At 50.5% G+C, this 57,671-nt stretch carries 47 protein-coding genes and 1 pseudogene (1 of these 48 running past the window's edge); 33 read left to right on the top strand and 15 right to left on the bottom strand.

The window, feature by feature from the left end:
- A protein-coding gene (locus tag C6Y40_RS05300; RefSeq protein WP_105933683.1) for a patatin-like phospholipase family protein crosses the window boundary here: on the bottom strand, positions 1 to 354 show its 5' portion. It extends 141 nt beyond the left edge of the window; only the first 354 of its 495 coding nucleotides appear in the window; the start codon lies at positions 352 to 354; the stop codon falls past the left edge of the window.
- A gap of 88 nt (positions 355 to 442) precedes the next feature.
- Positions 443 to 625 carry an oxidoreductase-like domain-containing protein gene (locus tag C6Y40_RS05295; protein WP_105933682.1) on the bottom strand — a complete coding sequence of 61 codons (183 nt, stop codon included), beginning with the start codon at positions 623 to 625 and terminating at the stop codon, positions 443 to 445.
- 279 nt (positions 626 to 904) lie between these two features.
- Here C6Y40_RS05295 and C6Y40_RS24695 point away from each other — a divergent pair, with 279 nt between their 5' ends.
- Positions 905 to 1,045, top strand: coding sequence for a hypothetical protein (locus C6Y40_RS24695; protein ID WP_164464672.1), 141 nt, complete (start codon positions 905 to 907; stop codon positions 1,043 to 1,045).
- 23 nt (positions 1,046 to 1,068) lie between these two features.
- Here the strand turns inward: C6Y40_RS24695 and C6Y40_RS05290 are convergent, their stop codons facing one another.
- On the bottom strand, positions 1,069 to 3,423 hold the full coding sequence (locus C6Y40_RS05290) for a fatty acid cis/trans isomerase (protein WP_105933681.1): 2,355 nt from the start codon (positions 3,421 to 3,423) through the stop codon (positions 1,069 to 1,071).
- Between the two features lie 320 nt (positions 3,424 to 3,743).
- Between C6Y40_RS05290 and C6Y40_RS05280 the strand changes: the two genes are divergently transcribed.
- The 13 genes from C6Y40_RS05280 to C6Y40_RS05220 all read left to right on the top strand — a co-directional run bounded on the left by C6Y40_RS05280 (position 3,744) and on the right by C6Y40_RS05220 (position 16,493).
- Entirely contained in the window at positions 3,744 to 4,127 is a 384-nt protein-coding gene (locus C6Y40_RS05280) for a BlaI/MecI/CopY family transcriptional regulator (protein ID WP_105933679.1), read from the top strand.
- Between the two features lie 58 nt (positions 4,128 to 4,185).
- Entirely contained in the window at positions 4,186 to 5,469 is a 1,284-nt protein-coding gene (locus tag C6Y40_RS05275) for a TolC family protein (RefSeq protein ID WP_105933678.1), read from the top strand.
- An 8-nt stretch (positions 5,470 to 5,477) separates the two neighbouring features.
- On the top strand, positions 5,478 to 6,716 hold the full coding sequence (locus C6Y40_RS05270; RefSeq protein ID WP_105933677.1) for an efflux RND transporter periplasmic adaptor subunit: 1,239 nt from the start codon (positions 5,478 to 5,480) through the stop codon (positions 6,714 to 6,716).
- Between the two features lie 10 nt (positions 6,717 to 6,726).
- On the top strand, positions 6,727 to 9,855 hold the full coding sequence (locus tag C6Y40_RS05265; protein WP_105933676.1) for an efflux RND transporter permease subunit: 3,129 nt from the start codon (positions 6,727 to 6,729) through the stop codon (positions 9,853 to 9,855).
- A 151-nt stretch (positions 9,856 to 10,006) separates the two neighbouring features.
- Positions 10,007 to 10,396 carry a BlaI/MecI/CopY family transcriptional regulator gene (locus C6Y40_RS05260; RefSeq protein ID WP_105933675.1) on the top strand — a complete coding sequence of 130 codons (390 nt, stop codon included), beginning with the start codon at positions 10,007 to 10,009 and terminating at the stop codon, positions 10,394 to 10,396.
- A gap of 1 nt (position 10,397) precedes the next feature.
- A complete protein-coding gene (locus tag C6Y40_RS05255; RefSeq protein ID WP_105933674.1) occupies positions 10,398 to 11,354 on the top strand; it encodes a M56 family metallopeptidase in 957 nt (318 codons plus the stop codon).
- A 209-nt stretch (positions 11,355 to 11,563) separates the two neighbouring features.
- Entirely contained in the window at positions 11,564 to 11,944 is a 381-nt protein-coding gene (locus tag C6Y40_RS05250; protein WP_105933673.1) for a hypothetical protein, read from the top strand.
- 9 nt (positions 11,945 to 11,953) lie between these two features.
- Entirely contained in the window at positions 11,954 to 12,643 is a 690-nt protein-coding gene (locus C6Y40_RS05245; RefSeq protein ID WP_105933672.1) for a HupE/UreJ family protein, read from the top strand.
- Positions 12,640 to 13,197 carry a hypothetical protein gene (locus tag C6Y40_RS05240; RefSeq protein ID WP_105933671.1) on the top strand — a complete coding sequence of 186 codons (558 nt, stop codon included), beginning with the start codon at positions 12,640 to 12,642 and terminating at the stop codon, positions 13,195 to 13,197. Before C6Y40_RS05245 ends, C6Y40_RS05240 begins: the two co-directional genes overlap by 4 nt.
- A 15-nt stretch (positions 13,198 to 13,212) precedes the next feature.
- The gene (locus C6Y40_RS05235; protein ID WP_105933670.1) at positions 13,213 to 13,938 is read left to right on the top strand and encodes a DUF4198 domain-containing protein; all 726 of its coding nucleotides are present in this window, start codon (positions 13,213 to 13,215) and stop codon (positions 13,936 to 13,938) included.
- 69 nt (positions 13,939 to 14,007) lie between these two features.
- Entirely contained in the window at positions 14,008 to 15,171 is a 1,164-nt protein-coding gene (locus C6Y40_RS05230) for an acetyltransferase domain-containing protein (protein ID WP_105933669.1), read from the top strand.
- A 14-nt stretch (positions 15,172 to 15,185) separates the two neighbouring features.
- Positions 15,186 to 15,569: a copper resistance CopC family protein gene (locus C6Y40_RS05225; RefSeq protein ID WP_105933668.1), complete on the top strand. Its 384-nt coding sequence runs from the start codon at positions 15,186 to 15,188 to the stop codon at positions 15,567 to 15,569.
- Between the two features lie 21 nt (positions 15,570 to 15,590).
- Positions 15,591 to 16,493, top strand: coding sequence for a copper resistance D family protein (locus tag C6Y40_RS05220; RefSeq protein WP_105933667.1), 903 nt, complete (start codon positions 15,591 to 15,593; stop codon positions 16,491 to 16,493).
- A 91-nt stretch (positions 16,494 to 16,584) separates the two neighbouring features.
- On the opposite strand, the gene C6Y40_RS05215 is transcribed toward C6Y40_RS05220, so the two are convergent.
- The 3 genes from C6Y40_RS05215 to C6Y40_RS05205 are packed head-to-tail and all read right to left on the bottom strand — an operon-like array spanning position 16,585 to position 20,527.
- The gene (locus C6Y40_RS05215; RefSeq protein ID WP_105933666.1) at positions 16,585 to 18,075 is read right to left on the bottom strand and encodes an NAD-dependent succinate-semialdehyde dehydrogenase; all 1,491 of its coding nucleotides are present in this window, start codon (positions 18,073 to 18,075) and stop codon (positions 16,585 to 16,587) included.
- Entirely contained in the window at positions 18,075 to 19,151 is a 1,077-nt protein-coding gene (locus tag C6Y40_RS05210) for a tartrate dehydrogenase (RefSeq protein WP_105933665.1), read from the bottom strand. Before C6Y40_RS05210 ends, C6Y40_RS05215 begins: the two co-directional genes overlap by 1 nt.
- Entirely contained in the window at positions 19,151 to 20,527 is a 1,377-nt protein-coding gene (locus C6Y40_RS05205; protein WP_105933664.1) for an aminotransferase class III-fold pyridoxal phosphate-dependent enzyme, read from the bottom strand. The genes C6Y40_RS05210 and C6Y40_RS05205 overlap by 1 nt, the downstream gene beginning before the upstream one ends.
- A gap of 543 nt (positions 20,528 to 21,070) precedes the next feature.
- On the opposite strand from C6Y40_RS05205, the gene C6Y40_RS05200 reads away from it, so the two are divergent.
- The 6 genes and pseudogenes from C6Y40_RS05200 (at position 21,071) to C6Y40_RS05175 (ending at position 28,115) form a co-directional block, all read left to right on the top strand.
- Complete coding sequence (locus C6Y40_RS05200; RefSeq protein WP_105933663.1) at positions 21,071 to 21,742, top strand: haloacid dehalogenase type II; 672 nt, start codon at positions 21,071 to 21,073, stop codon at positions 21,740 to 21,742.
- An 8-nt stretch (positions 21,743 to 21,750) separates the two neighbouring features.
- Positions 21,751 to 23,028, top strand: a pseudogene (locus C6Y40_RS25130) (NAD(P)/FAD-dependent oxidoreductase).
- 41 nt (positions 23,029 to 23,069) lie between these two features.
- Positions 23,070 to 24,689 carry an ABC transporter substrate-binding protein gene (locus C6Y40_RS05190; protein WP_240621853.1) on the top strand — a complete coding sequence of 540 codons (1,620 nt, stop codon included), beginning with the start codon at positions 23,070 to 23,072 and terminating at the stop codon, positions 24,687 to 24,689.
- A gap of 19 nt (positions 24,690 to 24,708) precedes the next feature.
- A complete protein-coding gene (locus C6Y40_RS05185) occupies positions 24,709 to 25,665 on the top strand; it encodes an ABC transporter permease (RefSeq protein WP_105933662.1) in 957 nt (318 codons plus the stop codon).
- Between the two features lie 4 nt (positions 25,666 to 25,669).
- Positions 25,670 to 26,494 carry an ABC transporter permease gene (locus tag C6Y40_RS05180; RefSeq protein ID WP_105933661.1) on the top strand — a complete coding sequence of 275 codons (825 nt, stop codon included), beginning with the start codon at positions 25,670 to 25,672 and terminating at the stop codon, positions 26,492 to 26,494.
- 1 nt (position 26,495) lies between these two features.
- Positions 26,496 to 28,115 carry an ABC transporter ATP-binding protein gene (locus C6Y40_RS05175; protein WP_105933660.1) on the top strand — a complete coding sequence of 540 codons (1,620 nt, stop codon included), beginning with the start codon at positions 26,496 to 26,498 and terminating at the stop codon, positions 28,113 to 28,115.
- A gap of 40 nt (positions 28,116 to 28,155) precedes the next feature.
- Here C6Y40_RS05175 and C6Y40_RS24910 read toward each other — a convergent pair whose 3' ends face one another.
- Positions 28,156 to 28,368: a hypothetical protein gene (locus tag C6Y40_RS24910; protein ID WP_146129503.1), complete on the bottom strand. Its 213-nt coding sequence runs from the start codon at positions 28,366 to 28,368 to the stop codon at positions 28,156 to 28,158.
- Between the two features lie 202 nt (positions 28,369 to 28,570).
- On the opposite strand from C6Y40_RS24910, the gene C6Y40_RS05165 reads away from it, so the two are divergent.
- A complete protein-coding gene (locus tag C6Y40_RS05165; protein WP_105933658.1) occupies positions 28,571 to 31,822 on the top strand; it encodes a S41 family peptidase in 3,252 nt (1,083 codons plus the stop codon).
- A gap of 48 nt (positions 31,823 to 31,870) precedes the next feature.
- On the opposite strand, the gene dmeF is transcribed toward C6Y40_RS05165, so the two are convergent.
- Positions 31,871 to 32,860 (bottom strand): CDF family Co(II)/Ni(II) efflux transporter DmeF, encoded by a 990-nt coding sequence (gene dmeF, locus C6Y40_RS05160; RefSeq protein WP_105933657.1) that lies wholly within the window; start codon positions 32,858 to 32,860, stop codon positions 31,871 to 31,873.
- Between the two features lie 76 nt (positions 32,861 to 32,936).
- Between dmeF and C6Y40_RS05155 the strand changes: the two genes are divergently transcribed.
- Both C6Y40_RS05155 and C6Y40_RS05150 read left to right on the top strand, forming a co-directional pair.
- Complete coding sequence (locus C6Y40_RS05155; RefSeq protein ID WP_105933656.1) at positions 32,937 to 33,212, top strand: metal/formaldehyde-sensitive transcriptional repressor; 276 nt, start codon at positions 32,937 to 32,939, stop codon at positions 33,210 to 33,212.
- A gap of 260 nt (positions 33,213 to 33,472) precedes the next feature.
- Positions 33,473 to 34,984 carry a S10 family peptidase gene (locus C6Y40_RS05150; RefSeq protein ID WP_105933655.1) on the top strand — a complete coding sequence of 504 codons (1,512 nt, stop codon included), beginning with the start codon at positions 33,473 to 33,475 and terminating at the stop codon, positions 34,982 to 34,984.
- Positions 34,985 to 35,057: 73 nt separating this feature from the next.
- Here C6Y40_RS05150 and C6Y40_RS05145 read toward each other — a convergent pair whose 3' ends face one another.
- Both C6Y40_RS05145 and C6Y40_RS05140 read right to left on the bottom strand, forming a co-directional pair.
- A complete protein-coding gene (locus tag C6Y40_RS05145) occupies positions 35,058 to 36,380 on the bottom strand; it encodes an NAD(P)/FAD-dependent oxidoreductase (protein WP_105933654.1) in 1,323 nt (440 codons plus the stop codon).
- Between the two features lie 24 nt (positions 36,381 to 36,404).
- Positions 36,405 to 37,871, bottom strand: a complete 1,467-nt coding sequence (locus C6Y40_RS05140) for an aldehyde dehydrogenase family protein (RefSeq protein ID WP_105933653.1) — start codon at positions 37,869 to 37,871, stop codon at positions 36,405 to 36,407.
- Between the two features lie 262 nt (positions 37,872 to 38,133).
- Here C6Y40_RS05140 and C6Y40_RS05135 point away from each other — a divergent pair, with 262 nt between their 5' ends.
- From C6Y40_RS05135 to C6Y40_RS05105, 7 genes are all read left to right on the top strand, one after another.
- Complete coding sequence (locus C6Y40_RS05135) at positions 38,134 to 39,306, top strand: M20 aminoacylase family protein (RefSeq protein WP_105933652.1); 1,173 nt, start codon at positions 38,134 to 38,136, stop codon at positions 39,304 to 39,306.
- Positions 39,307 to 39,414: 108 nt separating this feature from the next.
- Positions 39,415 to 40,266 carry a GNAT family N-acetyltransferase gene (locus tag C6Y40_RS05130; RefSeq protein ID WP_146129502.1) on the top strand — a complete coding sequence of 284 codons (852 nt, stop codon included), beginning with the start codon at positions 39,415 to 39,417 and terminating at the stop codon, positions 40,264 to 40,266.
- A 13-nt stretch (positions 40,267 to 40,279) separates the two neighbouring features.
- Entirely contained in the window at positions 40,280 to 40,630 is a 351-nt protein-coding gene (locus tag C6Y40_RS05125) for a hypothetical protein (protein ID WP_105933650.1), read from the top strand.
- Positions 40,631 to 40,696: 66 nt separating this feature from the next.
- The gene (locus tag C6Y40_RS05120) at positions 40,697 to 41,917 is read left to right on the top strand and encodes a TolC family protein (protein WP_105933649.1); all 1,221 of its coding nucleotides are present in this window, start codon (positions 40,697 to 40,699) and stop codon (positions 41,915 to 41,917) included.
- A gap of 1 nt (position 41,918) precedes the next feature.
- Positions 41,919 to 43,106, top strand: coding sequence for an efflux RND transporter periplasmic adaptor subunit (locus C6Y40_RS05115; protein ID WP_105933648.1), 1,188 nt, complete (start codon positions 41,919 to 41,921; stop codon positions 43,104 to 43,106).
- 12 nt (positions 43,107 to 43,118) lie between these two features.
- Complete coding sequence (locus C6Y40_RS05110; RefSeq protein ID WP_105933647.1) at positions 43,119 to 46,247, top strand: efflux RND transporter permease subunit; 3,129 nt, start codon at positions 43,119 to 43,121, stop codon at positions 46,245 to 46,247.
- Between the two features lie 168 nt (positions 46,248 to 46,415).
- Positions 46,416 to 46,772, top strand: a complete 357-nt coding sequence (locus C6Y40_RS05105; protein WP_105933646.1) for a cupin domain-containing protein — start codon at positions 46,416 to 46,418, stop codon at positions 46,770 to 46,772.
- 51 nt (positions 46,773 to 46,823) lie between these two features.
- Here C6Y40_RS05105 and C6Y40_RS05100 read toward each other — a convergent pair whose 3' ends face one another.
- The 4 genes from C6Y40_RS05100 to C6Y40_RS05085 all read right to left on the bottom strand — a co-directional run bounded on the left by C6Y40_RS05100 (position 46,824) and on the right by C6Y40_RS05085 (position 53,137).
- On the bottom strand, positions 46,824 to 47,756 hold the full coding sequence (locus C6Y40_RS05100; RefSeq protein WP_105933645.1) for a 2-hydroxyacid dehydrogenase: 933 nt from the start codon (positions 47,754 to 47,756) through the stop codon (positions 46,824 to 46,826).
- A gap of 3 nt (positions 47,757 to 47,759) precedes the next feature.
- On the bottom strand, positions 47,760 to 48,251 hold the full coding sequence (locus tag C6Y40_RS05095; protein ID WP_105933644.1) for an Lrp/AsnC family transcriptional regulator: 492 nt from the start codon (positions 48,249 to 48,251) through the stop codon (positions 47,760 to 47,762).
- Positions 48,252 to 48,392: 141 nt separating this feature from the next.
- On the bottom strand, positions 48,393 to 50,537 hold the full coding sequence (locus C6Y40_RS05090; protein ID WP_105933643.1) for a TonB-dependent receptor: 2,145 nt from the start codon (positions 50,535 to 50,537) through the stop codon (positions 48,393 to 48,395).
- A 572-nt stretch (positions 50,538 to 51,109) separates the two neighbouring features.
- Positions 51,110 to 53,137, bottom strand: coding sequence for a TonB-dependent receptor (locus C6Y40_RS05085; protein WP_105933642.1), 2,028 nt, complete (start codon positions 53,135 to 53,137; stop codon positions 51,110 to 51,112).
- A gap of 244 nt (positions 53,138 to 53,381) precedes the next feature.
- Between C6Y40_RS05085 and C6Y40_RS05080 the strand changes: the two genes are divergently transcribed.
- Both C6Y40_RS05080 and C6Y40_RS05075 read left to right on the top strand, forming a co-directional pair.
- Positions 53,382 to 54,344: a ketopantoate reductase family protein gene (locus C6Y40_RS05080; RefSeq protein WP_105933641.1), complete on the top strand. Its 963-nt coding sequence runs from the start codon at positions 53,382 to 53,384 to the stop codon at positions 54,342 to 54,344.
- Positions 54,345 to 54,376: 32 nt separating this feature from the next.
- A complete protein-coding gene (locus C6Y40_RS05075; RefSeq protein ID WP_105933640.1) occupies positions 54,377 to 56,263 on the top strand; it encodes a methyl-accepting chemotaxis protein in 1,887 nt (628 codons plus the stop codon).
- Here the strand turns inward: C6Y40_RS05075 and C6Y40_RS05070 are convergent.
- Positions 56,260 to 56,829, bottom strand: a complete 570-nt coding sequence (locus tag C6Y40_RS05070; RefSeq protein ID WP_105933639.1) for an exopolysaccharide biosynthesis protein — start codon at positions 56,827 to 56,829, stop codon at positions 56,260 to 56,262. The two genes, C6Y40_RS05075 and C6Y40_RS05070, sit on opposite strands and share 4 nt — an antisense overlap.
- Positions 56,830 to 57,105: 276 nt before the next feature.
- On the opposite strand from C6Y40_RS05070, the gene C6Y40_RS05065 reads away from it, so the two are divergent.
- Positions 57,106 to 57,531, top strand: a complete 426-nt coding sequence (locus C6Y40_RS05065; protein ID WP_105933638.1) for an acyloxyacyl hydrolase — start codon at positions 57,106 to 57,108, stop codon at positions 57,529 to 57,531.
- The last annotated feature ends 140 nt before the right edge of the window (positions 57,532 to 57,671 follow it).

Below are 57,671 nucleotides of genomic sequence, written 5' to 3'. Positions count from 1 at the left end.
CAGTTTGTTGCCATCCTGAAAACTGGCCATGGGCATATTGGCCACAGCAGCAATCATCTTTTCGCTTTTAGCGTCAAACGGTGTGCCGAGCGCCTGCACCAGTAAAGCATTAATGGCACCTGCTGAGGTGCCGGCCACCGACCGAAAACGTATACCCGCAGCTTCCAGGCCGTAGGTATAGCCAACCAATGACAAACCCAGCACCCCGCCACCTTCCATCACCAGGTCGATATACTGGTGACCCGCTTCATCGACGATATCGGACACGCGCTTGGTGCGCAGTTGCTTGAGTTGATTGACCAGTGATTGCACTTCACTGTCTGCGGTAAAGTAATCAGGTTGAAGCTGGCTCATTGTCGGCATCCTTTGCAAAGACTGCCGTCAGGGTAGCGCTGTATGATTGAAAAGTGAACAGGTTTTGAGCTATTCCTTTGCTGCAACGTTAACGAGGTTTTTGCGCAGCACCATCTTCTGTCTCTGCGGCCTGGGTTTCTAACGCCCGCTTGGCTTCCCGCCATTCAGCGAGTTTTTCAAAGTAAACATCCCATACACAAGGACAACAGGCACCGCCGCCACAGCAGTCACTGTTAAGGGGTTTTTCTGGTTCTGGTGGTAGTTGATTCATAAGGCCTCCCTGTTTTTTATTATGTGGGGAGGTGTATCGGTAAGCAAATCATCTGCAGTAATGGTGGTTATGAGCGGGTTATCAGCGTTGTTGATAAGACTTATCGAAACTTTTAATAATTAAGTAACTCATTGTAATTATTTAATTTGTTAATGTTTTAACAGGGTCGGTGCAGAAATTAATCATTTGGCTAATACGCAGAAAATCCAAAGGCTGTTAATTTAATGTTAACGGTGTTACTCAGGCATCGCTTTAGCTTACGTTCTAAGGAGTGCAGATATGTCTGCCATGATACAAAAGACAGCCTCAGTAAAGCTGCACGGCTGGCTAAAAGAAAAAGTACGTGACCCTAATATGTATTGTGCCCTGGCCGGCGTGGCGGCCCTTGCCGTGATCGAGTTGGTGGTATTTGCCGGCTGATAGCAACCGGCAACCCGGCGGGCCTACCAGTTAGTCAGCCGGTTATAGTCCAGGTAACCAAACTCCAGTGGATAGGTTTTGCTGTACCACTGATGAATGGTATCGCTGACCTGCCAGAAATCGGTGGCAGTGCGTCGTACGCCGAATGTTTCATATAGTCGCTGCAGGTCGGCCTCGTTTTGCAAACCGGCAATGTGCTCACTAAAGGCGGGCAACTGTTGTTCGCTCAGGTGAAAAATGGCATTGGGGTGTGAGGTGGCAAAACCATAAGCCAGGGTTAGTGTATCTTCTTCCGGCAGGCGTCTGGCATCCTCAGCAATAATATGCGAGATATTGGTATAGGCGTTATTGCTTAGCAACGTATAGACATGCTTAACCTCGCCGCTTTCATCTTCTACCAGCACGATACTGCTCTGTGGCAACAACGAGGCCGGAATGCCGTTGGTCGCCGTAATACGCTCCAGCGCGGTTAAACTGGTATCGTCGGTGAAGCCGTTAGACAGCTCATGACGCGGGCTCAGCACATCGGCGAGGTGGTGTTTTACCCGCTGATATAATTCATTGAGAGGCTCTTCGGTGTTGAATGTCATGGCCGTTTCGCCACTTAGCTGGTGGCCATCGGCAACATATTTCTCCACCGGGCTGACCACGCCCCGATACCATTTATCCCACACCGTCTGGCGGGTTTGCGCCGGCAACAACGAAAGAAAATTAAACTCCCCTTCCATCCGCAAAAAGTCCATGTAGATACGGCTGTTAAGCTGGTGGCCGACATTGCCGTACACATTATAGCCCGCCACCAGTAAGTAGTGAATGCGCTCAAACAGCGGGTAAGTAATGATCCATGCTGTTTGTGGGCGCTCACCCACTAAGCCTTTTACTACGGTGGCGGCATCGTAATGGCGCAAAATCGTCAGGCCAGCATTTTCATTTTCACCGTCGCCCTGCCAGATGATGTCTAAATCGAGAGGCACTTCGTCCTGGGCGTGCTGCGCAATATACTGACTGCGGGCTTCCAGATATTGACGCTCCTGCCTGGCGTACTTTATCCAGTTGGTGGGCATGGCGTTAGATTGTTCTTCGGCGGGCATGCTGATGGTATTACGCGCGGTGCGTAAAAATGCATCCTGATGCTCCAGAATGTCACTGGACGGATTTAAAAACATCACCCAGAAATGATCGTTGATTACGTTAAGGGCAATTTGACCACGACAAACCGGCCCCTTAATAAATTGCATAATGGTGTACTGAGCTTCGTCAATCATAAACCGGTAGCGCGACGTAACCGGGATTTGAGCAAACGCCACAAACGGATTGGCAGCAACTTCCGGCGCGTAGCCGGGTAACTCTGAAACCTCATATTCGGGTTCAATAAACCAGCCCTGCCATTTTTCCATGCGGTCTTCGTCGAGCTTAATGGGCATATGTAACTTGCTGACGATGGTGTTTGTAACCGGCATAAAACGGTAGTAAACCCGCTGATTAGTATTGCTGTCCTGCTCGGAGAAAGGTGAGCTGAAAGGGCGCCTCGTTGCCAGCGGCTTAAAAGGCTCGCCCGGCGGTGTCAGTGCTCGTTGTAAGGAGTAAAAGCGGGTGTCGCCCTGTTTATCCTCAAAATAGATGTGCGCAATAAACAAGTGCTCATAAAGGTAGCGACTGACCAGCTGATGTTTGTAAGAATCCTGATTGAGAAAAGCTTCCCACCTGGCTATTCCTTGCTGATCTGAAGCCGGCACCGGAGCAGGTTCCGACGCGGGTGCGCCTGCCTGTAGCCAGGCCATGATTTGTTCATGTTCCTTCTGAGCAATGGCCGGTAAACCATAAGGCATACCCCACTGCGGATGATCCTTCTGATATGCGGGGAATTCATCAACCGTCGGGCACTGCATCTCACGGTTAATATCAAACTCAAAATTGTCGCCAAGGGGTTCGTTAGTGTTAGTGGGATGAGACTGCTTTAGCGCCAGCATGGAGGCCAGCACGCTATTATTGAGCTGGTTATTAAACTCGCTGATTTCGTCGAGTACAGGATAAAAGTCTTTGCCACGCCATTCTCCCGGGCTTTGCGCATCGATAAATAAGCGGCTTGGGCTGTCGGCCAGCAGACGATCGCCATGATAGACCGGTGCTTTATTGGCACCGCGGGTGATGCCTTCGTAGCTGCCGAGTTTCAACTGACAGGGCGCATCGTAGCAGGCGTGGCACACCACACAACGCTTGTCGAGGATGGGCTGAATAGTCTGGCTGAAGGTATTGTCCGGATCAGTAGGCGGATTATCGTAGGGAGAGGTCACACTTTCCTGCTCGACGATGGCCGGGGTGCAGCCAATGGCGCAGGCTATCAGCAACAGGCAGGTTATTTTTATGAGTTTTGACATGCAACGTATCTCACCACGATTTAACTACCGCACAGATAATAACTGGTTTTAGGTCATTATACCCGCGCAACCTTTATCCGCCTTAATAAGGTTGGCTAACCATAAGGAAGTACAGCGCTTTTCGGCCTGCTATACCACAGTAAATACGCTTAATGACAAATTTTTAAAGTTTTATTCTGTTTGGCAGGCCACTTACAACCAGTTCTGCCAGCATAATGCCTTACACTATTACCCATTCGTTCATTTGTTTATGTTAAAAACCGATTGCCTGTCGGTTTTCATTTTGCGAGCATGTGTTAAAAGTGTTCAGAGGCAATAAAATGCAATTCGGTGATTTAGAAAAACTAGTTCTTAAGTATCTTTGGCAAACATCGGAGGCAGATGTTAAACAGGTGCATCGCGTGGTAAGTCAGACACGTCAAAGTTCGCTTAATACAGTACAAAGTGCGTTAGAGAGGTTATTCAAAAAGGGTGTTTTAAGTAGGCGAAAGCACGGGCATGCTTACCTTTACCAACCCAAAGTCGACCGTGAAGGGCTGATAAATAAGTTGATCAGTAATGTTACCAGTGACTTTATTGAAGAAGGTGAAAATAGCCTTATCGCTGCGTTTGGATCAGTGTCGGCGAGTTTGGATGACAACGAGCTAGATGCGCTCGAGCAGCTCATTGAGCAACAGCGCTCGTTACGTAATCATAAAAAATAACCTGTTAAGCATGACCTCAGGTTCAGTCGAATTTAGCTGTTAAAGAATAAGGTAAGTAATGAAAAAAGTGCCACAGCGAAAAGTATGTAAAAAACCGATTGCTGGTCGGTTTTTTGCCGGATTGATGGGATGCCTGGTTAGTCTGTCTGTGTTTGCAGCAGAAACCGTACCGTCACCATTATTATCAATGAGTGATGTGTTAACACTCACTATGAATAATCATGCTGACTTAAAAGCACTGGTGAAGCAACAGGATGTGTTGCAGGGGCGCATCAGACAAGCAGCTACCGCACAACGACCGCAAATTGGCCTGATGATGGAAGACGCCATGGGAAGCGGCGATTACAGCGGGCTGAAAAGTATGCAAACAACGCTGACTTTCTCCTGGCTACTGGAACAGGCACAAATTGACAGTCGGGTGAAAGCTATCGAAAGCGAAGCTGATCAGTTACTGCTCGACAAACAGATCAGAGCGCTGGATTTGGCCGCGTTAGCGGCCCGCCAATTTATTGAAGTACTGATTAAAACTGAACGCCTGACCCTTAATAAGCTCGCAGTAGAACAGGCCAAAGACGTGTTAAGTGCTATTAACGAGCGGATCGCCGCGGGGAAAGGCTCGGAAATCGAACGTAAACTGGGAGAGGCAGAGCTTGTCAGACGTGAACTGGCGGTAGAAGACTTAACGCATGATATACAGGCGTCAAAGTATCAGCTAAGTGCACTGTGGGGACAACCAGACACCCACCTCCGGTTATCAGGTGATTTGCTCGATTTACCAGTTATACCTGCTGCCCAGCCCTATGTAGATGCATTAAAGCGTAACCCCAGTGTACAACGTTTTGCTACGGCTCAGCGTATCGCGCAATCACAAATTGAACGAGCCCGTATCGAAGCCCGTCCCCAATGGCAATTATCAGCCGGTCTCAGACGATACGAAACCACTGACGATTTTGGCTTTGTTGCTGGCATCACCATTCCCTGGGGCAACGCCGATTACAACGCTGGTACTATCGCCGCCTTACAAGCGCAGCAGGAAGTGCTTAACAGTCAACAGGCCTCCTTAATGCAACAGCTTGATGCCCAACTGTATGTGTTGCTTCAGGAAATGAAGCACTCAATGCATGTCATTGAAACGGTTGATACCCGCATCGTCCCCACTCTCGAATCAGCGCTTTCGGAAGCCAGAAAAGCGTTTGAGCTAGGTCAGTTAAGTTACAACCAGTGGAGTGATGTACGCCATGAATTACTCAGTGCGCAGTCACAGTTACTGGATGCTTATCAGAGCCTGCACTTACAGCATATCGAAATTCAGCGCCTCACCGGCACTTCGCTTTCCCAATGAGACCAACTATGAAGAACAATAATTTATTATCATCGTTAAGCCTCGCACTAATGCTGTGCTGGGGACTCCCAATATCGAGCGCTGTTGCTTCATCTGCTCCGGCAGAAGCTGCCCAGGAAGAGCCTGAAAAAGGACCACATCGCGGCAGAATGCTGCGCGAAGAGGGGTTTGCCATAGAACTGGCCATTTTTGAAACCGGTGTACCGCCAGAGTTTCGGGTTTGGGCGACCAGTAATGGTACGCCGGTCAATCCTCAGCAGGTCGATCTCAACGTTAAACTCACCCGTTTGGGTGATGTAGTGGATGATATTAATTTTCGTGCTCAGGGCGACTTTTTGCGTGGTGACATGGTGATTTATGAACCCCATTCATTTTATGTAACGGTTACTGCACGCCATAACGGCAAGTCCTATCGCTGGGAATATGAAAATTACGAAGGCCGAACCACCATTGAACAAGCAGTGGCGGATGCAATGGAAATCGACACAGAATTTGCCGGCGCAGCAACATTGCATCAGTCGATTCCGGCGTATGGCTCATTGTCGCTGCCGCCTGGCACCGTAACAAACATAAGCGCTCGCTTTGACGGTGAAATACAGCGTCGCCATGTGGCATTTGGTGACAAGGTGAACAAAGGTCAGACGCTGTTTACGGTAGAAAGTAACGAGAGTTTAAAACCCTACACAATTAACGCGCCCGTCAGTGGCGTGGTTACTGCCCAGCAAGCCAATACCGGTGAACAAACCCAGGGGCGCACGCTCTTAACGCTTACCAGAACCGATAAGTACATTGCTCGCCTGGCGGTGTATCCCGCGGATTATCACAAAGTCAGTATCGGCAGTGATGTTACCCTGGAGATAGAAGGTGCAGAGCAACCGGTAATGAGCAAAGTATCGTTTATTGAACCCAATGTTCGTGATGATCAAGCGCGTATTGTGTGGGTTGAAGTGGCCGATCCGGATCGCCGTTTAACCACCGGTAGTTTTGTGAAAGCCCGTATCAATGTCGCCAATATTGATGTGCCGCTGGCGGTTAAAAAAGTTGGATTACAGGGATTTCGTGATTTCACTGTCGTGTATGCCAAAGTGGGTGAGCAGTACGAAGTCCGTATGCTTGAACTTGGCCGCGAAGGTGGGGAGTGGATCGAGGTACTTGGCGGACTTGAACCGGGTACTGAATATGTCACTGAAAACAGTTTTATTCTTAAAGCCGACATTGAAAAGTCCGGCGCTTCTCACGACCACTAGGAGCTGAAGCATGCTGGAACCGATATTACGCTTTTCGATAAAACGCAAACTCCTGGTGTTGGCGCTGGTGTTAATGGTGGCTGGACTTGGCGTATGGAATTTTACCAGATTACCCATTGATGCCGTACCGGATATCACTAACGTGCAGGTGATGATCAATACCGAAGCGGCTGGTTATACCCCGCTGGAAGTCGAACAGCGCGTGACCTTTCCGTTGGAAACCGCACTGGCCGGATTGCCCGGCCTGACCTATACACGTTCGGTTTCCCGCTATGGCCTGTCGCAGGTGGTGGCGATTTTTAGTGATGACACTGACGTGTATTTTGCCAGGCAGCTGGTTAATGAGCGCTTGTCTGCGGCGCGCTCGGAGTTACCTGTTGGGCTTGAGCCTGAGCTGGGGCCAATTGCAACCGGGCTGGGCGAGATCTTTATGTTTACGGTAGATGCCGAGCCGGGGGCGACTAACGCTGATGGCACGCCGGTATCGCCAATGGATCTGCGCACGGTACATGACTGGACGATTCGCCCGCAACTGATGCGCGTGCCGGGTGTGGTCGAGGTTAATCCGATCGGCGGCTACGAACGTGAAGTGCTGATTGCGTTTAAACCCGCAAAGCTGCTTGCTTATCAATTAACACAGGCGGATGTGGTGGATGCCATTGCGGCAAACAACCAAAACCGTGGCGCCGGGTTTATCGAACAAAACGGCGCACAGTGGTTACTGCGGGTGCCGGGACAAGCCGACAGTATTGACGAACTGGGCAAGATCCCGCTTACCGAGGTGAATGGTTCGGCGGTGTACATTAAGGATGTGGCTGAAATTCAAAACGGCAAGGGTCTGCGTACCGGCGCGGCAACCCAAAATGGCCGTGAAGTGGTCATGAGTACGGTATTTATGCTGATAGGTGAAAACAGCCGCACTGTCGCCCACGCCGTGGCGCAAAAACTGAAAGAGATAAACCGTTCTTTACCTGAAGGAATTGTCGCAACAGCGGTGTATGACCGTACTAAGCTGGTTGACAAGACCCTGCAAACGGTTGAAACCAACCTGGCCGAAGGCGCGTTACTGGTTGTTGTGGTGCTGTTTTTGTTGTTGGGAAATTTCCGCGCAGCGTTTTTAACGGCATTGGTTATTCCGTTTGCCATGCTGATGACCATTACCGGGATGGTGCAAACTCGGGTGAGTGCTAATCTGATGAGCTTAGGGGCGCTGGACTTTGGTTTGTTGGTAGATGGCGCCATTATTATCGTGGAAAACTGTTTGCGTCGCCTGAGTCAGCAGGGCAATCAGATCTTACCGGTAAAAGAGCGTATGGCAGTGGTATTTGATGCCACCCGAGAAGTCATTCGCCCGGCGTTATTCGGCGTATTTATTATAACGGCTGTGTACTTACCTATTTTTGCGCTGGAAGGTGTCGAAGGCAAGATGTTCCACCCGATGGCCATGACCGTGGTGATTGCTCTGCTGAGTGCCATGGTGCTGTCGGTAACCTTTGTGCCGGCCACAATCGCGTTATTGTTTAACAAGCCGGTAAAAGAAAAGCACAGCCCGATTATTAAAGGTGCAGAGTATCTTTATCGTCCTGCGTTGCGGTTCGTGCTGAAAGCGCGCTGGCTGGTCGTCGCGATGGCTACTGCGCTGGTGATGGTATTTGGTTATCAGGCCACCCAACTGGGCAGTGAATTTGCGCCGAATCTTGATGAGGGGGACATTGCCATGCATGCGCTCAGGATCCCCGGTACGTCACTGAGTCAGGCCGTGGCCCTGCAAAAAATTCTTGAAGAAAAAATCAGCGAAATGCCGGAAGTTGAGCGGGTATTTGCCAAAATCGGCACCGCCGATGTTGCCACTGATGCGGTGCCGCCGAGCGTTGCTGATAACTTTATTATTTTAAAGCCTCGTGAGCAGTGGCCGGATCCTGACAAGCCCAAAGAACAGGTTGTCAATGAACTGGCAGCCATTGTTGCGCCGATTCCGGGCAACCGTTACGAGTTCCTGCAACCTATCCAAATGCGTTTCAACGAGTTGTTAGCTGGCGTACGTGCCGAACTTGCCATTAAGGTCTTTGGTGATGACTTCGATGTGCTGACCGGAATGGGAAGCGAGATTGAAAGCGCAATCGCTGGCGTAGCAGGAATCGCCGATGTACAGGTGGAACAAACGACGGGTCTGCCGATGCTCAATATTGTGCCTAAAACCGCGAAATTGGTGCAGTTTGGGCTCAGTAAAGCACAGTTGCAAAATCAGCTGGCTACGGCGATGGGGGGCACGATCGCCGGAAAATTCTATCAAGGGGATATTCGTTCTGACATCGTTGTTAGACTCGATGAGACTCGTCGTGCTGATATTGAAGCGCTGGCTTATTTGCCAGTGAATTTACCCGATGGCCATGTGATGCCATTACAAGAACTGGCGGATTTGGAGCTGGTTTCCGGCGCCAACCAGATTAACCGTGAAAACGGTAAACGCCGTATGGTGGTAACCGCAAACGTAAGAGGACGGGATCTGGGCAGTTTTGTTGCTGATATTCAGCAAGCTATCAACAGTAAAGTTGATGTGCCGGCGGGTTACTGGGTGGAGTACGGCGGTACGTATCAGAAACTGCAATCGGCCTCTGCTCGTTTAAGCGTCGTGGTGCCGGTAACTCTGTTGTTGATTATCGGCTTACTTATTCTGGCTTTGAGCTCGGTAAAAGATGCCATGATCATTTTTACCGGTGTACCACTGGCTTTAACCGGTGGGGTTGCTGCCCTGATGCTGCGGGATATTCCTTTCTCGATATCGGCAGCCGTTGGCTTTATTGCCCTGTCAGGGATCGCCATTTTAAATGGTTTGGTAATGGTCTCGTTTATTCGTGAATTGCGCCGTAATGGGCATACGCTGGAACAAGCGATATTTGAAGGTGCACTGACGCGTTTGCGACCGGTACTGACCACCGCCCTGGTCGCTTCACTGGGGTTCATTCCCATGGCATTGAATACCGGTATTGGTTCAGAAGTTCAGCGTCCGTTAGCGACAGTTGTAATTGGCGGCATAATCTCCTCAACACTGCTTACGCTGTTTGTTATCCCTGGTTTATATCGTATTTTACACCGTGACAAGCCAGATAACCCGGGCTCTCAGGCGCAGAGCGAATGATTGGTCAAGCGAAACGCGCGGCCGGGCCGCTCAGTAGTTAATGGTGCGGTTCGATTGCCTACAGCATTTTATGCTTAAAACAGATAGCAAAAAAGAAATTCAATGTTGCGCGGTTATGCAAGACTAAGATTAGACACTAAGGAAACGTCTGATGGTATTAGGTGACTTAGAGAAACAAGTACTGAATTATTTATGGCAACGGTCGCCTGCCGATGTCAAAACGGTATTTGCGGCACTCACCCGCAATAAAGGCGGTAACCTCAATACCATCCAGACAACGTTAGAGCGGTTATATAAAAAGAAACTACTCGACCGCCATAAACAGGGACACGCGTATTTTTATACACCGCGGGTAGAGCGCGAAAGTCTGATTGCGACGCTTATCGACAATGCAACACGTGACTTTACCGCAATGGATGAAAATGTATTTATTAATGCATTCCAATCATATTCAGGACAATTTGAAGAGCAGGAGCTTGATGCTCTGGAATCAATGATTCAGGCGCAACGTGAACGGTTGCGTCAGAATAAGGAGCGCTGAAATGTTTACTACAGCAATCTTCCTGAATGTGCTTAGCCTGGCAGTGGTGAGCGCATGGTTCACATTACTGCTGCAATGGCCGGTGAGTCGCGCTGTACTTCGCCGTATTCCCAATGTGCCAGCAGCCCTGCAGAAAACCCTGCTGACAGCTTGGGTAATGCTGCCGATCATTATTGGCCTGTTTTGCAGTATTGCTTTCATTTTAAATGCCTTCACCGACGTGATGTGGGCACCGCTCGAAATATTCATTCACTGGCATCACCTGTTCGAATTTGAATGGCTGACCTGGCATGGCGGGTTGCTAGGCGTTTGGTCAGTGGCAACAGTATGGATCCTGGCGCGTCATGTTTGGCTGGTGCGGGCGCACCGGGCGAGTTTGCAAAGCGCCTTAATGATGGCCGACGGCAGCGTTAAGCGCCACAGTGGCTATGAGTTTGTTTGTTTACAAACTGCCATGCCGCTGGCTTTTACTGCTGGTATGTTAAGGCCGCAGGTGTATTTATCTCAGGGCCTGTTAGAGCGTTTCGATGATGCTCAGCTGCAATGTATTCTTGCTCATGAGGCAGCGCATCAGCGCCAGCGTGACCCACTACAAAAATGGCTGTTTAGTCTGGCCAGTGCTTATTATCCGACCTCGCTACGCCGGACACTGCGTAATGCCTTTGATCTTGCATCTGAATTACAAGCTGATAGTCGGGCAGGACGTGAAACCGGTGCGCTGAATGTGGCTTCCGCGCTGGTCGCTTTTGGTAAATCAGAGCGCCAGTGGCAAATGCCCCTGGCAGTATCCTTTGGTCAGGACTTTGTGTCCCAGAGGGTTCGCTTTCTGATTGAACCTGCAACATTCAATATGACTATTCCGGCCACAATTGGTCTGGTCGCACTGGCAGTGCTTACTGCTAATCTGCTGTCCATGGACAGCCTGCATCATTATATCGAACTCATTTTAGAACGTTAATTAGTGTTAAAGCGCATGGCCGATTGGAGCGCTTTAAAAACCGACCGGCGATAGGTTTTATGATTTTTGAGCGATCCCAAAGTAAATATTAACGCAGCGTTTAATGTTTTTTAGGAGAAAAAATTCGGTGCTTTGTGTCAGTTATTCAAGCGCAAAGAGTCGTTTCTGCTCACCACCTTTAAGTATTATTTTTGTAACAGGAGAATCCTATGCGTAAACCACATTATTTATTATTGCTAGCTTCATTACTAACCACACCATTGATGGCACCGCAGGTGTTAGCTCATGGAAATGACCACCCTCAGTTTGGCGGCGAAGTAAAAGTGGTCGGTGAATACACCTTCGAAATGAAACAAGAAGCAGGCAAGGTCAGCATCTGGGTATTTTATGATGGTGAACCCCTGGATGCCTCTGCATTAGATTTAAAGGTTAAAATTAAAGGCGAGAACCGTAAAGAATTGGTCGAAGTCCCCGCAGCCGAAGGCAATAAGTACGTAGGCGACTTAACCTTTAATCCCGGTGATAAGGTACTGGCAATGCTGACCCTTGAAGACGGCATATCTAAAATTGTTGCCAAGTATAAGCTGTAGGTCAGACTTATGCGTTGGATTAATCAAGCTCTGTTAACGTTTGCACTCCTGCTGGTAGTGCCGTTTGCCGCTGCGCATGGCGTAGCTGATGGCGACCGCGCATTTCTGGAGTCGAGCACAGGGTTACAGATTATCCCTTACATCTATTTAGGGGCGAAGCACATGGTCACCGGTTATGACCATTTATTGTTCCTGTTTGGGGTGATCTTCTTCCTGTACCGACTCAAAGATGTGGGGATTTACGTTACCTTATTTGCCTTAGGTCACAGTATTACCCTGTTGTTTGGTGTGTTGTCCGGTATTCATATCAATGCGTACATTATCGACGCCATCATTGGCTTATCTGTGGCGTACAAGGCACTGGATAACATCGGCTTTTTTCCGCGTTTCTTTGGGTTTGACATCAACACCAAAGGGGCGGTGTTAGTCTTTGGCTTGTTTCATGGCTTTGGTCTGGCAACGAAATTACAGGATTTTACGCTATCCGAAGATGGTCTGGTGGGCAACATCATCTCATTTAATGTGGGTGTAGAAATGGGGCAGATGATTGCGCTGTTTGGCATGTTAATGCTGATTATTCTGCTTCGTAAAAGCCAACACTTTACCCGTTATGCCTTTGCTTCAAATATGGCATTGGTAACGGCGGGCGTAACGCTGACTATCTTTCAACTTTCCGGATATATGTGGGGCACAGTATGACTACCCAACAACACGTCGATGTATCGAATCAACAAGTAATTAAAGGGCTGGGCATCGCCTCATTACTGGCAGTGGTTTTATCGGTAACTGTGGTATTGCCTGCTGAATATAATAAAGACTTTACCGGCATTGGCAGCCTGCTTGGGTTAACCAGTATGAAAACTGCTGTGGCAGGTGAAGAAATGCAAATTAGCTCTGGTGCCGATTTTATTCTGGCTAACAGCGAGGGCGAGTATGCAACCAAAACGCTGACTATTGAGATCCCGGAATATGAAGGTATTGAAGTCAAAGCGTTAATGGACGAAGGAAACGGAGTGAGCTTTACCTGGCAAACCGATGGTGCGCCACTGTATATGGATATGCATGGTGAAAAGCTCAATAGCGATGAATTTGAAAGTTATAAAAAAGCAAAAGCAATCGCCGGTGATAACGGCATCTTCAAAGCGCCATTTAAGGGCACGCACGGCTGGTACTGGCAAAACATGTCGGAACAACCGGTTACTGTCACAGTAACCGTAGCCGGTTTTTATCATTCGCTTAAAACAAAAAACTAACTTGAGGAAACAACAATGTTGAAGAAATTAGGTGTACTCGCGCTTACTGCACTGATCAGTGCACAAGCTACCGCCCACGGTATTTACTTCGCTGAGCGTGCCAAGCAACTGGCCGTTGTGTATGGTGTCGGCGCAGACGATCTTGATACTGTTGCCCGTTTACCAAAGTTTGGTGCGGTAAATGGTTTTGATGAAGACTGGGATAGTGTGGATGTAGAATTAACCCCAAGTGGCCCGTTACTGCTGGTCACCAGCGACGACTACCCGGTTGCTGTGTCAGCGGTGTTAAATAACGGTATCTGGTCTAACACCGGTGAAGGTCACTGGATTGGTAAAGGCCGTGATGAACTGCCTGATGCCATTTTAAGTGAAGAAACCATCAAGTATGCCGTGCATTTACGTGGACCGCTGCGTAAAGTGCCAGCGCTCGACGATCAGGTACTGCAAATTGTGCCGGTTGGCGACAGCTTCCCGCTGATGCTGGGCGAAATGCAAACTTATCAGGTTCTGCATAAAGGCAAGCCAGTAGCAGGAGCACTGGTTAAAAACGATTTCGTGAACGATCCGGACGCAGAGCCTGTGGTATCGGACAAAAACGGAAAAATCACTTTACCTATCCGTAACCAGGGGCTGAACGTTGTGGTTGCAACATTTGATGCACCCACTGACCGTCCTAAAATTATTGATAAGTATGAGTTACTGGCGACGTTGTCATTTGTTTTGCCTCACGCGCCAGAATAAAACCTTAATATAAAACAATAATATCGGGCTGGACGACACCAGCCCAACTGCTTGAAGCAAGGTGGAAAAATGAGTGAAGTAGCACAAACACCCACAGAGGTGATTAAGAAAAGGGTCGCATCCATCGATATCCTGCGTGGATTAGTGATGCTGTTTATGTTGGTGGATCACGTTCGGGAACGATTCTTCTTTCATCAGAATGTAAGTGACCCGATGGATCTGGATACTACCAGTCCGGAATTATTTTTTACCCGCACCACTGCACATTTTTGTGCGCCTGTGTTTGTGTTTCTCACTGGTCTTTCTGCCTGGCTATATTCTCATCCGCACAATAAAGCGCCACGATCGGCAACGCCGTTTTTATTTAAACGCGGGTTGTTTATCGTCTTTGTAGAGATCGCCATCATTAACTGGCTGTGGATGGGTAACTACGACACCTTATGGTTACAGGTGATGTGGGCAATTGGTATCAGCATGATTGCCTTATCAGCGCTGTGTAAACTGCCCTATAAAGCCATTCTGGCACTGGGGTTATTGATTGTTTGTGCGCATAACTTACTAAGCCCAATCAGCTTTAACCCTGATGAAGCTGGTTACACTATCTGGGCTATTTTGCATGATCGCGGGATTATTTTTGAATCAGAAAGCTTCCGTATTAAAGCGTCGTATCCGGTGCTACCATGGATTGGTGTGATCTTGCTTGGCTACTGCATGGGACCGCTTTACTCCCGTGCCGTTGAAGGGGCTAAGCGTCAGTCGACGTTGGTCAAGCTGGGCCTTGGTTTCTGGGCCTTGTTATTGATATTACGTGGTTTTAATATTTATGGTGAAGTGCTTCCCTGGGAAGTACAGCAGGATGCCATTCATACGGTAATGTCCTTTATAAACTATACTAAGTACCCGCCATCACTGGACTATGTACTCTTTACCCTGGGCGCGGCATTCCTGGTACTGGCTGGCCTGGAAAATGTGAACAACCGCTTTACCAAAGCGATAGAAACTTTTGGTTCGGCGCCGATGTTCTATTACATCGTGCATTTATTTGTGTTGCTGGTCAGCTACCGCATAGTTCTGGCGGCGGTAGGTCCTAACTACGGCGACTTATTTGCCTTTGATTATGTATGGCAAATCTGGTTGGTCGCCGTGATTCTGGCCGTTGCCCTGTATTGGCCAACGAAAGCCTTTTCTAAATTTAAACACAACAGCAAAAATCCGCTGGTTAAATACTTCTAACTGGAACAAAACTTATGACAACATTTTCAAACTGGGTTAAATCAGCATTAATGGCGACTGCATTGCTGAGTGCGAGCGTGAGTGCGCACGTGCATTTAGCCAGCACTGTACCCGCTCAGGAGAGCACGGTTTCAGCCTCGCCTGAGATGCTCACGCTAACGTTTTCAGGTGACGTGAAGTTCATTAAGTTAAAATTGTCTGATGATAACGGAAAACCGGTTAAATTTGGTTTTAAGCCGGTGGTTAAAGCGGCGAAGACGATGAGCTGGAAGCTACCTGAATTACCTGCGGGTGATTATGACGTTGAGTGGACCGTGATGGGTAATGACGGCCATAAAATGGAAGACTTCTTTACCTTTACGGTAGAAGCCGGTCACAATCATCATGCCGGGCATTAACTTGTCCTTCGGGCCAGTCTGATGGGCTGGCTCTCGTTACTCTCCATCGCCAAGGTAGCTTACTACCTTGGTGTTGTCAGTTTTATCGGCATGAATGCCATGCGCCTGTTTTTGCGCTATGGCCGTAGCAATGATCTTACCGTGCACACTGACTGGCATAAGCCTGTTCTGCGTGCGCAGTGGGTGAGTTTATTCATCAGTCTATTGGGAGCTTCAGCGGTAGTGCCGCTCTCAGCTGGTATGTTGCTGGACGATGGGTTCAGCGGTATGACTGATAGCCTGATGCTGCAAATAAGCTGGCAATCCAGCATCGGTATTCAAACACAGTTCCGACTGCTGGCTATTTTTATGGCTATGTTATGTACGGCTTGGGGAAGTAAGACTTATACCGGCTCCAATACATCATTCGCGTGGGTTGGTAGTTGGCTATTGACCAGTGCATTGTTTGCGGCATCATTTACCTTCAGCGGACACACGGCCGAAGCAAACTGGCTTGCCAAATTGCTGGTGGCACTACATGTGTTAATGGCTGCATGGTGGCTTGGCAGTTTATATCCGCTTATTCGCCTGTGCCGGCTCGAGGATGTTGAGTTGCTGCGGAGGCAGCTTCACGCTTATGGTAATCAGGCTGCCCTGTGGGTCGGGTTATTGTTAGTCAGCGGTGCGGCTTTGTTTGCGTTACTGCTGCTAAACGTTCGCTCAGAGGCTAATACTGACTATTTGCTAGTGATGGGCTGCAAATTAGTACTGGTCGCAGTGATGTTAGGTTTTGCGGCGTATCATAAGTGGTACCTGGTGGCTAACCTGACGGTCAGCGAGGACCGTTGCAAAGTTAAAAAGTCTATCGTTGGCGAGGCGTTTATCGGCACTCTGGTGATTGTGATAACCGCTATATTAACCAGTAGTTTTGGCATCGCCCACTAACCTTTTCTGATAAAGAAACGGCCAGTAGTGACTGGCCGTTTTTGTGTATGTGTTTTGTATGGCTGTTTTGTGAAATAGCAGCGAAGGCAACTTAATAGAGGTTGCCTTCGCACACGTAAGTGATTTGCAGAAAGTCATCCAGTCCGTAATGTGAGCCCTCACGGCCATAGCCTGAGGCTTTAACCCCGCCAAACGGCGCTACTTCACTGGCCACTGCGCCTTCATTTACACCAATGACGCCAGCCTGAAGCTGTGCCTTAACGCGATGGATACGGCGATGGTCCTGGGTATAAAAATAGGCTGCCAGGCCATACTCGGTATTGTTGGCTTCTTCAATAGCTTCTTCTTCGCTGCTAAAGCGAAACAGCGCTAATACGGGCCCGAAGGTTTCTTCACTGAACAGCGCCATCTTGTTATGTGCCTCAGCAATGACTACGGGTTCAAAGAATAACCCTTCCCGGGGCTCAGTGCTGCCGCACAGAATAATCCCGCCCTGGGCTTCGGCATCTTTTACATGACCACTGATTTTATCGATGGCTTTTTGATTAATCATTGGGCCAATCTGGGTGTCATCATCGAATGGGTCTGCCACTTTCAGCGCCGCCACCTTATCCACCAGGCGACTGGCAAATTCGTCGTAGATAGCATTAGCTACGTAAATACGATTAGGACAAACACAGGTTTGACCGCCGTTACGCAGTTTTGCAGCCATCAGGCCGGTAATGGCTGCGTCGATATCGCTGTCTTCAAAGACGATAAAGGGCGCATTACCGCCAAGCTCCAGCGACAGCTTTTTCAGCGAGCTGGCAGCGCGTTCTGCCAGATACCGCCCAACCTGAGTGGAGCCGGTAAAGCTTAGCTTTTTAACATGTACATCCTTGAGCCAGGCATCCACCGCAATAGCAGTTTGCTCTCTTGAAGCGGCAACCACGTTGATCACGCCGTCAGGAAAACCGGCCATTTCAGCCAGTTTTGCCATAGCCAGCGCGGTTAAGGGCGTATCTTCGGCGGGTTTAACTACCACTGTGCAGCCGGCTGCCAGGGCTGGTGCAATCTTGCGTGCCAGCATGGCAAAAGGGAAATTCCACGGCGTGATAACGGCAACCACACCAACCGGCCGCTTTTCTACCGTTTGCAGGCGACCAGGCACGCTAATGGGTAGGATGTCGCCACGCAGTTGCATGGCGAGCTGGGCAAACCATTTTACATAGGACGCACCGTAGCCTACTTCGGCTTTAGCTTCAGCAAGGGGCTTACCCTGTTCAGAAGTCATAATGCGAGCGAGATCATCCGTATGCTCAATTATCAGCTGATGCCATTTTTCCAGTAAGTTGGCTCGCTCACGATGGGTAGAGAGCTGCCAACTGGCAAAGGCCTTCTTTGCTGAACGAGCCGCATTGGCAGCGTCTATGGCATCACTGTTAGCAACACCGGCAATACTGGCACCCGATGCCGGGTTAATGACTTCGTAGGTTTGCTGCGAAACAGCTTTCTGCCACTTGCCATTAATGTAATTTTTGGTGTTCAGTAGTAGCGGCTCGCTAAGTAGCGAAGCCAGATCGAATTGTTTAGTTTTACTCATTACAGATTCGCCAGGATTGCGTCGCCCATGGTCTGAGTGCTTGCCTCACCGCCTAAGTCCGGGGTTAGCGTAGCGCCTTTCAGGGTCTTCTCGATGGCGGTAACGATAGCATCGTGCGCACTTGCACCGGCGCCACTATCCTGGGTCAGGAAGCTAAGCATTAAGGCGCCGGACCAAATCATGCCGATAGGGTTAGCGATATTTTTGCCATAGATATCCGGCGCAGAGCCATGGACGGGTTCAAATAAAGAAGGAAATTTACGCTCCGGGTTGAGGTTGGCAGAAGGCGCCAGACCGATAGTGCCGGTACACGCAGGCCCTAAGTCCGACAAAATATCGCCAAACAGGTTGGATGCCACTACCACATCAAAGCGCTCAGGGTTCATTACAAACCGGGCTGAGAGGATATCGATGTGCTGCTTGGTCCAGCTGATTTCAGGATAATCCTGTGCTACTGCCTCGGCACGGGAATCCCACCATGGCATGCTGATAGCCATGCCGTTGCTTTTTGTGGCCACTGTTAAATCTTTCGCTTCACGGCGCATGGCGGTTTCGAAGGCGTATTTTAATACCCGGTCGGTACCGTGACGGCTGAATACTGATTGTTGCAATACCACTTCGCGATCGGTGCCTTCATACATAATGCCGCCAATGGAAGAATATTCACCTTCGGTGTTTTCCCGTACCACGATAAAGTCGATCTCGTTTGCCTTTGGCGTTGAAAGGGCGCATTTAACCCCTTCAAACGTGCGGACCGGGCGCATGTTGATGTACTGATCAAACTCGCGACGAAAGGTCAGAATAGACCCCCACAACGAGATATGGTCTGGCACGGTATCCGGCCAGCCAACGGCACCAAAGTAAATGGCGTCCATATCGCCCACAATGTCTTTCCAGTTTTCCGGCATCATGCGGTTATGCTCGAGGTAGTAGTCGCAACCGCCCCAGTCAAAATGATGGAAGTTGAGGCTTAAACCAAACTTTTCAGCCGCGGCCTGAACAACCTTCAGACCTTCCGGCATGACTTCTTTACCAATGCCGTCTCCGGTAATCACGGCGATGTTATAAGTGGTCATTAGCCTTTCATCTCCTGTTTTACAATGTCGAGTTCCAGTACTTCATCAAGGGTGAGTTGTAAGCGTTCAAACAACGCGTCGAAGTCTGATTCGGTGAAGCACAGTGCCGGCGCAAAGCCGAGGATATTGTCGCCAAACGCACGGAAAATAAGTTTGTGTTTCCAGGCGATATCCGCAATGGTTTCATTCAGTTTCAGTGCCGGGTCAAACTGGCGTTTAGTGGCCTTATCGGCAACCAGCTCAATGGCGCCTAACAAGCCAATGCTGCGCGCGTCGCCAACCAACGGGTGAGCCAAGCAGGCCTGCAACCTGGCTTCAAAGTAAGGCGCTACTGTCTGTGCATGAGCCAGCATGCTTTCTTCGTAAATTTTAATCACTTCGAGAGCTACGGCGGCACTCACCGGGTGGGCCGAATAGGTTTGTCCATGACCCACCACAGCCGCTTTGTTAGGGCCATCTGCAATGCCGTTAAATATTTCGTCTGACATCAGCACGGCACCCATAGGGGCATAGCCGGAAGTCAGGCCTTTGGCAATGGTCATTAAATCAGGCTCAACACCTTCATGTTCGCAGGCGAACATTTTGCCGGTACGGCCAAAGCCGGTAATTACCTCATCCACCAGAAACAGAATACCTAACCGTTTACAGGTATCGGCGATGGCTTTCAACCAGCCCTTCGGAGGCACGATAACGCCACCGGAACCAACAACCGGTTCGCAGAAGAATGCCGCCACATTATCGGCGCCAATCTCAGCAACCTTGTCTTCCAGTTCTTTAACCGATGCGGCAATAAGCTCTTCGCCGGTAGCGAATTCGCTGCGGTATAAATAAGGGCAACTGATTTTATGTTGCTGCGGCGTAGGGACGTCAAAGTTTGCGTGAAACGCTGGCAATCCGGTTATCCCGGCGCCGGTAGACGATGAGCCGTGGTAGCCGCGCTGCAGTGATATGATATGTTTCTTAGTGGGTTTACCAATGGCATTAAAATAATGGGTGATGTAGCGAATGGCCGCATCCACCGCATCAGAACCGCCCAGCGAGAAGTAGACGTGCTGCAATGATGACGGTGTCATCGATACCAGCTTTTCTGCCAATACAATGGCGGGCTCACTGCCAAAACCGAAGTAGCCGGTAGCATAGGGCAGAGTAGTCATCTGCGTGATAGCCGCATCAACTACCCGTTGCTGGCCATAGCCGATATTTACACACCACAGTCCGGCAAAGGCATCCAGATAAGTATTGCCATCGGCGGCCGTAAGCCAGGCCCCATTACCGGATGTCAGTATCTTCACGCCTTTTTCCTGATGATCGCGAAAATTGGATACGGGATGGACGAGGTATTTACTGTCCAGATCTGTCAAAGCAGGCGTTTGCATGATTAATTTCCATTTTTATTGTATTGCAGAGTAGAGGGCTGCAAGGCAACGTCGAACACTCTTTTATACTTGATAACAAGGAACACACCTGAGACAAAACAGATGTATTGGTTATATCAGTAATGGTAACGGGCATTACTGATTAAAAATTGTCGATAGCCGGTAAAGAAAAGCGGTGAAATATTGTTTTTCTGCTGTTCTCAGCAAAATCTGCTGTGCGGTTTGGGCGAAGATAAATTGCAGCGATAAGCTTTTAAAGTTTGATTATATTGGCTTTCCCCTGCTGGCGCGCATTGCAGCGTGAATCGGGCGGGAAAGGCTATTAAGCAGACTGAAATGGTCAGCTTTGTAATCATTATCGTTGTAGTTCAGGATGCAGCATAGTCTGCTGATTGACACCTTAAAACAGGATTCACATTGCAAACTGCGGATTTAATTTGGCATTTAATGAGTGCCGGCGCATGGTGTAATAGATTTGAAACAAGTACGTCGCTGTAAAGCAAAAACAAGTACTGAAACGAACAACAACTGCTGGAAAGAACAATGAGTGTATTTAAGCCCAAGTATATTAGCTTCGACTGCTACGGCACCCTGATTTATTTTGAGATGGCGCCTATGGCGCAGAAACTGTTTGCCGACCGCATTACTGAGGCGCAAATGCCACAATTTGTGAAAGACTTCTCGGCCTATCGGCTCGATGAAGTGCTGGGCGCGTGGAAGCCTTATCAGGAAGTTATCCGCAATGCGGTTACCCGTTTATGTATAAAATGGGGCATTGAATACCGTGACGAAGACAGCGTAGCCATCTATAACGCAGTACCTACCTGGGGCCCGCATCCGGACGTTGTAGAACCACTGAAAAAAGTGGCAGCGGAAATTCCGTTAGTCATTCTGTCTAACGCTATGAACGAACAAATTCATTCAAACGTGGCCAATCTTGAAGCGCCTTTTGCCCATGTTTATACCGCTGAGCAAGCCCAGGCTTACAAGCCGCGTCTGCAAGCCTTTGAGTACATGCTGGATAACCTGGGTTGTAACCCGGAGGACATTCTGCATGTGTCTTCAAGCTTCCGCTACGATCTGATGTCAGCACATGACATTGGTATTAAGAACAAGGTTTGGGTCAACCGTGGTCATGAACCGGCCAACCCATTCTATGGCTACACTGAAATTCAGGATATCAGCGGACTGCCCGGCGTAGTTGGCCTGGAGTAAAGCATTCGATGAAAAGCGCGTCTTTCTGGCTGGATACAGCCCCGACTGTAAGCACAACTGAATCGGCATTACCTGAACAGCCCGTCGATGTACTGGTGGTTGGTGGTGGCTTTACCGGATTATCCTCGGCGCTGGCGTTAGCCAAGCGAGGCGCTTCTGTGGCGCTTTGTGAAGCGGGTGTGGTAGGCGGTGAAGCGTCAGGTCGCAACGGCGGGCAGTGCAATAATGGCACCGCTCAGGATTATTCCGGTTTGGTTGCGGCTTATGGCGAACAAAAGGCGCAGTCTTTTTATCAGTTTTACAATCAGGCGGTAGACTCGGTAGAACGTATTGTCAGTAGCGAAAATATTGACTGTGATTTTCGCCGGGCGGGTAAAATCAAGCTCGCCGCCAAGCCTGAGCATTTCGACAAACTGGTTCGCACCCATGAAGCGCTGACCAAAGCCGTGGACCCTTAGGCCAGCTTGCTCGATGCTACGGCTTTACAACAGGAAATCGGCTCTGATCAGTTTTATGGCGGGTTACTAACGCCCAAGGGCGCGCAACTGCATGTAGGTAAAATGGTATACGGGTTGGCCACTCGCTGTCTGGAAAAAGGCGTCGCCATTTTTCAGCATCAACCGGTTATCAACATTGATAAAACCGGTGAGCAAAGCTGGGTAGTCACTACCCCACAGCAAACCATTAAAGCCAAAGCAATTCTAATTGCCACTGGCGGCAGCGGACCTGGCCCATTCAACTGGTTCAGGCGCCGAATAGTGCCGGTGGGCAGTTTTGCCGTGACCACGGAACCATTAAGCGAAGAACTGTGTGCCTCGCTGTTTCCGGGCAATCGCTCTTACGTGACCAGTAAAAATATCGGCAATTACTTCCGCTTAACCGCTGACCGGCGTTTACTGTTCGGTGGCCGGGCGCGATTTGCAGTATCGAATCCGCGCTCTGATCTAAAAAGTGGTGAGATCCTGCGCCAGTCGCTGGATGACATGTTTCCACAACTGGCCAGCAGTAAAATTGATTATTGCTGGGGCGGCACGGTGGATATGAGCGCTGATCGCTTGCCGAAAGTTGGCGAGCACCAGGGCATGTTTTATGCCATGGGCTACAGCGGTCACGGCGTGCAAATGGCGATTCATATGGGCGAGGTGATGGCCGATATCATCGACGGTAAGTCGGTCGACTGTCCGTGGCTCACCACTCAATGGCCAGCCGTGCCATTTCATTTTGGTAAACCCTGGTTTTTACCTTTCGTCGGCTTGTATTACAAAGTGCAGGATATGCTGCACTAGTGTTTCGTAATCGCCTGAACCGTAATTTATAGGGGAAGACCATGACCAATAAGCGTCTACAAGCTGCCGCCATGCACAAGGTTGCGGAGCAACACTCAGGTAGCCGCAGAGCGTTACTTAAATCACTCGGCGCTGCCGGGTTAGTAACCGCGGCCAGCGGCCTTGCATTACCCGCCCATGTACTGGCTCAGATTAGTAACGAACAGCCGCCGGCTAAACCCCGGTATGGCGGTCGGATCCGGGTGGCAACCAACTCGATGTCCACCAAAGATACTCTGGATCCTGCCAAAGCCTCGTTGAGTACAGATTACGTTCGTATTTACATGGTTTATAGCGGTCTGACTCAGTTCAACCGTGAACTCGGTGCCGATCCGGCGTTGGCAGAAACGTTCGAGTCAGAAAACCAGCAGGACTGGCATATTAAGCTGCGTGGTGGTGTGACTTTTCATGACGGTAAAGATCTGACCCCACAGGATGTGGTGTATTCTCTGCTAAGGCATAAAGACCCGGCCGTAACATCCCGGGCTGCGCCCATTGCTGCGCAGTTTGAAAAGGTGGTAGTTACCGGGCCAATGAGTTTGCGAATTAGTTTGCACGCGCCCAATGCGGATTTGCCCGTGATGCTCGCCTCATCGAGCTTTTGTATTGTCGCCGACGGTACCACTGATTTTTCGCAAACCGCCAATGGCACCGGGCCTTATCGGTTAAAAGAGTTTTCGCCGGGCGTGCGCACTGTTGGGGAGAAAAACCCGAACTTCTGGAAGCCGGGTAAACCTTACCTGGATGAAATTGAGCTGGTGGGGATTGCCGATGAGTCTTCCCGGGTCAATGCGCTATTGTCAGGTGATATCCAAATGGCGCTGGCGCTGAATCCCCGCTCGACCAAACGGGTACGACGCTCAGGCACGGCCGATATCATGCAAACCGAGTCCAGTTTATACACTAACCTGATCATGCGTCAGGATGCGTACCCCACCAATAATCCGGATTTTGTGCTGGCGGTGAAATACATGATGAATCGCGAGCTTATCCAGCGCGCGTTGTTCCGCGGGTATGCCACCATTGCAAACGATCATCCGGTGGCGCCAAGTCATAAATACTACAACCATGAATTACCGCAACGGCCCTACGATATCGACCGGGCTAAATACCACCTGAAAAAGGCCGGGTTAACCGGTGCCAGAGTGCCGGTGTTTACATCACCCGCGGCGGAAGGGTCGGTCGACATGGCCGCGCTGCTGCAATTGTCAGGTATCGAAACCGGAATGCATTTCGGCATTAACCGGGTACCGGCCGATGGCTATTGGTCAAATCACTGGATGAAGCATCCGCTGGGCTTTGGCAACATTAATCCCAGAGTCAGTCTGGATGAGCTGTTCAGTCTGTTCTATAAATCAGACGCACCGTGGAACGAATCGGGCTGGAATAACCCGCAGTTTGATCAGCTACTGGCCGCGGCTCGGGGCGAAGGTGATGAGGCAAAACGTAAACAAATGTATTGGGATATGCAGGAACTCATTAGTGAGCATTGCGGAGTTAGCATTCCGGTGTTTATGAACCTTATCGACGGTTACGATAAACGTATCAAAGGCAACTTTCCCATCCCCACTGGCGGGTTGATGGGCTATAGCTTTGCCGAATATGTCTGGCTGGACGCCTGATTTTCTTAAGGAGTTATCAATGAAGGTCATTTTCCAGCTGATTATTAAACGGATTGGCTTATCGATTATCACGCTGTTAATTGTTTCCGCGGTGGTATTTTTTATTGCAAACTTGCTGCCCGGTGATGCCGCGCAGGAAATGCTAGGCCAAAGCGCTACCCCCGAAGCGGTGGCAGAGCTGCGGGAAGCTTATGGTTTAAACGATCCGCCCATGCTGCGTTACGCAAAATGGTTGGGTGGACTGCTCAGTGGTGATGCTGGTACATCGCTGGCCAATGCACGCCCGGTAAGCGAACTGATTAGCTCACGGCTGTCACAATCGCTGATGCTGGCAGGGTTTACCGCGCTGTTAGCGGTGCCCTTTGCCATGGTGCTGGGGATTGTTGCCGCCATGTACAGCGGTAGTCGCATCGATAAAGCCATGAACATCTTTACGTTATCGATGGTGGCGGTGCCTGAGTTTCTGCTGGCCACCATTTTTGTGCTGATTTTTGCGGTGGAACTAAACTGGCTGCCGTCGTTATCGTATATTCCTGCCGATGCCGGGGTGTATGATTATTTCCGCGCATTTGCCATGCCGGTTGCTACCCTGTGTATTGTGCTCAGTGCGCAGATGGCAAGAATGACCCGCGCGGCCGTGCTGGAACAGCTTTCCCAACCCTATGTGGAAATGGCGCTACTTAAAGGCTCGCCTCTGTCACGAGCGGTACTGCGACATGCGTTACCCAACGCGGTCGGGCCAATCGTTAACGCCGTGGCATTAAGCCTTTCTTATTTACTCGGTGGGGTGGTCATTGTTGAGGTTATTTTCAACTATCCCGGCGTAGCCAGCTTAATGGTGGATGCCGTAACCAACCGTGATATGCCGCTCCTGCAAGCTTGTGCCATGCTGTTTTGTACCGGCTATTTAATTCTGGTGCTCATCGCTGATATCTCGGCCATTGTGGCTAACCCTAAACTGCGAACCGGAGGCTAGGCCAATGAATGTATTTAAATCAATGCCTTTATCCGGCAAGCTGGGTGCGCTGTTAGTGGCCTTTTGGGTATTTGTTGCTATTTTTGGCCCGTGGCTGGCGCCTCATTCTGCCAGCGAAATCGTGGCTTATGATGTGTTTGAGCCCATCGGCGGCGATTATGTACTAGGCACCGATTACATTGGCCGCGATGTATTTAGTCGTATTCTCGATGGCACCCGCTTTACCATTTTTATTCCGTTACTGGCGGCGGCATTAGCCTGTTCAACCGGTACCTTAATAGCGCTGTTTTCCGCCGTTAGTGGCCCTCGTACAGATGAAGTGATTTCCCGTTTTATGGATGCACTGATTTCTATTCCCAGCAAAATTTTCTCGCTGGTAATGATCGCTGCATTCGGCTCATCGGTGCCATTATTGCTAACCATTACCGCTATCAGTTATATGCCGGGATCGTTTCGGATTGCCAGGGCGCTGGCTGTTAACGTGGCGAACATGGATTTTGTTACGGTGGCAAGAACCCGTGGAGAAAGCCGCTTGTATCTGGCAGTAAAGGAAATTCTGCCTAATATTCTGCATCCCATGCTGGCCGATTTTGGCTTGCGGTTCGTGTTTGTTGTGTTGCTGCTAAGTAGCCTGAGCTTTTTAGGACTTGGCGTTCAGCCTCCGGAGGCGGACCTTGGCTCGCTGGTTCGCGAGAACATTTCCGGCCTGGCTGAAGGCGCACCAGCGGTTATTATTCCGGCCATTGCCATCGCGACCATTACCATTGCGGTAAACCTGTTAATTGACAGTCTGCGCGGCGGCGCAACTTATGCAGCCCGAGGTAAGTAATATGACTGCACATGTGAGTGTCGAGAAGTTACGCGTAGAAGCGGGGCCGCAAGGCCAGGAAAGAACCATTGTCCACGATGTCAGTTTCTCCCTTGAGCGTGGTGAGGTGCTTGCACTCATCGGCGAGTCCGGCTCCGGCAAAACCACCATAGCGCTCTCGCTGCTCGGTTATGCCCGTCCGGGATGTCGTATCAGTGGCGGTGCAGTGCACGTGGGCGAGGATAATATGGCCGCTATGAATGCAGCCCAGCTGGCTGGTGTGCGAGGACGCAAAGTCGCTTATGTAGCGCAAAGTGCCGCGGCGGCGTTTAATCCGTCCCGCCGTATTATGGAGCAGGTGATAGAAAGTGCCCTGATGCATGGCGTGATGTCGCGCAGTCAGGCCGAGTCCAAAGCCATTGAGCTATTTAAGCAACTGTCGTTGCCGTCGCCTCAGACCATCGGCCGCCGTTATCCTCATGAGGTATCGGGTGGCCAGCTACAGCGATTAATGGCGGCCATGGCACTGATTTGCGAGCCGGAACTGATTATTTTTGATGAGCCCACTACCGCGCTCGATGTCACCACTCAGGTAGACGTACTAAAAGCATTTAAAGACGTAGTGAAAGCGTACAACACTACGGCGGTTTATGTATCTCACGATTTGGCCGTTGTTGCCCAGATTGCCGATCAGATCCTGGTGCTGCAAAACGGCAGGATGATGGAAAATAACCCGACCCCTACTATTCTTAACCACGCCGAACATGCCTATACCCGGCAATTGCTCAGCGCGGTGCAGGACAGTGATAGTTATAAGGATAATGAGCCGGGAGAGGTGGTGATTGATATCGCTAATATCGATGCCGGCTACGGTAAAATTAGCAGGGATGGCAAACCTGAGATCCCGATACTGTCAGATATTTCCATGCGCGTCCGGCGCGGGCAAACAGTAGGTATTATTGGTGAGTCAGGCTCAGGCAAGTCGACCTTTGCCCGGGTGATAGCCGGCCTGCTACCGGCGGCTAACGGGTCGATGTTACTCAACAACAAAGAGTTAACGCCAGCCATAGTGGACCGCAGTAAGGCCGAGTGCCAGCAAATTCAGATGGTATTTCAGAATGCGGATACGGCGCTCAACCCTGCTCATAAAGTGGGTGATATTCTGGGTCGACCGCTGACCTTTTTCCATGGCCTTAAAGGTGCTGCGCGCAAGCAGCGCGTAGCAGAGCTGCTGGAGCTGGTTAAATTGCCCACTGATCTGGCCGACCGTAAATGCGGTGCACTGTCGGGCGGGCAAAAACAGCGCATAAATCTGGCCCGGGCGTTAGCGGCGGAGCCAAGCGTTATTTTATGTGATGAGGTCACCTCGGCACTCGACACTGTGGTGGCTGCGGCCATTCTTGAGTTACTGGGCGAGTTGCAGGCGAAACTCAATATTGCCATTGTGTTTATCAGCCACGACATTTCTACGGTAAAAAGTCTGTGCGACGAGATCATGGTGCTCTACAAAGGCAAAACCGTGCAGTACACCTCGGGTAAACAGTTTGCCAGCGGGCCTTATGAACCTTATACCGAGTTGCTGCTAAACAGTGTGCCAACGCTGGATCCTACCTGGCTGGACTCACGCCAGTCCCGGGCATAAGGGATAATACGGACTGCTCAATATTCCGGCTGGTGGTCGATTAGCGCCAGCCGTTTTTGCTCCCGCCCCGGCAATGCCGGCTTGCCCTTACGCCGCCAAACCAATAGTAAAGCACCGCAAATACCACACCTGCTCCGAGCCAGACCAGTTCTGCCTGACTATAGGGATAGCTTCGTACTGCATAAGCAATCTGCAATAAAAGGAATAGCGTAAAGAAAAATCGGTGTTTATTTAGTTTCATCCGCTGGAACAAAGCTTGCCTCCTTGCAATGAATAACGTGACGGACAACTCAAAAGCCAATTTAGGCTATCGTTCTGAACACAACTACTCTCCAATTAGCCAGTTCTTACGATTGTCCTACGGCAGATTGTAAGCGTTAATAATTACATTGTTTACTAATTAAGCTAAGCTGAATGGCAACGGCAGTATAACAATAAACAAAAAGGTACGGCTTATGACCTTAAAAGGAATTTCGCTCACTCTCATGCTGGCCATTCTGCCAGCTGTCTCTAACGCCACACAACTGCTCCGGCAGCCTGCATTGCACGGTGATACCCTGGTATTTACCTATGCTAATGATATCTGGAAAACCAGTGTCAGCGGTGGCAAAGCTCAGCGGTTAACCAGCTTCCAGGGCAGTGAATCACAGCCGGTCATTTCGCCCGATGGTAACTACATCGCATTCACCGGTGAATACGAAGGTAATCGTGATGTGTTTGTGGTTAGCATTAATGGCGGCGAACCTCAGCGGCTTACGTATCATCCTGGCGCAGACGCAGCGGTGGGCTGGACACCAGACAGCCAGCAGGTGCTATTCAGTTCGGCGCGGTTTTCGGCGCCACGTAACTGGCAACAGTTATTCACGGTATCGGTAAACGGGGGCAACCCGAGCCAGTTACCTATGCATCGAGCGTTTGACGGAGCTTTCGATAATAGCGGTGAAAATCTTGTATTCCGGCGAGCTGGCTTCTGGGACAGAGGCTGGCGTAATTACCGTGGCGGCCAGAATCAGGCGCTGAGGGTGATTAATATCGACAGCCTGAAAGAGTACGACCTGCCGTTCGATAACGATTTTGATGTGGACCCTGAATGGTCATCAAATGGTGATATCTACTTTTTATCCAATCGCTCAAAGGTGACGAATGTTTTTAAATATTCGCCGCAGTCGAAGGTGGTGAGCCAGGTTACCCGACAGGATAAATATGATGTGATGGGCTTTGCGGTAGAGGGTAACCGGGTTGTGTATGAGTACCTCGGCGACCTGTATCTGAAAAACGGCAATGCTGCAGCCAGCAAGTTAAATATAGAGGTGGCCGCAGATTTCTACTGGGCCCGTACCGGTTATGTAGACGCGCACAAACAGGTCACTGGTTTTGATGTATCACCTACCGGTCAGCGCGCGCTGTTCACGGCTCGTGGCGATGTCTATTCGGTGCCGGTAGAACACGGGTCGCCACGCCCGTTGACCGACACTTCTGGCGCACGTGAGCATGGTGCAGCCTGGTCGCCGGACGGCCAGTTTATTGCCTGGTTCAGTGATCGCTCCGGCGAGTATGAACTCATCATTGCCAATCAGTATGGCAAAGAGCAAACGGTAATTACGCTTGCGGGGCGCGGCTTTTACGATGAACTGCGCTGGTCGCCCGACAGCAAACGACTGCTATTTACCGACTCTTCCCAGCAGTTATGGGTCGCTAACCGGGAAAACCAGACTACCAGAGTTATCGATACCAATAAACGGGTGCACCCTGAATGGCAGATGATGGCCAGCTGGTCTCCCGACAGTCAGTACATCGCTTATACCAAACAGGGCGTCAATTTCTTCCGCGAACTGCACCTGTATTCGGTGATGGAGCGTAAAACCTTTCAGCTGACCGACGGCATGGTCGAAGTGACCTGGCCTACCTTTAGTGATGACAGTGAAGTGTTGTACTTCCTTGGCAGCGTGGACTACGGTCCTAAAGCGCCCTGGCTTGATATGTCATCGATCAGCTTTACGCCCAGCTACCAGCTGTACTATGCGCTACTCAACGCAGAAGACATGCCGTTGTTCCCGGAGCGTTCCGATGAAGAGCCGGCGCCTGAAAGTGAAGAGGATGAAGCCGGTGATGACAAAGCAGGTAATGACAAACCGACCAGCGAATCACAAACCAAAGTACAGGTGGCCGCTTTTGCTGAACGCATCATGCCGGTCAGTGCCAAGTCGGGACAATTTAGTCATTTAACCGGTGGCAAAGAGGGCAACCTGTATTTTCTCAGTCAGTATGCAGACGATACCGGTGACAAACAAACCAGCCTGATGACCTTTAATGCCTCTGAGCGTGAAATGAAAAAGTTGGCCGATAAGATCAGCGATTTTAAACTCACCGCCGACGGTAAATCCCTGTTGGTTAAAAGTGGCTCTTCTTATCGCCTGATCAGTGCCGCACAGGGCTCCGGTAAAGACGATAAAGCCATTAAGCTGGCGCTATCCAAGCGGGTTGACTATAGCGAAGAATGGCAACAGGTTTTTCGCGAAGCCTGGCGTTATCAGCGCGATTATCTGTATGTAGATAATTTCCACGGCGCTGACTGGGATGAAATCTATGAAGTCTATCAGCCGCTGGTTGCTTCGGTCAGTCATCCGCTGGATCTCACTTATCTACTCGATACCCTGGGCGGCGAAGTGTCGATTGGGCATTCCTATACCGGCGCCGGGGATAAACCTGAAACAGGTAAATCTCATGTCGGCCTGCTGGGTGTGGATTATGAACTCGATAGCCGCGGGATAAAGCTTACCCGGGTGTACACTGGTGAGAGTTTTGTTGCCGGTGCAAACCTGATGGCGCCGTTGGGACCTTATGCGCATCTTATCGAAAAGGGCAGTTACCTGCTGGCCGTTAACGGTAAACCACTAACCAGTAAAGAGAACGTTTATGCGCAGTTCGAAGGTACCCTTGGCCAGACGGTAACGGTAACCATCGGTGAGCCAGGCAAAAAAGACAACCAACAGGATTTTCTGGTTAAAACCATTGGTAACGAAAATGAACTGCGCAAGCAGCATTGGGTAGAACAGAACCGTCGGTATGTGGAAGAAAAATCCAACGGTAAGCTCGCTTACGTATGGGTGCCAGACACCGCGGAGGGAGGCTATCACAGCTTTAACCGTTATTATTATCCCCAGGCCAACAAGCCGGGCGTGATCATCGATGAACGCTTTAATCATGGTGGCTTTATCGCTGATTACATCATTAACGTGCTGCGCCGGGAGCTTAATGGCTTCTTCAATAATCCCTACGCGCCGGCTGAACCTTTGACCAGCCCGGCAGCAGGTACCTGGGGCAGCAAGGTGATGCTGATTAACGAAGTATCGGGTTCCGGCGGAGATATGTTGCCTTACATGTTTAACTACTATGGCCTTGGTAAGCTGGTGGGCAAACGCACCTGGGGTGGCCTGGTGGGCATCTGGGGCGTACCGGCCTTTATTGACGGTGGCAGCATGACTGCGCCTCGGTCGGGCTTTTATGACGTGAATGGTGAGTGGCAGGTTGAGAATTACGGTGTGGCACCGGATATCAATGTGGAGCAATGGACCAGCAAAACGGCAAAGGGCGAGGATCCACAACTGGATAAAGCCATTGAAGTTGGGCTGGCCGGTTTGAAAGGCTATCAGTCACCCATCAAACCAATGCCCAAAGCACCGGTTCGGGTGCCAGTGCCAGATTAGTCTCTGAGTCGGAACTGCCAATTGGAAGCCCGCTAAATACGGGCTTTTTTATGCTTTAGGCAAGGGGTTAATCTCTACTGTAATATGGTCGCAAGGCAGGTGATGACGGACTTTGTGTTTGATGTCATCAGGTGTCAGCGTGGCAGCGGTGGCCACACTGACAATTGCCGCATGATGCTTGCCGGATAGCTGCCAGTAGTGAAAATCGGTTACCACTGATACACCGTCCTCTTCAATCAGGCGGGCGACTTTTGCTGTGTATTGCGGTTTCGCGGCTTTATCTAACAACATACCGCTGCTGTGAGTCATCAGGCCCCAGGCCCATTTACCGATAACCGCTGCGCCTATAATACCCATAACCGCATCGGCCCATAGCCAGCCATAAAACTTACCCAGTATCAGTGCAACGATGGCCAGCAAGGAGGTCAGGGTATCGGCTAGCACGTGAAAATATGCGGCTTTTAGGTTGTGATCGTGATGCGCATGATTATGCTCATGATGGTCGTGGTCGTGGTCGTGGTCGTGGTCGTGGTCGTGGTCGTGGTCGTGGTCGTGGTGCCCGTGGCCATGATGATGGTGGTGATGACCATCGTGCAGTAAAAATACCGAGGCGACATTCACCACGAAGCCAACGATAGCCACCACAATGGCTTCGTTAAAACTGATAGCCTGGGGCAGAAATAGCCGCTCTGTTGACTCAATCAGCATGAATAACGAAACGGTTGCCAGGGCCACCGCGCTGGCAAAGCCTCCCAGTGCATTGACCTTGCCGGTACCAAAAGAATAGTCGCTGCTGTGACGATGTTTACGGGAATACCAGTACACAAACATGGATACCGCAAAGGCTGCTGAATGGGTAAACATATGCCAGCCATCGGCGAGCAGAGCCATCGAGCCAAACCAGCTCCCCGCTACGATTTCCACCACCATGGTAACGGTTGTGAGTAAGAACACCAGGTTTACCTTGCGCTCTGATTCGCTGCTATCCACATAAAAGTTGTGCGAATGAGACCACTTTTCAGCAATATTTTTAGTCATAACAGGCCATCTTTCTGGTTTAATGGTATACTATACCCCAGTATACCATTAAGCATGATAATTGGCAGAGCAGACTATGGCGCATATCCATAAAAATCAGCAGGCATTACTTACGCGGGTAAAAAAAATCCGCGGCCAGTTAAATGCTGTAGAGAAATCAATGAACGATGGCAACGAGTGTCTGGCCATCCTGCAGCAGGTTACCGCGATCAAGGGCGCCGTAAACGGACTGATGACCACGATTCTGGAAGAGCACATCCGCGAACATGTGGGTAAGCCGGGACTCAGTGACGCAGAGCGAGCAGAGGAAGTAGAGGCGCTGAATAAAATTCTTAAGTCCTACCTTAAGTAGCATTACCAGGTTTTAGTGTTAGCATATTGGTATTGCGGCTAGACCCGCCGATTCGCTGCACCGGGAAGAACTGACTGTGCAATCAAAGTCACTCATTAGTCATTGCGCTAGCCTGTAGGTTTGTCTAGTATTTGTACAGCGCTGTCGTTTAAGTGCAAAAACGAACAGCGTTCCTCCTGTGGCCTATGCCGTTATCGGTTTTACTGCCTGTAATATCAGAAACCCTGTTTGTTCCTTTACAATAATTCAGGGATTCGACCATGCGTTTTATTATCCACCGAGCGTTACTTTGTTTGTGTCTGGTAAGTTATTTTGGCTTTGCTCAGGATGAACCAGAAGAAAAACCACCTGTACCCGAAGCGAAAACTTCCGTCACCAGTCACAGCATCAAAATCAATGGTAAAAAACTCAGTTATACCGCTACCGCGGGAACCATGATGATGAAAAACGCCAAGCAGGAGCCGATAGCACTGTTTGGTTACACTTCTTACGTAAAAGAAGATACCAGCCTGCGCAAGCGGCCAATTCTGTTTGCTTATAACGGTGGGCCGGGCTCAGCGTCGTTGTGGTTACACATGGGGATCCTCGGTCCTAAACGAGCAGTGGTTAAAGACGTTGAGTTTGCCAATAATGGCCCGTATGGCTATGTGGTTAATGAATTCACCATTCTGGATAAGGCCGATATCGTGATGATTGATCCGGTTGGTACCGGCTTCTCGCGCCCGGTAGGAGAGGGCAAAGGTGAGGATTTTTGGGGCACCGACCAGGATATTCGCTCGGTGTCCGCGTTTATCAAGCAGTATATTACTGAGAATAACCGCTGGCAGTCACCCAAATTCATTCTGGGAGAAAGCTATGGCGGCATGCGCACTGCGGGTGTGGCCCAGGCGCTTACTAACGAAATGATTAGTCTGAATGGCATTATGTTGGTGTCGCCGTTTTTGCAGTTTGTGAATGGATTTGATTTTGGTCAGACCGACCTGCCTCATGTACTGTTTTTACCCACCTTTGCCGCCACCGGCTGGTATCACGATGCAATTGACAACAAACCAGCAACTCTAGCGGAGCATCTTAAGGCGGCAGAAGCCTTCGCCATAGACGAGTATGCCCCGGCCCTACTGAAAGGCGTACGATTATCGGCAGATAAGAAAAAGGCGCTGGCCGAAAAACTTGCCGCCCTGACAGGCCTTGAGGCGCAATACTGGCTGGATGCAGATTTACGGGTAAACCATCAGGTGTTTACCAAGGAAGTGCTAAGCGAAAGCGCACAAACGGTTGGGCGCATTGATTCTCGCTTTAAAGGAAACACTTTGTCGGTGCATTCAGAAGCGATGAGTTATGATCCTATGACCACCGCCATAGGCCCGCCATTACTGGCTGCTTTTATGGATTATTACCGTACCGAACTCAAATCTGAGCAGGAGGTGGATTACAAGGTATTTGGTGATGTGTTCAGCAGTTGGGACTGGGGTCATGTACAACCAAATGTTGGCTTCAAAATGCCCTTTCCCGACACTCTGATTGATTTATCCTATGCGATGATTCAGAACCCTAAAATGAAGGTGTTGTTTCAGCAGGGCTATTATGATTTGGCTACGCCGCACTTCACTACCCAGTACATGATCGACCATCTTAAAATACCGGCAGCATTGCGTAGTAATATCTCTACAGCCTACTATGAGGCGGGACATATGATGTATGTGCATGAGCCTTCAATGGCCCAGTTTAAAGCGGACCTGGCAACCTTTATCGATGCCAGCTTACCCAACTGAAGCGCGGATAAAAAACGTGGCCGGCGCGATAACGCAGCCGACCACATACGGAGGAACGCGGTTCAGGGCGCGGTTAAATAGCGCCTACTTTTACTTTAGAGCCATCCAGCAGTCGGGACAGGCGGTAGGGGTGGGTGTCAATTTGTGATTGTCGGCCCGTCACCAGGTCGGCTGCAATATGTGCAAGGCCTGGCCCAAGACCAAAACCATGAGCAGAGCTGCCTGCTGCCAGGAAGAAGCCTTCCACAGAATCGATTTCTGAAATAACCGGAATGGCATCAGGCGTGCAGTCTACAAAGCTGCCCCAGCTTTCTCCGATTTCCATTGCTTCCAGTGCAGGAAACAATGCCTTAACCGTTGCCAGGGTTTTTCTAAGGTTACTTTTTACCGGTGCCGGATCGAGAATGCGGATCTGTTCAAACGGCGAAATACCATCATTGGTCCAGCTGTTCAGGGCTTCCGGGCCTTTAAAGAAAGAACTGCTAACGCCAAACTGTACGGCTTTAATACGCTGCATAAACATCGGCATGAACTGCTTAGCGTAACGAATGCCCTGCGGCGTAAATTCGAGTCGGGCGGTACCGCTGATGGCAACCGTGTAGGTGCCATCTAAGCGACGGGTAAGGGCAACCCCGTTGGTATAGACCGCATCACCAATACTCTTGATTGGCTTGGTCCGAAACGCGGTTTGACGAACGCTGGCCTGCGGAAAACTAATACCATGATGACGGCAGAAAGCTGAAGCCCAGGCGCCCGCAGCACAGAGTACACGGTTGGTTTTGATGGTACCGTGTTCAGTGATAACGCCTTCAACCTTACTGTTGGTAATATCCAGTCCTCGGGCCGCGCAGTTCTGATGAATGGTTGCGCCCAGCGCACGGGCACCTTCGGCAATCATCGGCGCAGCAATAGCGGGTTCGCCCTTGCCATCGTCAATAGAGTGGACGCCGCCAATCCAGGTGCGACCACGGGCGGGGATCATTTCGTTGGCTTCTTTGGCATTGAGCATAACGGTTTTAACGCCATACTGTTTAGCCAGATCACGCCACGAGTCCCATTGTGCTAATTGCTTGGGGTCGTCGGTGGCGTAGCGTAAACCGCAGCGTCTGAAGCCCAGATCAAAGCCGATATCCTTAGACATCTCATCCCACAGGCGCATCGATAGCCCGGAGGTAGGTAACTCACGTTCATCGCGGTTCTGCTGGCGACACCAGCCCCAGTTTCGACTGGATTGCTCACAGCCAACCTGGCCTTTTTCTACCAGCGCAACTTTGTAGCCCTGTTTGGATAAAAAGTAGGTGGCTGCCGCGCCGATAATACCGCCGCCAATAACGACGACATCGGCTTCTGCAGGAATTTTTTCATTGCTGGGAATTTGTTTCAGTTGTGGTGACATGTGTTTACTACCTACTCGGAAATTTTATGCTTCAACGTCGTAGCCAACAATGGCTTTGGTCTCGAGGTACTCTTCCAGCCCTTCGATGCCATACTCCCGGCCGCTTCCTGATTGCTTGTAGCCACCAAAAGGCGCTTGCGGATCCCAGGCCGGATAGTTTATCAGTACCTGTCCGCTGCGGATTTGGCGGGCTACTGCTCTGGCTGCTGCCAAGTCGGCAGACTGTACATGGGCTGCCAGCCCGTACACCGTGTCGTTAGCTATTTCAATGGCGTGTTCAACACTGTCATAAGGAATAAGGCATAGTACCGGCCCGAAAATTTCTTCCTGGGCAATTGCCATATCCGGGGTGACATCACTGAACACGGTAGGGCGGGTATAAAAACCTCGTTCAAAGCCATCGGGGCGACCTGGGCCACCGGTAACACAACGGGCGCCTTCGTCGATGCCGCGCTGGATCATGGTTTGAACCCGCTCAAACTGCGGGCGATTGGCCAGTGGCCCGTGAGTAGCCAGTTCGTTATCCGCAAAGCCAATTACAATGGACTCAGCGGCTGTAGCAGCCAGTTGTTCCACTTCGGCCAGACGCTCGCGAGGCACCAGCATGCGGGTAGGTGCACTGCATGACTGCCCGTTGTTACGCATACCAGCCTGGACTCCGGGGCCAACGGCATTGGCAAAGTCGGCATCCGGCAGCAGAATATTGGGTGATTTACCGCCCAACTCCTGACCCACCCGTTTAACGGTTGGCGCAGCCGCCTGTGCAACCAGGATCCCCGCCCGGGTTGAACCGGTGAAAGAGACCATGTCGACATCCGGATGGCTGGCAAGAGGCTCACCCACATCCATTCCGTTACCATTGACGAGGTTGAAAACGCCCGCCGGAATGCCGGCATCATGGAGAATTTCAGCAAAGGCCAGGGCACTTAACGGTGATAATTCGCTGGGCTTTAACACTACTGAGCAGCCAACAGCCAGGGCCGGGCCGACTTTAGCGGTAACCTGATAGAGTGGCCAGTTCCAGGGCGTTATCAGACCTGCAACGCCAATAGGTTCGCGGGTAATAGCCGTGGTGCCACGCATTTTGGTGAATTCATAGCTGGCCAGGTTTTCCCGGGCAACACGGATGTGCGCGGCTGCCAGTGGCACTTGCGTTGACAGGGCATAGCCTAACGTTGCGCCCATTTCCAGTGACATCAGGTTGGCCAGCTTGTCGGCGCGCTCATCGATTAGTTCCAGTACTTTATCCAGCACTGCAAGACGTTCTTCGACCGGTGTGGCAGCCCATAACGGGAAAGCCTTTTTGGCCGCTGCCACGGCAGCATTCAGATCCTGCTTGCCGCCTAATCCGATGGTCGCGGCAGGCTCTTCGGTTGCCGGGTTAATAACATCAAACGGCTTATCCTGTGATAAGGCAACCCACTCGCCATTGATATACGCCTGAGCAAGCCGGCGGGTATCAAGCAACTGTTCGACGGGTTGTATTGTCATGAGATATTTCCTGTTAAAACTGATTGCTGCAAACAGTCCCTGAACGAATGATTTGTTCACGGCAGATTCTGCTGCAAAGTATGAGAATAAATGAGAATCCAGTATAGGGGGGATGGTGCAGCATTGGTTGCCGCTTTGGCACCCTCAACAGCAAATTATATTAAAAAGTCAGGCCTAAACAGATCGAAAAGCGTGTGCCGGGCGCGCTAAACTGACATCCTACGGCTAATTAACACAGGCAGTACGCTGCGGGAGAAGGACTATGGCAAATTCACATGATCATGATGTTGATGACTTACTGGAAGAATTAATTGCCTTCAGGCGTGATATCCATGCCCATCCTGAGCTCGCCTTTAAAGAGGTCGATACAGCTAATAAAGTGGCCCAGAGTCTGCGAGACATCGGCCTTGAGGTAACCACCGGCATTGGTAAAACTGGTGTGGTTGGTACACTTAAAGCTGGTAATTCTTCCCGCACTATCGGCCTGCGTGCCGATATGGATGCGCTGCCAATTGTTGAGCAAACCGGCCTGCCCTATGCCAGCTGCAATCACGGTGTGTTTCATGGGTGTGGGCATGACGGCCATACAACCATGTTGCTTGGGGCTGCCCGCAACCTTGCGCGCAGCAAAAATTTCGACGGCACGGTACACTTTATTTTTCAGCCCGCTGAAGAGGGTGAAGCTGGCGCCAAAGCCATGATTGAAGATGGTCTGTTTGAACGATTCCCTTGCGACCGAGTGTATGCATTCCATAACTGGCCGGACTTACCGGCTGGCACCATTGCTACCCGGCCCGGCCCTATTATGGCGGCAGCAGATAAATTCTCTATCCAGGTGAAAGGTAAAGGAGGTCATGCTGCCGTGCCCCACCAAACCCCGGATGCCATTCTGGCGGCCAGCGAACTGGTTAGTCAGCTCAATACTATTGTATCGCGGCGGATTGCGCCGACGTCTACTGCGGTCTTGTCGGTTACACAAATAAGCGGCGGCAGCTCACACAATGTATTGCCTGGCAGTGTGGAACTTACCGGCACGGTGAGAACGTTTGACCCCCAGGTCCAGGATCAGATTGAAGTGGCTATCCGCCAGGTTATTGAGGGGGTAGGCATAGCAACCGGCACCCAAATCAGTATTGATTACAACCGCTACTATCCGGCAACTATCAACGCCGATGCGGCTGCACAGCATGCACTGGCTGTGGCGGCAACGGTAGGTGATGCGGTTGAGGCGCCACAGCCTGCATTTACCTCGGAAGATTTCGCCTTTATGTTACAGGCCTGCGAAGGCGCGTATATCTGGCTCGGGCAGGGCAAAGGGGGCGAGCATATTCCTCTGCATCATCCGGAATTTGATTTTAATGATGAGATCATCGCCACCGGCGTTAAGCTCCATACCGCGCTGGTGGAGGATTTTCTGCCGCAACAGGGTGATTGAAATAACAGAATTGACCTGCCAGAGAAGAGTAAACAGCAAAATCTGTTGCCCACAGCCGGTAAAATCAATGCCATTGAACACAAACTGCAATACAGGCCTGAACCGCTAATGACAAACACTGCTTTTACCGTTCGCGAGATGCGCGAAACCGACCTGCCAACCTGCCTTGAATTTACTCAGCAGGTAAAGTGGCCGCATCGGATGGGGGACTGGCAACTGCATTTTTCGCAGGGTAATGGCAGCATTATCGAAAATGCTCAGGGTGATATCGTTGGCTGTATTTTATGGTGGGACTATGGAGATGAATACGCCACAGTAGGATTAGTGGTGGTGCCTGCTCACATGCAGGGTAATGGCCTGGGGCGCAAACTGATGGATACCGTGATGAGCCAGACCGGTGAGCGTAGCTTGCAACTGGTCGCTACGGTGGCTGGAAAACGTCTTTATCAGCAATGTGGCTTTACCGAAGCCGCTTTAATCTATCAGGTGCAGGGGCAATTGGCGGGAGCGGTCGAGCCGCTGTCGTCAGATGCCGGTATCAAACCGCTTGATACTAACAACCTGGCAGATATAATAACAATAGATGCCGCTGCTTATGGATGCAGCCGGGCGTCGTTACTTACTGCCGTGGCACAGCAAGGCAAAGGCCTGGTAGCTTATCGGGACGGCAAAGCTGTTGGTTATGCGATGTTGCGTACCAGCGGTCATGGTCAGACCCTGGGGCCGGTACTGGCTGATGATGACGACACCGCGAAAGCTTTAATCAGCCAGGTGCTGGCCAGTGAGACCGGCTTTATTCGGTTCGACTTAACTGAGCGGGCCAAAGGTATTCAGCCGTGGCTGGAGTCGCTTGGACTGGCGCAGGTTGATGAGGTCAGTCTGATGGTGAAAGGTGAGTTTTTACCAGCCAGAGCCAGCGGCTCGCATATTTACAGTCTGGTTTCACAGGCATTTGGATAAAAGGCAAGGATTGATGGGTAACTGGGTTAATTCTCTCGTTCTGGTACTGCTGCTCTCGGTGAGCACGCAGGCATTGAGCGTGGTATTTGACTCTCATGCTGCCCATCAGGAAACGGCTTCTCATCTGTCAGAGGCACGCCATAATGAAGCTCACTCTGAGCAGGCTCAGCCGCCAGAAAATACCGCCGATAGCAGCGGACTGGACTGTCAGCACTGTTGTCATTGCCATGGCGCACAACACATTTTTCTCCCTTTATTGATAAAAACACCGCCGGTCGATGGCCACTATGCGGTGCGATACAACCTTAACCAACCCCCAGCCACCGGCTTCTGGCGTAATTTGCTGCGCCCGCCCATCGCTTAACAAAGAAAGTTTACAGCGCCCCGGTTGTTAGTAACCGGATGATTAACTTTGTTAAGAGATTAACCTATGAAACTGCAATTATGCGGTGCGGCGTTAATGACCGCACTGAGCTTTCCGGTTCTCGCCGGCGAGCAACCCTGGGCCAACTGGCTGATGAGCACGGTGGAGCGCCACCCCATCATGCAGGCCTATCAATACGAAACCAGTGCCGCAAAATACCAGGCACAAGCCCTGAATAAACCTATTTATAACCCATCCCTGGATACCTCTGTGGAAAGAGAGGGCAGTGAGACTAATTTTCAAATCGGAATGTCATCGGATATTGACTGGTGGAATGTAAGAGAGGCTCAGTCGGAGGTTGGCAGACTGCAGGCTGAGCAGCGTGCACTAACGGTGCAGATAGCCACTAATGATCTGCTGGCGCAAATCCTCAATGCTCAGATTGATGTTCAGCTGGGACAACAGGGATATGAGCTTGCTCGCTTACAGGTAGAGCAGGATCTACGGCTACTTAGATTAACCGAACAACAATTGGCTGCGGGTGAGGTTAACCGCACCGAACTGGCCATGGCAAAGTCAGTAGTGGCGCAGGGCATGGTCGCAGAAAACGAGCGCCTCAGTGCATGGTTAAGCGCACAAAAAACGCTACGCACACTGGCTGGTGAGAAGGCTGCGGATGTCCCGGTTAACAAGGAGTTCTTTCAGGCGCAACCACAGGTACCCGCGCCGCAACAATTACTCGCCTTGCCTGGAGTAAAACAGGCACGACTCGAGTGGCTGGCCGCTACTGCCAGCGCAGAGCAACAACAAATGGCAAATAAGCCGGTACCTAATGTGGGATTTGGCGTTGGTCGTCAGGCCGGGGAATCGCTGTTTTCTGTCAGCGTGTCTGTGCCTGTTCAGTTTCGCAATGACTTCAGCGAGGTCGCCCTTGCTACCCGAGAACTGGCTCTGGCCAGCGAAGAGCGCCTGCACGCGCGTATGCGCGATACCCGCGAAGCGGTGCGTAACCTGGCCGAACAACTACAGCAAACCCGTTTGCGTTTTGAGCAATGGCAGGCATTGCACGATAACGAAATGACAGAGCAGGTTGAAGTACTTCAGCAACGATATGCGCAGGGCGATCTCAGTCTTGCAGACTATCAATGGCAGGTGCAGCAACTCAGGGATGGCATGCAGGCTGGCCTGACGCTGCAACAAAACTACCAGCAAACTTACGTTGCTTATCTGCATATCACCGCCGCCCTGGCGGATGTGGTTTCTTCTTTAATTTCCCCGGAGCAGTAACATGTCACACTTACACAAATATCTGGCGGTGCTGAGTATCACTGCCCTGTTTTACTCTTCTGTTGCGCCAGCCCAGGAGCATGATCATGCTCATGAAGCAGAGCAAGAAACCGCAGCACACACTGAAGAGCAGGCCCATGGTCACGACGAAGAACACGGCCACGACGAGCAAGGTGAAACCACTACGGTGAGCCTCAGTGATGGGCAGCGGCAGACGGCCGATATTCACCTTGAAACGCTGCAACCCATGACCCTAAGTGAACAGGTTTATGCGCCGGGCGAAATCAAGGTAAATGGCTATCGCAGCTATATTGTGTCGCCTCGGGTCAGTTCTGTGGTGACTGCCCGCCATGCCGCACTGGGAGAAAAAGTGAAGTCAGGTCAGCCACTGGTCACCTTGTTCAGTGAAGAGATGATCACTGCGCAGAGTCAGCTCCAGCAGGCGTATGTGGAGTGGCAGCGGGTCAGTAAACTCGGGCAGAGTGCGGTGGGTGAAAAGCGCTTTGTCAGTGCCCGAACCGAATACAATGCCGCCAATCGGCGTTTACAGGCGCTGGGCTTATCTGCCGCTACCATTGCCCGCATAGAGCAAAACACTAATTACCCGCTGGGAGAATATACGCTTACGGCACAAACGCCGGGTCTTATCATGACCGATGAGTTCAATCAGGGGCAACGCATTGAGCCCGGCCAGCCATTGATGTTGCTGTCTGATGAGGCGCATCTATGGGTCGAAGCCCGCTTGTCGGCCCAGGATGACCTGCATTTACAGCCGGGCGATCAGGCCAGTGTTGTAGTAGGCGATATTGCAGCAATTGGTACGGTTATCCAGGAGTCGCACACTATCGATCCGGTGAGTCGGACGCGTACAGTGCGCCTTGAACTGGATAACCAGGACCATCGTTTTCACTCCGGTATGTTTGTCGATATTTATTTTAACGGACCACAAACCGACGCCATCCTGGCGGTGCCTCAGTCGGCGCTGATGCGCGACGCTGACGGCGAATGGCAAATCTTTATCGCTGATGATGACGGTGATTTGATCCCACAAGTGGTGACACTCGGGCCGCAATACGGTGACTGGCAGGCTATAAGTGGTGTTAAGCCCGGCCAGACCTATGTGAGTCGCGGGGCCTTTTTTGTTGCATCGGAAATCGCCAAGGGCGGTTTTGATCCACATAACCATTAACAGGGGCTTATGATGTTTGCATGGTTAATAAGCCGCGCGGTGAAGCTGCGCTTTGTATTGTTACTGGTGCTTGTGGGCCTGTGTGTGATGGCTGCACTGATGATCCCGCGCCTTAATCTCGATGCCTTTCCGGATGTCACCAATATTCAGGTAGCGATTAATACCGAAGCGCCGGGGCTGGCAGCCGAAGAGGTAGAGCAACTGATTACCTATCCCATCGAAGCGGTAATGTATGCGCTGCCCGATGTTGAGGAGGTACGTTCAATCTCCAAAACCGGGTTATCCGGCATTACCGTTGTGTTTAAGGAAGGTACGGACATTTATTTTGCCCGGCAACTGGTATTTGAACGGTTGCAGGTAGCCGCTGAGATGATCCCGGAGGGGGTTGGAGTGCCTGCCATTGGCCCCAACACCTCGGGTCTTGGCCAGGTGTATCAATATCTGTTGATTGCCGAACCGGACTCAGGTTTCGACAGCATGGCATTACGCAGTCTCAATGATTACCTCATCAAGCTTATGTTAATGCCGGTTGATGGCATTACCGATGTGCTGTCGTTTGGCGGCTATGTACGTCAGTATCAGGTAAATCTTTATCCCAACCGGCTGTTGTCTTATAACCTGACCCAGCAGGACGTTGTGGATGCTTTATCCCGCAATAATAACAATGCTGGCGGCTGGTATATGCAGCGCGGACCCGAACAACTGGTGATCCGCGGTACTGGCTGGCTGTCATCAGGTCAGCAAGCACTGGAGGAGCTTAAGCAAATTCCACTGAAAACGTCAGGCGCAGCCATTGTAACAGTGGGGGACGTGGCTGAAGTCAGATTTGGCAGCGAAATACGCCAGGGGGCCGTGACTATGTCAGTTAAGCACGCCGATGGCAGTATCAGCAACCGCGGCGAGGTGGTGTCCGGTGTGGTGTTAAAACGCATGGGGGCTAACACCAATGCCACTATCGAAGGCATTAATGCCCGGCTGGATTTAATTGCTAAAGCACTTCCTGAGGGCGTTCACTTTGAACCCTATTACGATCAGGCGGATCTGATTAACCAAGCAGTAGATACCGTAGTAAAAGCCCTGTTGCTGGCCTTTATGTTCATTGTCATTGTGCTGGCACTGTTTCTGTTAAGCGTGAGGGCAACGGTCCTGGTGTTGCTGTCTATCCCGGTTTCCATCGGATTGGCGCTGGCCATGCTCAGCATGTTGGGGATATCTGCCAATCTGATGTCTCTGGGCGGAATGGCAGTAGCCATTGGCATGCTGGTGGATGGTTCGGTGGTAGTAGTGGAGAATATTTACCAAAAATTACCAAAAAACAGTACTGAAACCCATAAAATACCCACTTTAGTGGTGATTGCGGCCCAGGAAGTGGCAAAACCTGTCTTTTTTGCGACGCTGATTATTCTGGTGGTATTTACCCCGCTGTTCAGTTTTGAGGGGGTCGAAGCCAAGCTGTTTCAGCCAATGGCCATCGCCATTATGCTGGCCCTCATTTGCGCCGTGCTGGTGGCGTTGATATTTGTGCCGGTACTGGCCACCTTTTTACTGAGCGCACGGCCGGTTAAGCAGCGCAATAACCCTCTTCTTAGTGTACTGGAGCGCAGTTATGCGAGACTGCTCAAGGTTACTATGGGACAGCGAAAATGGGTTTCTGGCAGTTCATTGGTGTTGATATTGATTGCCGGCGTGCTGCTCCCGCGGCTGGGCACTGAGTTTGCGCCGGAGCTGGAAGAGGGAACCATTAACCTGCGGGTGACACTGGCACCTTCAGCCAGTCTGGAAACGGCGCTAAGCGTGGCTCCGAAACTGGAAAGCATGTTGCTGGAATTTCCTGAAGTGACCTATGCGGTGAGTAAAATTGGCCGCGCCGAGATTGGCGGCGACCCGGAACCGGTAAACAATATAGAAATCTATTTGGGCCTGCGCCCGGTCAGTGAGTGGCAAACCGCGACCAACCGAGTGGCACTGCAGGAAGCCATGGCCCATAAACTGGAGGCGCATCCGGGATTACTGTTTAACTTCTCGCAGCCTATTGCTACCCGCATAGACGAACTGCTCTCCGGAGTTAAAGCGGAGCTGGCAATCAAACTATTCGGGCCCGAACTTGATGTACTGGCTGAGTATGGCCAGCAGATTGCTGAAGTAGTCGGCGGCATTGCGGGCGCTCAGGACGTAGCGATGGAGCAAATAAGCGGCGAAGCTCAGCTAGTCGTGCGGCCGGTGCGTAAGCAGCTTAGTCGTTATGGCCTGGACGTCGCGGATGTGATGAATCTGGTCCAGCATGGGCTTGGCGGCGCTTCAGCCGGGCAAATTATTAACGGTAATGAGCGGTACGATATCGTGGTGCGTTACGCCGAGGCCTTACGGGATGATATCGCTGCCATCAAAGAACTACGACTGCTGACCGCTCAGGGGGCCTGGATCCGCTTGCAGGATGTCGCGTCTGTGGCGATTGAGTCTGGGCCGCCTCAAATCCGCCGGGATGATGTGCAGCGCCGGGTAGTGATTCAGGCTAATGTTGATGGTCGTGATATGGGCAGCGTGGTTGCCGATATTCAGGCCGCCATAGAAGCTGAGGTTGCCCTGCCTGGCGGTTATGCCGTGCAGATTGGCGGGCAGTTTGAGAATCAGCAACGCGCCATGCAGCGCTTAATGCTGGTAGTTCCAATATCTCTGTTGCTGATTGCTTTGCTGTTATATTTTGCGTTTACCGATATTCGCCTGGTTGCGCTAATTATGGTGAATATTCCGTTAGCCGCCATTGGCGGAGTGTTTTCTTTGTATGTGAGTGGTCACTATTTATCTGTGCCAAGTTCAGTAGGTTTTATCACTTTGTTTGGTGTGGCTGTATTGAATGGTGTGGTGATGGTGGAAAGCATCAATCAGCGGCGAGAACAAAGCACAGATCTGAGTGCTGCCATCTTCGATGGTGCCTGTTCACGACTTCGGCCGGTATTAATGACTGCGCTGACATCGGCGTTGGGGCTCATTCCAATGTTGTTGTCTGACGGACTGGGTGCAGAAATCCAAAAGCCATTGGCGGCGGTGATAGTTGGTGGGCTTATCAGTTCTACCTTGCTCACACTGGTGGTTATTCCGTCACTCTACAGCAGCTTTATCAAGCAAAAATCAGCGGCGTAATTATCCGCTGATTTTGCTACACAACCCAACAATTATGCCCCGCAGCAAAACGCTTTCAGAGTAAGCTGCCGGGGCATCAATCGTATACTAAACCCTCATGCTTTCATGTGTTCCCAGGGACGGGGTTATCTTCCTATTTTATTCACATTGCCATTAACCGGAGTTTAAATGAGCTTATTGCAAACCGTTGTTCAGCATCCTTCAGAAGCACCTGCTACCAGCCACGCCGATCCTAAAATTTTATTAGAAGGTAATCCGTTACTGGAAAAGTGGGCGCACGTGGCGTCGGGCAACGACAAGATTAAAGTGGGTGTAATGACCTGCGAACCCAGTGTTAACCGCTCGGTGAAAAAAGGCTTCTTTGAGTTTTGCTATATCATTGAAGGGCTGATTGAGCTGACAGAAGATGGTGGTGAGCCAGTTACTTATAAAGCTGGTGATACCTTTTTAATGCAGGAAGGTTTTGCCGGTACCTGGCGGACTATCGAAAAATACAAAAAAGTTTATGTGTGCGTTTACGATTAAGCGTTACCTGACACTAAAAAAGGCAGCCTCAGTGCTGCCTTTTTAATTACCTTAATAACCTCTGAGTTTATCCACTTCACCGGTCATGGTTTTACCGGCCAGCCAGAGTTGCAGGTTTTCTACCAGTCGTAATGCCGCCGTGTCATTGCGTGTCACCGATGCAATGTGTGGCGTAATATGAATATTCGGGTGATCCCAGAAAGGATGGCTTTTGGGTAATGGCTCAGGATCAAACACATCCATAATGGCTTCGCTGATGTGTCCGGCATCCAGATGAAACAGCAAATCATCGGCTACAAGCTGTTCACCACGGCCGGCGTTTATCAGTGCGGCGCCCTTGGGCAATTTGGCCAGTAATTCTGCGTCAAGAATGCCTTTGGTGTTGGCCGTTAAGGGCAATAAACTAATCAGAATGTCAGTGTTGCCCAGCATTTCAGCAGACGGCGTGTCACCTGAAAAAGTTAGCACACCAGGGAGTTGCTTGGTGCTGCGGCTATAGCCCTGCACGGCGAAGCCCAGCCCGCTTAACGTATACGCCACCTGGCTACCCAGTTCGCCCAGGCCCAGAATGCTGATAGTGCATTCATGGGGGAGCTTAACGCTGTGGGGCTGCCATAGGTTCTGGTGTTGCTGGCGCTGATAGCGAAATATGTCGCGATGGAGCATCATGACCGCCGTTAGCACCCAGGTTTGCATCTGGGTGGCAATCGAGGGGTCTATCATTCTCACCAGTTTTAAATGAGACGGGAGTGACGCCGGCGCGAATTGATCAACACCGGCGCCTACGGAGAAAATGGCTTTAAGGTTAGGAAACTGCTGCTGATAATTGTCAGGCACTGTCCAGGTGATAATGGCATCTACGGCTTCTGGCTCTGGCACTTCAGGCCAGGTAAACCAGCGCACTTCGGGTAATGCAGCATTTACGGCTTGCTGCCAGCACTCGCCCCGCTCAGCGGGGCCTTTATACAATAGGGTTAGCGCCACTTACTACTTTTCCGGTTTAAACAAAGTGGTTAGCGGATAGTGGAGTTTTTCGATTGGCGACTTCAGTACGATATAGCTGAAGTATTTTGCAATGCCAAAATCCTGTTCCAGTATCTTTTCCATCAGTGTTTGATAATGGGTAATCCCACGGGTAACAAATTTGAGCAGGTAATCATAACCGCCACTGATCAGGTGACATTCAATCACTTCATCAATGGTGCGGATATTGCGCTCAAACTTCGCGAAGTCTTCCATGTGGTGATCGGTTAACGTGACTTCAGTAAAGACTGTTGCCGTTTCACCTAATTTATCCAGCGCAATTTTTGCGTTATAGCTAGTGATATAGCCGGCTTTTTCCAACCGTTTAACTCGCGCCAGGCATGGGCTTGGCGACAGAGCGACTGCATCCGCCAGGTCGGTATTGGTAATCCGCCCGTTTTTTTGCAGTTCTGCCAGTATATTAATGTCAATGCGGTCTAATTTAGTGCCAGCCACAGTATTATCCTCTTAGTACTTCTCGGTCTTCGTCACATTACCGTCATCATGGAAAACAGTCACCTGATTTACATGCTGCACAGGGTAATTATCGAAGTGTCCGGACCAGCCGGAATTTCCGGCCAGCCCGATTAAGCAGTGTTAAAAGGCGTATTTCACGCTGACTTTCGCCTGACGCGGTGCGCCTGGCATGGTCCACATAGCCGAGTAAGAACTGGCGTAGTACTCTTTATCGAACAGGTTTTCGATATCGGCGTTTATGCTAAGTGAATCCGTTAGGTTTACTGAACCAAACAGTCTCACCGTGGTGTAGCTTGGTAAGATGTAATTCGGATCGATCAGTTCCCCCGGGCGTTCGTCTACATAAGTTACGCTCGCGCCCACTTTAGACTCTTTACCGGCAATATCCATGTAATGAATGCCCGTTACGTTTAACTTGTGTTCCGGAATATTCAGTAACTGTGTACCCGCCGGAATATTCACCAGCCAGTCAGCATTGATAATGTCGTTGGAAGTGGTGGCATCAACAAACGCGTAGGCAACAGTGACCATAGTGTCCTCACCGAGCATGGCAGTTAGATCCACTTCGATACCCTGACTCTCCGCTTCACCAATAGTGTCTGAGAAACCGGCATTAGCAGGAATTGGATCGGCGGCCAGAACGTTAGATTTCTCGGCACGGAACAAAGCTACTGTACCGGTCAGACTCTCGTCTTCATTATTAAACTTAACCCCGGCTTCGTAAGATTTACTTTCTTCCGGCTCAAAGGTTTCGCCCGCCGCGTTTGACCCTGAGTTAGGACGGAAGCCTTCTGAATAGCTGGCATAAAGGGTATAGAGCGATGACGCCTCATACACCAGGCCAAATCTTGGGCTGGTGGTGGTTTGAGTCTGCGATGAGACGGTCACCGGATCAGTGCGGTAATTCTCAAATTCCTGATCATAGTTATCCACCCGGATGCCCACCTGCATTTTGAACTTTTCGGTGACATCAATCTGATCCTGGAAGTAAACCCCTACTGACGTTTGGTTCTCAGAATCGAAACGATTTGGCGATAAGTCTGGCAGTGGCTGACCATATTCTGGGTTATATTTGTTTACCGCATAAGTGGTATCATTTACGCCCCAGGCAACGCGCCAGCGATTCTGCAGGATGTCGAGGGTGTAGTCATAGGCATCTGTACCAAGCAGGATATGATGGGCCATGCCGGCCAGTTCCACAGTACCACTTAATTCAATGCGGCCAGCTAAGTCTTCGGCGTCATAATCGCGGTACAGACGGCGACGGTTAACGGTTTCTTCAAAACCTTCTTCGGTAACTAACTGGCGTCCGCCGAGTTCAACCTCAGAGGCAAAGCCTTCGAAGGATGATTCACGGTAGCTTAAGCCAGCCAGTAGGCTCCAGTCGCTGTTTAACTGATGCTGAAGAGTTAATTGATGACCGGTGGCTTCGATTTGCACCGGACCATCGTTTGGTTCGCCATAAAATACATCAAGCGGTACATCAAAATAGTCATAGTTAGTGACTAGTACACCGCGGTCGAAAATCAATTCCTGATCGAGGTATTCAAGTTCATATACCAGACTGGTATCGCTTGAGATGTTGTAGTGGAAAGATGGGCTGATAGACAGTTTCTCGGAATACACTTCGTCGCGGAAGCTGCCTGCATCTTCGTAGGCGCCGTTTACACGGAAGGCGAGATCGTCGGTGATGGCATTGGTGTAATCACCTTCAAGGCGGTACAGGTCGTAGCTGCCTGCTGTGGCCTGAATATATCCTTCTTCATAAAACTGCGGCTTTTTAGTGATGATATTAATGGTACCACCCGGTTCACTGCGGCCGAATAATGCTGAGCCCGGGCCTTTAATGACTTCGATAGCCTGGATGTTTGACGTTTCACGGCGACCACTATAGCCGCGGCCGGCGCTAAAACCATTTACCAGGTAGCCGCCTGGCAGGTTTTCATCGCCTGCGAAACCGCGGATGGCGAAGCTGTCCCACATACCACCAAAACTGTTCTGGCGGGCAATACCGCTGGCAAAGTCTATAGCACTCTGGAAGTCATTAACCCCCAGATCGTCCAGCAGTTCGGCACTGACGACATCAATATTTTGTGGCATTGATTTAAGAGGAATATCACCACGATACGGTTGACGCTGCTGAACAACTTCAATTTGCTCGATGTCATCGGCATCGGCGTTAGTCTGGGCGTTGACAGTGGATGACAGTGCGACTGATACAGCAGCTGCAAGCACTGACTTCACGATAATTCTGTTGGTGTTCATCTTGTGTTGTTCTCCAATGAGTTCTCTGGTCAACGGCAAAAGGAGGTATCCGACAGCCTGTGGTTGTTATTGTGCTATCTGAAATTCTTTTTTTAAGTGGATAATCCTTCCACAATCAGTATAAGTGTAACGCCGCGCTCAAATTGCGTTGAAAAATCCCCTCTGCGCAGTGAAAAATATCAAGCCTTAGGTTGATGCAGCAGAAAATGCTAATTGGATAAAAAAAGCTGGAAATGGCGAAGATTGGCGACCTTTAAAACAGAAAATCGTATACGAAAAAGAGCTTTCAGGTGGTAGGCTCACGATTAGCGCCAGAAAACGACGCTAATCTGCAGTATATTGAGGTGAACGACATTTTAACTAGTGCGTGTTTCGGTCCGCCAAAACCACCATGAAAGCACTGCGGGCAGTAAAATGCTTGGCAGAAGCAGGCCTATCACTAAAATGCCGGCAAAATCTGCGGGCAGTATCCACACCAGAATGGCGCTGATGGGTCCTGCCGTGATGGCCAGCATAGGAGCAAGGCTTAATTTCGTCAATTGCCGAAATTAAGCCAGATGGATTACGATATATTAAAAGCGGTAACTAATGCTGGCGCGCAGTGTGCGTGGTTCAATAGGATGGTAGTGGAGGTCTTCAACACCCTCTTCAGGCTCACCAGGCAGGCGGCTGGCATACCAGTAATCGATATCATGGTCGTTGCTGTCCAGCAGGTTAAGTACCGACAGGCTGCCCTGCCACTGGTCAACTTCATACACCAGGCTGGCGTTGACTACAGTAAAGGTGTCGGACTGGCGTTCTTTAAAGCTATCCAGCGTACGTTTACCAAAGTACCGTACGCGCAAATCGCTGCGCCAGTAATCGTTCATTTGCCAGTTAAGGCCAACACTGGCAACTACCGGTAATGAACCTTCAATATACTTACCTTCGCCGGGTTCATCCTCGCGGTATTTCGAATCAGTCCAGGCAAATTCCAGATCAGTGGTCAGGTTAGATGTAAACCAGTAATAGGCGGAGAATTCCACACCCCAGCGGCGGGATGCACGGCTGGCTTCTGTGTTACCGGCATCGCCAACGAAAACCAGTTCAGAGTCGTTCTCCAGATACCATAACGAAAGTGAGGCATTGTAGTAGCGATAGCGTGCCACCCTTAAGCCAATTTCTGCACCTTCGCCTCTGACCAGCAAATCAACCGGTTCAGCCGCCTCGCCAGTGGCTGGGTCGATACTGATAACCGCGCCGCGGGCATCGTTGGAGTGAAAAGACTGACCCACATTTACATAGGCCTGCCAGGCATCATTTAAAATATAGCTCAGGCCGCCTTTGAGACTGGTGATGTTATCGCTGTCGTCACCACTGTTTGCGCTTAAATCACTGTTAACGTCCACAGCCAGGTAATCGTGGCGGATATCCACATGGCCAATTAAGTTGTCGGTAATATCAACATCAACCTGCAGAAACGCAGCCACCGAATACTCATCCACACTGTCGCGTCGAACCGGCGACTGACGAACGCGCTGGTTGGTGCGATACAGGCCTACTTCGCTGATGTCGTCATAACGCCATTCCAGGCCGCCAGTAAAATGTACGTGAGAATCACCTACAGTTGTCGAATGGAAACGGGTAAGTGTACCGCCATATATTGCGCGGTCGTCGACCTGTTCAAACTGATCGCCTGCCTCAGGGTTATCCAGAAAATAAGTAAAGTTAGAGAACAGGTTCAACTCGCTGGAAATGGCATAGGCGTTTACCATCCAGTCGGCCGATTGCCAGTTAACCGATAAGCTGTAGCGATTGGACTCACCGCCGAGCGTTGGATCCAAAGAGCCCAGTTCATCTATCAGGCCGCTTTGTACCGCGCGCAGTGGGATCTGATCGGCAGAATTCCAACTGTTGTCGTAACCTAAAAAAGTAATGTGCAGGATGCTGTCGTCAGTCACCTGTCGAAAACGGGCGAAGGCACTGGTTTTCGCAATGTCTTCATCTATATCGGTCCAGGGGCCGTCGTATTGCTGCCATTCTCCACCCACTGCAAGATTACTTTCGCCCACTGCTAAGTTAGTGGCTGCCACAGTGCGCAGGAAACCATTTTCGCCAATCTCAAGCTTGCCGAAGGGTTGATCAAAAGATGACATCAGCGAAAAATTGGCTGAGCCAGCCACAGAAAAATCCCCCTGCATCGCGCGGTAGGGCCCTTTCTGATAATCGATGCGCTGAATAAATTCAGGGGTGATAAAGTTAAGGTCGGTATAACCCTGACCGTGCCTGTGAGTGCGCATGTTCACCGGCATGCCATCCAGTGAAATACTAAAGTCGGTGCCGTGATCGAGGTTAAAACCCCGCAGAAAGTACTGATTCGCTTTACCTGAACCGCTGTGTTGGGTAACCACCATGCCCGGCACGAATTCCAGTATCTCGCCAGGGCGCAGCAACGGGCGCTGGGCAATGTCGCCGGTACCGATTACGCCTTCTGAGGCAGAAATCGACTCACCTATCAGGTCGCTTTGTTTACCAAATACCACCACGCGCTCAATATGCGGGCCATCTGCGAATGCTGTGGCAGAGGCCAACAGCGAGGTAGAAAAAATCAGATATTTCAAAACTCAAACTCTAATAAAAAAGGAACTTACTGATCTTAACGTTTTAGCCAGCGGATTGGATGCAGGATCCGATAAAAAGGGCAAATCACTCGACATGAAATGCTTTCACTTATTGGCAGAGAGGAAAGGAATGCTTATGTGTATGACAAAATTGTAAGACTGAACACTAACAATATTGTCAGTTGAACATCATAAAAACTCTTATTAATGTGTTGCTTATAACATTTTGTTAATAAGTTAACCGATGAACATACTGGTAATTGGATGTGGGGCGATTGGCAGCTTTTATGCCGAACGTCTGGCGAATGCCCGGGCAACTGTCACTGTCACAGCTCGCGGTGCACATCTGGATGCGCTAAAGCGTAATGGCCTTACAGTGATCCACGATGGCGAAACCCGCCATCAGGACGTCATTGCCTGTTCTCATCCTGAATTACAATCTACCAGCAAAGTTGATGATTTCGATGTCATAGTCATTGCGCTGAAAGCTACGCAAACCAAAGCGTTGCTCAACGAATTGGGAAGCTGGTTAGTCGCTGGCAAAACACCAGTGCTGTCGGTGCAAAACGGCGTAGATAACGAGCCTTTGCTGGCTTCTGTAATTGGGCAGGCGCGTGTATGGGGCGGCTTGTCGGTGCGCAGTGGTGGCGAAATATCACAGCCCGGGGTGGCCACAACCACTGGCATTTATAAAGTCATTATTGGCCCCTGGCCCGCGTCTAATACCATCCCTTCTAATTTAACGGCCTTGGCCAGTCTGTGGCAAAGCCAGCATGTCCCCCTTGAGGTAAGTAATGATATTCGCAAAGAGCTGTGGAAAAAACTGATTGTGAATTGTGGGGTGAACCCGCTGTCGACGGTCACGCGACAAAAAACCTATGAGTTAACCCATCAGCCGGAGCTCGCCCAAAAGGTTTATGGCGCCATGCAGGAGACCGGCAGGGCAGCCGCTTACGATGGGGTAGAAATCACCCCTGATGAAGTAGATGACATGTTCAACCTTATCAAGTCTTTTAACTCCATTAAAACCTCCATGTTAATTGATCTTGAGAAAGGCAGAGAGTTGGAGCTCGACGCTATTTTAGGCAGCGTGATTGCCCGTTGCCGCTTGCTGGGTAAACCAGCACAAATTACCGAATCTCTATGGACAGAGCTGACTTCAAAACCCTTGCCAGACAGCCTGGATGGCTTGTTTAACCGGGAATAAAAACACCGTTTGTCGAAGTAAGGAGCCTTACCGTGTTGTCGTCATTAAAAAGAAAGCTCTACGTGCCGGTGGCTATACTGGCCATTGTGGCCATCATTGCCCTGATTACCTCATTCTTTGTGATTTCTGTATTGGGCAATGCCCAATCCTCGGTGGAAGCCATCGAGCGCTACGCGGCAAAAGCCCGGCAAACGCAGTTTATGCTGGTGAATTATTTTGATGGTGAGGTTAGCGTAGCTGTGCTAACTGACGCGGTAAATGAACTTAAAAATATCCCGGACTCGCTGACCACACACGTGGAGGCCAATGAGTTTTCCGGTATAGCTAATCGGATAGCCCGGGCTGACGACCACCGTCAGCAAATGCTGCAACTGGAAGAGCAGTTACTGGCGGCCACCGACAGTTCCATTAATGAGTCAAATTCGTTTTTAAAATACGTTGCGAAGAAGCTGCTGAAAGATCCGGTGTCGTTGCCTGAAGGGGAAGTGCGCACCATCATTGGCGCCACCAATAACACCGACACTAACTATCGTATCCAACGCCTGTTTCTGCGCATGATAAACGATAGTAGTCTGGTTCCTGAGTTGCGCGAATATATCAGTACCGCCATCGAAAATACCCGCAAAGACCTTATTGCGCTCACCGGCACGCCGGTTGAAAACGCCGCTCGGCGTGGTTTGGAGCTCAATATTCAGGCCCAGGAAGTCAGCGAACAATACATTGACAATGCGGCGCGGCTGAGTGAGCTAAGAAAAGCACTGCTAAGTGATTTTTCAGAGTTTATAACCCTTCTGGGCAACGTTCAGACCAGCCGGATTGATGAGAGCTTTGCCGACGTGCGGGGCGCTATCATTATGCTTTCAACGCTGACTATTATTGGCATTGTGCTGGTGGTCTTTATTAACCTGGCGGCCGGGCGCAGTATTACCCAAAGTCTGGACTTAATCAGTAATCGCGCGGGCAAGCTGGCCGACGCCGGCGGAGATTTATCAAAGAGGCTGGATGAGAGTGGCGATCGTGAAATCGCGCAACTGGCTCAACAGTTTAATCGCTTTATTGAGCATATCCGGGGGATTGTGGGCGAAGTGAAAGAGTTGTCTGCTACAACTTCCTCCATGGCCAGCTCTGTGAATACCGGCAACCAGTCGATTGCCCGGGATCTGGAGGCACAGCTGGAACAGGCTGATGGCCTGGCGACCTCCGCCGAAGAAATGCTGGCTTCTATTGAACAGGTTACCCAGCACGCGGCCGGGGCGGCCAAGGAGGCCAGCAATGCACTGGCAGAAACCCGTAATAGCCAGGCACTGCTTAATTCAACTCTGGCTAACAGCCAGACCATGTCCAGTGATGTGGCCAACGCTACCGGTCAGATGGAAAAACTGGCCGGGCTGGCCGAAGAAATTGGCGGCGTGGCTGAGGTGATAAATTCCATTGCCGAGCAAACCAACCTGCTGGCGCTGAATGCGGCTATTGAGGCGGCCCGTGCCGGTGAACATGGCCGTGGCTTCTCGGTAGTAGCCGACGAGGTTCGTAATCTGGCCACTAAAACCCAGCAATCGCTGGGCCAGATCCAGGTGTCTATAGACGGGCTTCAGGGCGCTACCGAAATTGCAGTTAAGGCAATGCAAAGTACCCATTCTGTCAGCGATGAAATGGTTAAGCATACTCAGGAGGCCGCCGCTTCGCTTGCTCAGGTCACGGATATTATTGCTGCGATTGCCGACAATAATCACCAGATAGCGCTGAGTGTGGAAGAGCAGGCTGTGGTAATACGCGGTGTAAACAGTGCTGTAGTGGCCATCAGGGATTTATCGGCCAATGCTCAGCAGCGAACACAGAATGCGGCAGGTTCCACCGCCAGTATGTCGCAGCAGGCGGAGCAGTTACGCCTGTTGGTAGCCAACTTTAAAACCGGCTAGAGCACCTGCAGCAGTAACATGCCTGTTGCCGCCTGGCACAGTATGCCTGCCAGTAACACCGCGCCGTCTTTGCTCATCATTCCCACCGCGGTGAGGGTTATGGAGAAGGCAGGCACTGCTGCAGCAAAGGGCACCACTTCCAGTGGGATCATGCTCAGGGCAAACAGCGCGCAATAAACAGCAACAAAACGCGACGCCGGGCTTTGAGTTAACCCGGTTAAGCGCGGAGTGAGTATTTTCTCGGCTTTTACCACGTAGGGTCTGGACTTTTCTACTGCACTTTCCAGCTTTGCGTGGCTCAGAGAGCGATTCTTCAGAACGGCGGGTAACCAGGGATGTTCGTCGCCAACTGCCATCTGTAAGCAGATTATACACAGTGTTACGCCACAAATAGACGGTACACCGGGGATAGCGCCGGTAGGCAGCAAGGCTATAAGAGCAGGCAGAAGCAAAAGTGGCCCGAACCCGCGGCTTTCAAACTTGTTGACCACATCGCCCACCGACACCTCGCCAGTGGTTTTGTCCAGCAGATCGTCCATGATGTCACTGACTTTGTTTTTACTCATGCCTGATTATCCGTGTCTGTGAATACACCTATCATACACTATCCGAACTTTATGATAGCGGCATGACCAGACTGCCATTATTAAAACTCATTGCTGGTTTTTCGGGGGATTACAGACAGGGCCCTTGTCTAAATCTTATTGTGCCTGGAGATTGTGATCTGTCTGTAAAGATCATTCTTTTTTATGAAATGAATTTAATCTTATTAAGCAATAATCATCCATTTAATTAGGATTTAAAATACAGTTATCGCCTTATGATGATTGAGAATTCTATTTATGAACAGACTAATTTTAAGCCTCTGCCTGCTATTACTGCCAACCCTGAGTGTGGCAGGTAATCCTGGCTACTCTGTAGACTATATCCGCGGTGAGGGCGATGTCGAAGGGATTAAGCTAGCCGCACGTTACAACGCCGGACCGTTGTCATATATCAGCGATGACATCCTGCTGTACTGGGAAGCGAGTGTTAATTTCTGGGAATACGGGGCTGAAGATAACCACGATACCGATTTTGTGCTGGCGGTCTCGCCGGTGCTGGTAAAGCAAATTGGCACAATCAAACAAGCTCCTCTGTTTCTGGAAGCCGGGATTGGTCTCTCGCTTATTGAAGACACCACCTTCGCAGGTAAAGACGTTAGCACTCACTATCAGTTTGAAGATCGCCTGGCAGGGCAAGATCACGAACATTTATTGACCAACTGAGTTAACAAGAGATATTACAACTGGACGAAATTTAGTGACTGTGATCTTATACTCTCTTTTGCGGAGAGAGTCATGGGTACAGGTGCATTTGAACAGCTTTTTAGTGAGTTAGAAGATCCTCGTCAATCAGCTAAGGTGGC

The sequence above is a fragment of the Marisediminitalea alba genome (assembly GCF_002993365.1).
Lineage (GTDB): Bacteria > Pseudomonadota > Gammaproteobacteria > Enterobacterales > Alteromonadaceae > Alteromonas > Alteromonas alba.
Note: the sequence above shows the minus strand (reverse complement) of the source record. Positions and strands in the feature narration are given on the sequence as shown.

Bases quoted from the DNA above. Each gene is read 5' to 3' on its own strand.
- C6Y40_RS05295 (WP_105933682.1), bottom strand. From the start codon at position 625: ATGAATCAACTACCACCAGAACCAGAAAAACCCCTTAACAGTGACTGC.
- C6Y40_RS24695 (WP_164464672.1), top strand. From the start codon at position 905: ATGTCTGCCATGATACAAAAGACAGCCTCAGTAAAGCTGCACGGCTGG.
- C6Y40_RS05290 (WP_105933681.1), bottom strand. From the start codon at position 3,423: ATGTCAAAACTCATAAAAATAACCTGCCTGTTGCTGATAGCCTGCGCC.
- C6Y40_RS05280 (WP_105933679.1), top strand. From the start codon at position 3,744: ATGCAATTCGGTGATTTAGAAAAACTAGTTCTTAAGTATCTTTGGCAA.
- C6Y40_RS05275 (WP_105933678.1), top strand. From the start codon at position 4,186: ATGAAAAAAGTGCCACAGCGAAAAGTATGTAAAAAACCGATTGCTGGT.
- C6Y40_RS05270 (WP_105933677.1), top strand. From the start codon at position 5,478: ATGAAGAACAATAATTTATTATCATCGTTAAGCCTCGCACTAATGCTG.
- C6Y40_RS05265 (WP_105933676.1), top strand. From the start codon at position 6,727: ATGCTGGAACCGATATTACGCTTTTCGATAAAACGCAAACTCCTGGTG.
- C6Y40_RS05260 (WP_105933675.1), top strand. From the start codon at position 10,007: ATGGTATTAGGTGACTTAGAGAAACAAGTACTGAATTATTTATGGCAA.
- C6Y40_RS05255 (WP_105933674.1), top strand. From the start codon at position 10,398: ATGTTTACTACAGCAATCTTCCTGAATGTGCTTAGCCTGGCAGTGGTG.
- C6Y40_RS05250 (WP_105933673.1), top strand. From the start codon at position 11,564: ATGCGTAAACCACATTATTTATTATTGCTAGCTTCATTACTAACCACA.
- C6Y40_RS05245 (WP_105933672.1), top strand. From the start codon at position 11,954: ATGCGTTGGATTAATCAAGCTCTGTTAACGTTTGCACTCCTGCTGGTA.
- C6Y40_RS05240 (WP_105933671.1), top strand. From the start codon at position 12,640: ATGACTACCCAACAACACGTCGATGTATCGAATCAACAAGTAATTAAA.
- C6Y40_RS05235 (WP_105933670.1), top strand. From the start codon at position 13,213: ATGTTGAAGAAATTAGGTGTACTCGCGCTTACTGCACTGATCAGTGCA.
- C6Y40_RS05230 (WP_105933669.1), top strand. From the start codon at position 14,008: ATGAGTGAAGTAGCACAAACACCCACAGAGGTGATTAAGAAAAGGGTC.
- C6Y40_RS05225 (WP_105933668.1), top strand. From the start codon at position 15,186: ATGACAACATTTTCAAACTGGGTTAAATCAGCATTAATGGCGACTGCA.
- C6Y40_RS05220 (WP_105933667.1), top strand. From the start codon at position 15,591: ATGGGCTGGCTCTCGTTACTCTCCATCGCCAAGGTAGCTTACTACCTT.
- C6Y40_RS05215 (WP_105933666.1), bottom strand. From the start codon at position 18,075: ATGAGTAAAACTAAACAATTCGATCTGGCTTCGCTACTTAGCGAGCCG.
- C6Y40_RS05210 (WP_105933665.1), bottom strand. From the start codon at position 19,151: ATGACCACTTATAACATCGCCGTGATTACCGGAGACGGCATTGGTAAA.
- C6Y40_RS05205 (WP_105933664.1), bottom strand. From the start codon at position 20,527: ATGCAAACGCCTGCTTTGACAGATCTGGACAGTAAATACCTCGTCCAT.
- C6Y40_RS05200 (WP_105933663.1), top strand. From the start codon at position 21,071: ATGAGTGTATTTAAGCCCAAGTATATTAGCTTCGACTGCTACGGCACC.
- C6Y40_RS05190 (WP_240621853.1), top strand. From the start codon at position 23,070: ATGACCAATAAGCGTCTACAAGCTGCCGCCATGCACAAGGTTGCGGAG.
- C6Y40_RS05185 (WP_105933662.1), top strand. From the start codon at position 24,709: ATGAAGGTCATTTTCCAGCTGATTATTAAACGGATTGGCTTATCGATT.
- C6Y40_RS05180 (WP_105933661.1), top strand. From the start codon at position 25,670: ATGAATGTATTTAAATCAATGCCTTTATCCGGCAAGCTGGGTGCGCTG.
- C6Y40_RS05175 (WP_105933660.1), top strand. From the start codon at position 26,496: ATGACTGCACATGTGAGTGTCGAGAAGTTACGCGTAGAAGCGGGGCCG.
- C6Y40_RS05165 (WP_105933658.1), top strand. From the start codon at position 28,571: ATGACCTTAAAAGGAATTTCGCTCACTCTCATGCTGGCCATTCTGCCA.
- dmeF (WP_105933657.1), bottom strand. From the start codon at position 32,860: ATGACTAAAAATATTGCTGAAAAGTGGTCTCATTCGCACAACTTTTAT.
- C6Y40_RS05155 (WP_105933656.1), top strand. From the start codon at position 32,937: ATGGCGCATATCCATAAAAATCAGCAGGCATTACTTACGCGGGTAAAA.
- C6Y40_RS05150 (WP_105933655.1), top strand. From the start codon at position 33,473: ATGCGTTTTATTATCCACCGAGCGTTACTTTGTTTGTGTCTGGTAAGT.
- C6Y40_RS05145 (WP_105933654.1), bottom strand. From the start codon at position 36,380: ATGTCACCACAACTGAAACAAATTCCCAGCAATGAAAAAATTCCTGCA.
- C6Y40_RS05140 (WP_105933653.1), bottom strand. From the start codon at position 37,871: ATGACAATACAACCCGTCGAACAGTTGCTTGATACCCGCCGGCTTGCT.
- C6Y40_RS05135 (WP_105933652.1), top strand. From the start codon at position 38,134: ATGGCAAATTCACATGATCATGATGTTGATGACTTACTGGAAGAATTA.
- C6Y40_RS05130 (WP_146129502.1), top strand. From the start codon at position 39,415: ATGACAAACACTGCTTTTACCGTTCGCGAGATGCGCGAAACCGACCTG.
- C6Y40_RS05125 (WP_105933650.1), top strand. From the start codon at position 40,280: ATGGGTAACTGGGTTAATTCTCTCGTTCTGGTACTGCTGCTCTCGGTG.
- C6Y40_RS05120 (WP_105933649.1), top strand. From the start codon at position 40,697: ATGAAACTGCAATTATGCGGTGCGGCGTTAATGACCGCACTGAGCTTT.
- C6Y40_RS05115 (WP_105933648.1), top strand. From the start codon at position 41,919: ATGTCACACTTACACAAATATCTGGCGGTGCTGAGTATCACTGCCCTG.
- C6Y40_RS05110 (WP_105933647.1), top strand. From the start codon at position 43,119: ATGTTTGCATGGTTAATAAGCCGCGCGGTGAAGCTGCGCTTTGTATTG.
- C6Y40_RS05105 (WP_105933646.1), top strand. From the start codon at position 46,416: ATGAGCTTATTGCAAACCGTTGTTCAGCATCCTTCAGAAGCACCTGCT.
- C6Y40_RS05090 (WP_105933643.1), bottom strand. From the start codon at position 50,537: ATGAACACCAACAGAATTATCGTGAAGTCAGTGCTTGCAGCTGCTGTA.
- C6Y40_RS05080 (WP_105933641.1), top strand. From the start codon at position 53,382: ATGAACATACTGGTAATTGGATGTGGGGCGATTGGCAGCTTTTATGCC.
- C6Y40_RS05070 (WP_105933639.1), bottom strand. From the start codon at position 56,829: ATGAGTAAAAACAAAGTCAGTGACATCATGGACGATCTGCTGGACAAA.
- C6Y40_RS05065 (WP_105933638.1), top strand. From the start codon at position 57,106: ATGAACAGACTAATTTTAAGCCTCTGCCTGCTATTACTGCCAACCCTG.